A 45,886-nucleotide genomic window follows, 5' to 3' on the forward strand; every position below is an offset into this window, starting at 1 on the left:
CTTTTGTATTTTGTTGCTGATCAGGATTGTCTGCAATTCCCGCCCCGAAATGTCGTGCAGTGTTGCAGTGGTTTTGAGCAATGCATTACTTGCGCGGAATGTCACTTCGGCATTTGCAGGATTTGGATAAATAGCTTTCACCTCTGCTTCGCCATCGACGGAAATAATCTTGCTATAACTGTAAGCCCCGTCCAAACCGTTCGCGGCGCGATCACTCATTTTCAATCTGTAATAGCTCGTAAGATCGTCGCTGGATTGATCAATGTAGCTGTATTGGTGATTTCCACTTCCGTTTGCATTCACAGTCGCGATCGTGACAAAGTTTTTTGCATTGCTGCTGCGCTGGATCTCGAAATTGTCCGTATTAACCTCGCTCGCCGTATTCCATTGCAACAAGTTGCTTCCGCTTTCTTTGGTCGCCGTAAAGCTTAGCAGGTTGAGCGGCAGCGCAGTATCCTTTGTTTTGACAAAGAACCCACTGAAACCGGTTACGTCGAATGTTACTTCCCAATACTGGCCAACCGGATTCCATTCTACGCTTCCGTTAGCATCCGAAGGCCTGAATGTTGAAATGCTGCCGTTGTAAGAGCTGGGTAGCCCTGAGTCGTCTGTGCTGATTCCTGATCTTTTTTCAATGCGTAAATTTGCCTTATAATTTTCTGCATCCGCTGCATTCACCGGCAGTTTTACCTCATTAATATCATTATAGTCCGTAAACTCCTGCTGTGAAAAATACAGCTTTACCCGTGCAGTGGCATTCGATGCATTATTTCCGGGCGTGATCTGATAATGTCTTTTCACGAAGTCTGCCGGCTGATTTTCAGCTATCCAAACTTTGGCATTGACTTGTCCGGATACGGGTGCTGCCCCATTTGGCAATATGTACGCGACTAAACGGCAAGCATCATTGGTGGCAGTCAGCACAGTTTCACGGGTAATGTCTGCCGAAACTTTGGTAAGGTTGCTGGCGAGCCCGCGAAATTCCTCGCTGAACTCGTAAGCGCCCATATCGACAATATGCTCTTGCAGTCTTGTTTCACCAGCAAGGTCAGTAGTAATGCCGGTAATGTCGGGAGTCTGACCAGTTTGGAAATAATTGAAGCCCACATTAATGGCAGGACTGCACGATTGCAGCCGGTAATCGCCCGCGGCTGCATCTCTGAAAAGCGGGTTAAGGGACGGAGGAGGTGTTTCCCCGGGCTGGGCCGGGTTTACCTGAACAATGCTGTACTCAACAGTTGCAGCGGAAGTGTTATCATTGAAGATTCCAAAATCATTGCCATAAATGATGCAGTTGCGGACTTTGGGAAAAGAACGGCTATCATTGGAAATTCCGGCTCTGCTACTAAACAAACCTGTTCCGGTGGTCGTATTGTCGGCAATCGTGCAGTTAATCAGCACCGGGGAAGATGAACTATTTCTTAAACCCGCGGCAAAGTCCTGATTGCCTGTGTTTTTTACGATCAAGCAGTTTACCATAGTTGGTGAAGACTCCAGATTCAATACACCGCCGCCGGGGTTACCTGTTATCACCAGATTGACCAGCAATGGCGAGGATTGCATATTGTAAATGCCTCCCACAGAGCCAGATACGGTGAATCCGTCAAGTACTGCTGCTGACGTAAGGCTCATAGTATTTACTACAATCTGAAACGTGCTGGTAAGCAGGCTTTTGTTGGCAGCAATTGACAGGTTACGTTGAGTCAGGCTGGCTTCTGTTCCGGCGAAGCCACCATATATTTTGACACCTTCTTTCAAATTAAAATAGCTGTTCGGTGGTGCGAGATAGGTGCCGGCAGCCACCCACACCTGCTCGCCACTCACAGCAGTATTGATCATTTTTTGAAGGTCCCCTGACGCACACTCCCAGGTTGCTCCGGTGCCGGTTGCACCTGCGCGCACAAACCGTACCCCGGGTACAACAGTGCCGGTCTCACCCTGATATTCGTAAGCGCCCTTGTCAACGGTTCCGTTGTTGAAGAAACGGGACTGGCCAATTACATCCAATGTAATCGCTGAAATATCGGGCGTTTGGCCTGCTGCGTAATAGGTGTTACTGCCAGTATTGACAGCCGGGCTGCAGGCCTGAAGCCTGTAATCTCCGTTTGCGGGATCGACAAATAAAGGATCAATCTTAGCCTGGCCTGGCTCTGTTACAAAGGGCGATGATTCAACAATAATCGTATTTTGAATGTCACTCCTGTCGGTCCGGCCATTGACGACGCCCTGTGTTCCCGTAATGATACAATTATAGATTTTTGCAGAAGATCGCAAATAATTAACGATCCCGCCCCCCTGGTTGGGACCTGATATTGTGCAATTGATCAGAACTGTTGACGATGCCGAATTAGCCATACCGCCCAGCTGCGGAGTTGCATTATTAATAATTGCACAATTGATAAATTGCGTTGTAGACTCTGAATTGGAAACAGCAACATTTCCATTATTTGAAATGACCGTCACGTTTATAAATATCGCAGAACTGAGTGCGTTTTGCACGCCCCCGCCCCCCTGGGCAGTTCCGTTTCCAAGGACGACCAGATTGGAAAACGTTGCCGAAGAACGACCATTATAGATGCCGGCAACCGTCCCTCCTGCCAAAGTAAAACCATCCAGGACAGTGGCTGTTGTAAGCCCGCTGGTCTGGTCAAAATTAGAATTATCAATTGCATACGGATGCGTGCCCAGCCCGGATATAACGCTTCGGAAGCGATCCGATCTGAGATCCCGTTGCTGAAACGCTGTCTCATTTCCTGCAAAGCCGCCGTAGATTTGCACCCCTTCTTTTAATCTCAGCCCGTTAGCAGATTGAGAGATCCGGTAAAGTCCGCCAGCAACCCAAATCTGGTCGCCAGGTGAGCTGTCGTTAATAATGGCCTGCAGATCACTGCTGGCGGCTGCCCACGAGGAGCCATCGTTCTGAGTGGCCCCACCCGATGTGGTGACATACCGAATGTTCGCCTGAGCCAACACGGCTGATGATAAGCCAAGAAGGAAGAAAAAAGCAATTAAAAAAGTCGATACCCGAAATGAAGAAGAGAATAGAGAAGACTTTACTTTTGAAGAAAATAAACGTTTAATCATGTAGTACTGAAAATAGAATTTGAAAGATCTGACAAAGAACCACTTTCAATCCCACATTAACCAAACGTATATCCTTAATATCTAATACTTTAGGGCACAATTTGTAATATATCGTACTGTCTCTGCTGATGTTACAACCCTGAGAAGTAAACGCTCTGTAGATTAAGCGATACTGCCCTGCTGATCTTGCGAAAATGCTGGACTGGAAACAGGATTGATTGGAAAATATTTGCCAGTAATGTTAATAATTGCGTGTTTCTTGAATCCAAGTCTATATATAAAAAATAACCCGCCGAAATTGTTTGGACGGGCTATTATTCAATAAATGTCAGAACACTTATGCAACTAAAACTGCATCTATCGCTTCGCGAAGTGCCTTTGCCGCACTTGCCGGATCTTCTGCACCATAAATAGCTGCACCTGCAACGGCAACCTGTGCACCTGCTTCAATAACAGCAGTAATGTTGCTCAGGTTTACCCCGCCTGCAATCGAAACCGGAACACCTGCACGGGCAGCTTCATCGATTAGCACCTGAATCGAGTAACCATCAGTCCATTGCTCATCCAGACCAGCGTGCAATTCCACAAACTCAACACCTAGTTCTATCACTTCCTGAGCCCTTTTTACACGATCAGGGTAGCCGATGGTGTCAACCACCACGCCTTTACCGTGCGCCTTTGCCGCTTTTACTGCCCCGATAATTGTTGCATTTCCTGCTGCTCCCATTACCGTTACCAGGTCTGCTCCTGCCTTGAAAGCGATGTCCGCTTCCAGCTCACCCGCGTCAGCCGTTTTAAGGTCGGCAAAAACCAGTTTGTCGGGATGCGCATTTTTCATTGCTGTGATTACACTTGATCCCATGTTTTTGATCAACGGCGTGCCGAGTTCAATGATATCAACGTAAGGGGCAACTTTTGCAGCAAGTGCTAATGCCTCTTCTGTCGTCAATAAGTCTATTGCTACTTGTAATTTGGCCATTTTGAATTGATTAAATTGTACTGTATTAATTAAATTTTACTCCATGTTGGCATGCCGCTTCCAGAGCGTTTCAGCCGGACAGCCGCTCATTTTCCATAGCTCCATAAAAATGGCGTCTCCGATCAGCAGCAATGCCTGCTCGAAAAGGCTGCCTGCATATTGTTTTGATTTGCTGCCTGCATGATCTTCTTTTTCCGCCGCTGGCAGCAGGATATGTGTATCGGAAATGCCTGCCAGCGTTGATGCCGGGTTGGTTGTGATAGCGATTACATTGGCTCCTACGGATTTTGCCTTTTCAGCCGCCCGCACAATCGAGCCCGTAGTTCCCGAGCCGGAAGCTATCCACAAGAGGTCTTTGGATTGTATAGCGGGCGTGGTGGTATCTCCGACGAAATAAACCCTGAAACCCAAATGCATCAGACGCATTGCAACCGAGCGCATGGAGAATCCCGACCTCCCCGCCGCATGCATAAATACCGATTCCGCCTGCTGAATGCCTGTAATAAGTGCTCCGAAATTTTCATAAGCCAATGCTTCTGCCAGCGCGTAATGCTCGGCCAGTATTTGTTTTAGATTTCCCTGAATGTCAGTCGAATGAAGTACGCCTTGTTGATGATCCAAATGCATAATTGCCTTGTTTTGTCTGGTGACAAATGTACTTGATCCGGGTTTCGTACAGGTTAGACAATCATCCAGATAAGGTGGACAATCTGGAACATTTACCAGTGAAAGTTCATATTTTTGAGCAATAGAAAATTACATTTCCGAATAGTCCACCATAATTTCCGGATCGTCCACCGTGCGGTTTCCGACAATTTATCTTAAATATGAATGCACCGATAAAAGAATCACGGCTTGCAAGGGCAATGATTTACATCCGGAATCTTCGTGATTGTCCGCCAAGCTATCTGAATGATCCTGGCAGGAAAGACTTTTTTGAAATTGTCTGGTTAAAGAATGAAGAGCCTTTGCATGATACCAAAAACAATGATTTTGAGATCAAGGGCGATTGGATATACCTGATTCCCCCCTACCGTGTACACCAGCTCAATAAGGCAGGCAAAAATGGAGAGTTACTTTCGTTTAAAAGAGAGGTTCTGGAAGAAGATGACAAAGAATTCTTGCTGGATATCTTTAAGATATTTAACGTTCAGGGCGAGTTTTCCTGTTTAAGGCTCGACAAAGAAGCCGCAGCCGATCTGGGCAGTGTTTTTCAGCTACTAAACAATGAATATCAGAAAACAGCTGAGGATCTGGTGATTGTAAAAGCGATACTCAAAGTTTTTCTATTGAAGCTGATCAAAGTAAAAGAGCAGGAGTTTACCGGTCATGACATTCATCAAAAACGCGTTTACGAGTTCTTAATGCTGCTGGAAAGCAATTATTTGCAAGTGCGTAATACCGATTTTTACGCTGGGAAACTGGGCATCAGCTCCAAGCGACTGAATCAGATACTCAAAGACAAGCTGGATAAAACCGGTATGGAGCTGATCCATGACAGGATTATTCTTGAAGCAAAACGAATGATTATTCACAGTGAACAAACTATCAAGGAAATAGCTTACGAACTTGGGTTTTCAGACCGGCCGTATTTCAGCCGGTTCTTTAAAAAGCAAACTGGTCAGACACCTGACGAATTTCAAAAACATGCTCGCAGCCATCAGAAATTGAAACTCAATACATTGTCCGATAATAGTGCGATTTAGTTGGATCATTAAACCGGCCCGCCATCAGCCAACTCGTGCATAGGAACATCAAGATGCGGTTTATGGCGCCCGGAAGAAAGTCTACGCGGATCTCAGATCTACTTGCACCATTCAAATCAATGTTGGAAATACTATATTACGACCAAATTACAAAGTCTGGGAATTCATGATGCTGAGAAGGATATTAAGATACTGCATAGGTCTGGCACTTTTCGTCAATGTGCTGTCCTGTTCTACTGATGAGCAAAAACTGGTAGGAATCTGGCATACTGAATTTGAGGCTGTGCCACATCTTAAAAGTCCGTTTGATGTTGAGCTGCGTCATGATTTTTTTTCTGATTCGTGGAGCGGCCGATTCGAAATTCCGGAATCAATGGCGGAAGGAACATTGTCTGGTATCAAAATAACGAATTCAAAAATATTCCTGGATCTGGGGCAAGGAGCGACATTTACGGGTAATCTTTCGAACAGTAAATCAGAGATTAAAGGGCTGCTCAAAATTCCCGATCGCAAACCTGAAACGCTGACATTGACAAAAACAGATCGTTGGACGTCACAGCGACCAGCAAGAATGGATCAGGATAATGGCGCACTGCTAAAATGGAGCTATCAAGCTCCGCCTGTAACCAGTGATGGCTGGAAAGTGGGCGCATTGAATACGCAAACTATAAATTCCCAGGTATTACACGATCTTTTTGAGAACATTTTAAAGGGTAAATATCATGGCCTGGATGCAGTGCTTGTCGCCCAGAATGGAAAATTGTTACTTGACGAATACTTTTATTTGGGTGAACGGGACAGAATCCATAGTTTGCAATCCTGTACAAAAAGTGTGACGTCGCTCCTGATTGGCATCGCAAAAGATGATGGTCTTATACAAAATCTGGATGCACCACTAACAGCTTTTTTTCCTTCTTACAAGAACGCTATAAAAGCAAAATCCCCACAACCCACGCTGCGTAATGCGTTAACCATGTCTACCGGACTGGATTGGCATGAGGACATTCCTTACACTGATCCCAAAAACGATGCCGTATTAATGAACCAGAGCAAGGATATGTATCGGTATGTGCTGGATAAAAATTTGGATGAAAAGGATAAGCCGGGTAAGAAATTCGAATACAACAGCGGCCTCTCGATCCTCCTGGGTGGTATTTTATTCAATGTAACTGAGAAGCCTGCGGACAAATATGCAGAGCAATCGCTGTTTAAAGGCTTGGGAATTGAGAACTTTGCGTGGACTTCAATGAATAATCAAGTCCATACAGGAGGTGGATTATTTCTCAGGCCCCGGGATATGTTGAAAATCGGCCAGCTGGTTTTGGACAAAGGAAAGTGGAATGATAAGCAAATCGTGGCCACTTCCTGGATCACCGAATCGACCGCGTTTGTCTTACCACAAAATGAGTCAAGTTCGGATTGGGGATATGGCTATCAATGGTGGCGGGGCGTATTCCGGGTTAAAGAGAAAGTGTATCCTGTAATCTACGCTGCTGGTTACGGAGGTCAGGTGTTGTACATCGTCCCCGATTTAAATCTTACGATCCTCACATTGCATCACAACGCGTCGGATGTAAGTGGCAGCCACTCGCTGACCTGGAAAGATATCGAGAAGTCTATTCTTCCTGCTTTCATCTGATCAGAAGTATTAAGGAATGTGCTGAAAGGTTCGCAGGCATCATGGGCGATACAGCCGAGAACATGACTGTATCACCTAACGGAGAGATGAGCGAAAGTGTCAGGTTCGTAGCAGTTCCTGTCTGGTTACAGCCAGGAAAGAGTCGAAAACTTTTGATCTGGGAGGAATGGATTTGTTTCAAGTGAAGTCAGGAAAAATCCTGCACGTGTCGACATTCTCAGATGACCAGCAAGTGGATGATGAATTCTGAGGAAGGTAATAAAGTGTGATAGTGTATCCAGATACACTGAGGTGGCTTTATACCACCCACGATGGAAAGGAACCGGTTCACATAGCATTTTCAATTAATAGTGATTCTATTGATTATTGGAAAGAACGTCTGACAGGCCGCAACATCAATGTAGAGAGTGAAATATCCTTCAATCAGGGATATAGCCTTTATTTCTACGATATCAATAAACATTTAGTTGAACTTGCGACACCGGGAATTTGGAAGGGATTAGGAGCCCAACCGGACATTTTCAATTCTGATTACCCTTCCCCACCAACTCCCCTGCAAATAACTATTGCAACTTTCATTGCAAGTAAAGCAAAAAGCACCTAGCAAATTAATGCTAAGTGCTTTCGGAGCGGCGTACCGCATTTTCAAGAGCCCCCAGTCGGGATCGAACCAACGACCTACTGATTACAAGTCAGCGAAAAGTGGTAAATGGCAGTAAATGCCTACAAGTAAAAGTGCCCATACGAGCTAATTTCAATGTTTTTTATTTTTTAGTTTACTACTGTTTACCTATATTTATTGAAAATGTTTGCAAATTGTTTGCAAATTTTTGACGGTAAATTCTTGCAGTATGGTAGCATCAGCCCCGAAATTGGCACTCATCCTGGATAAAAGGTTTGCAAAAAAAGAAGGATTGTATCCGGTAAAACTTCGAATTACGTACCGCCGTGAATCCAAGTACTACCCGACAGGTCAGGACATGACTGAGGAAGATTTTGTAAGACAGCGTGATTGTGAGCTTCTGCGGGCGAAAAAATACATTGGGACAAAGCAGTACGCGCAGCTTTTAGCAGTCAGTAAGGATCTGAATAAGCACGTCAATGACGCCAATCAAATCATCGCCCAGATGAAGGTTTTTAGCTTCGATCTTTTTGAGGACCGGGCGGCTCACCGGCCTTCTACTGATTCGGACGATGTATTCGAAGCGATCGAAGAAAAGATCGCTTCATTGAAATCCGAAGACAGAATAGGAACGGCGATCACCTACGAAAATGCCCTCACTAGTTTTAAGAAGTTTCACGCAAAAAAGAAGCTTTCTTTGGGAAGCATCAATGTCCGTTTTCTGCGGGCCTACGAGAAGTGGATGGTTGACAATGGGGCCACGCTGACTACGGTGGGATTTTATTTGCGGAACCTACGTGCTGTGGTCAATATTATGATCGATAGCGACAAACAAAAAATGGAGGAGTATCCATTTGGCCCTCGCCGCTATGTAATCCCCACGAAGAAGAATTCTAAACGCGCTTTGTCTAATGAAGATCTGCGTAAAATCATCAACTATCAACCTGACCAGTTCGAACAACGATACCTGGCATACTGGCTCTTCATGTACATGGGGAACGGAATGAACCCAACCGATATGGCAAGGCTCAAATATGCCAATCTTAGGCCTGATCGTGTCGTTTTTGTGCGTGAAAAAACAAAAAGGACCAACCGCGAGAGTACGCTGATAGAAGTGCACTTGTTGCCTAGAATGAAACAGATTATAGAGGAATGGGGCAATGAACCTATTGATGAAAATTATATTTTCCCCGTGCTGGACGAAAGTATGGATTCATTAAAAGTGAAAAGGGCTGTGCAGCAGCTCGTTAAGCAAATCAACAAATACATGCGGCGCATCGGTGAGAAGCTTAAAATTGAAAAAGAGATAACGACCTACGTGGCGCGTCACAGCTTTGTAACTAAACTGATCTCTGAAGGTGGTACACTGATGGAGATCAAATCGATGACCGGCCACAAAAGTATCACCACCACAGAGGGTTACGTGGGAAGTATTGAAGACGAACGTCTAAAAACAATCACTAGCCGCCTTTTGAATTTTTAACTATGGATATTGTTCCGGAAAGATTGGCTCTACTGGAAAACAATGGGTTTTTCCGGTTTTTCAATGACGATGATCCCAGCATTACCGAGTTTGCAACAAGCGAATGTACAGTCCTTCAAAATTGGGGCATCGAGCTGGAAGCCGTTATTAAACAACTTGGCGAGCTGCTAGTCGAATGGGCCGCATTAATTTATCTCCGGTCAGAAATCGTTGGCGGTTTCATTGCTTCCAGGAAAAGCGAACTTGCTGTGTTCTCCGAGCGCATTTCCGGAATTACTTTTTTCGGAAAGGATGACCCTGATTTTAACAGGACCGAATTACGGGAAGTCCTGTACTATGTCATCTACGGCCAGCCTGCTTCGTTTAACAATGTCTCACTATTTGATTATTGGATAGAATCCTGGCAGCTGATACTGGATCAGCTTAATCCCAAGCAAGTCAGTGAACATCTTGTTAAGCTCCGCACAGCTGAAAGCAAATTCTATCCTGTTGATGGGTATAGCAAGTACCCACGAATGGGACTTAGGTTTTGGCAACGGGCCATTGATCTTGCCCAACATACAGCCCAGCTCCAAAACATCCCGGCGACAACTTCCGCCCCTGCTACTCCCGTATATCGGCCGACTAAAAGTCCTGCAGGCGACCTGTACAGTTACCTGAAAGGCCTGGACGTAGAAGGCTTCAAAGGGCAGCTCTGCCAGCGCGGCATCTTAAACAGCCCGTCTCATTTCGTCCCCAGGAAAAACACATTTCATAAACTCACCCACATCCTTGCATTACCCTACATTTTAAAGCACCTCGGTGTCATTAACGAGCGGTTCTTCGATTGCACCCAACTGGAACGGGTTGATATCTATACCGCCAGCTTTTCAATCCGGTTCGGGCGCAACGTCCTATCTGACCTGGCAGTCACAGACTTTATGACCCAGCTTGAAAACAAAGACAGAAACGACGTTGCCTGGGCTTTCTACAATGAAGTGACCGCCTCGGTAGATGCTTCCAGGTTACCCGACTAATCCATTCTTTACTTTTGTTTATCAATGTCGGGTCTCTTGTCATGTCAGATGACCCACTTTGAAGCCTCTTCGAATTTTATTTGCAATTGTTTTTCAATCACTATTAACAATTGCCAAAATGAAAACTTACCCATCAAACACTACCAAAAGCACCTACCGGGAGGAAGAGACGACATTTGACGGCCTTGTCCAGAGACTTGTCGAGAAAGCACTACTCAATGTATCCGAGCCGCTGATCGAGACAGTCGTAGAGCGCGTGATCACTAGAAAGATAGCCGACGATACCGAACACCCCATGGAAATCGAGGAAGCCGCATTGCTGGTGAAAAAATCAAAGCAGACGGTCTATGCCTACTGCTCACAAGGCAAGATCCCCTTTCACAAAAGTGGCAGCCGAAATATTTTCTTCCGCAAAGAGCTGATCGAATGGCTCCGGTCAAACCGATAAACCCTCCTTGTCATGAAAGCCAGACACGAACAAGATATTGCTACTGCAATAACAAGGACCCGGATACGTCCGGATTGGGACCAGCTATTACAAACTCGTTGACCGTCCAAACCTGGATGGGTCATTTGAAAGTAAATTGTCCCTTTGGTCAGTCGAATGCATCAAAGCCGATTATGGAAGGGACTTCGTTTCAGAGATCCCCAAGCTGCACGGTTTCTGCCTGTTCCCCGATCATTTCGGTTTCCAACAGGTTGTCGGCAAGTTCTATAACCTATACCACCCCTTTGAGCATGAGGCTAAGGCAGGAAAATGTAAAACATGTCAAGAATTCGTGAGGCATATCTTTGGGGACCAGTACGAACTTGGGCTGGACTATCTGACGTTGCTTTTGAAAAATCCCCTTCAGAAGCTGCCCATCCTTTGTCTGGTCAGTAGGGAACGGAGCACGGGAAAAACCACCTTCCTTAATTTTCTTAAATCGATTTTCGGCCGGAATATGACCGTTAACACCAATGAAGAATTCAGCTCGAACTTCAATGATGACTGGGTATCGGCATTGATCATTGCAATCGACGAGACGTTTCTGGAACGAAAGCAGGATAGTGAAAGGATCAAAAACCTGAGTACGGCGCTTAAATATAAGTCCGAGGCAAAGGGCAAGGACCGCAACGAAGTGGAGTTCTTTGGTAAGTTCGTGCTTTGTTCCAATAATGAGGACAGTTTCGTTTTCATCGAGCCAGGTGAGACCCGGTACTGGGTCAGAAAAATCGAGCCTTTTGCAAAAGAAAACATCCGCTTGCTCGCCGAGTTGCAGTCAGAGATCCCGGCATTTCTGGATTTCTTGCTCAATCGCCCGCTTTGGAGCACCAACCAGTCCAGGATGTGGTTTGATGTCAAACAGATCCAAACACCTGCGCTCAAAAAGCTGATCAAACGCAACCGCAGCAGGGTCGAACTTGAATTAATAGAGGCACTTCAATACGTGATGGATGCCCGAGATCTTTCGAAGTTATGTTTTTGCACAGCTGACGCATTGAACTGGCTTGCCACGCGCGGAATGCGCGGTATAGATTCTACACAGATCAAGCGCGTATTGCAGACCGAGTGGGGCTTAAAGCCGAGCCCTAATTCGAATGCCTATACCAGGTACACCCTGCTTTCCGACAGCAGTGTCTTTGAAAGCCAGCACCGTGGGCGCTACTATCAAATTGACCAAGACCAGCTTCATAAACTGATGATTTGATGAAAATAGAACATAAGTAACTGGTTGTGAATACACTATCATTCATCAAATGTTCATCAGAGCTTCATCAAAATGAAAATACGATGAAGGTTTGCGGTTGAAAGGACAAAAAGTTGATGAAAATGATGAAGTCCTGATGAGCCATAACCTACTTGTTTTCAATTGCTTAAATACAATTTTCATCAGATCATCAAAAAACAAGGTGCATTAACCCCGTAGAAACCGCGGTTTTTGAGATGTATTCATTCAACATCAAAACGATCACTATGACTTGTGAACAAGCCAGGGAGATTTCCATTGTCGAACTCCTGCAAAACTGCAACATCCATCCGCAACACGTCCGCGGCCAGGACTATTGGTACCTTTCGCCTTTACGCGACGAGAAGACGCCATCATTCAAGGTCAATGCAAAATTGAATCTTTACTATGACCACGGCAGCGGCCAGGGAGGCGATATCATCGACTTGGGCCGCCAGCTTTTCCAATGCGATACAAAAGCATTGCTGCAAAAACTTGGGTCTGAACATTTTTTGTTTCACCCGCAACTGTTCGCTGCAAGGGCTGCGCATATACAGAGTAGCGTTACCCCTGAAACTATCCAAACGGCGATCCAGATAACTGCTACAAAGGATTTGGGAAGTAACGTTGCTATCAGCCAATACTTGCAAAAGCGCGGCATTGACCTTTCGATTGCCGGGCCTTACTGCAAGGAGGTTTACTACCAGGTTGGAGACAAGAGCTACTATGCCGCCGGCTTCGAAAACCGCTCAGGAGGTTATGAGCTCAGAAGCCAGCACTTCAAGGGCTCATCATCCCCAAAGGACATTACCCATATCAATAGCGGGCACAAGTCAATGTGTGTATTGGAAGGCTTCATGGATTTCCTTTCTCTTTTAACACTGCGAAAACACACGCCGGTCCAAAGCGATTTTCTCGTGCTCAATTCCGTCAGTCTGGCAGACCGGAGCCTGGAAATTCTCAAAGATTACCGGACCGTTTTCATCTATCCAGACCGGGACGAAGCGGGAAAAAAGCTATTTGAAAAATATCAGGATGCAGGACTAAACTGCGTGGACGCCTCGGGCATTTATCGAAACCACAAGGATCTCAACGAGCTTTTAATGTCAAGCAAATCGCACGAAAAACAGATCAAAAAGCAGCAGACTTTCAAAAAGTCTGGCGGGCTGCATTTGTAAAAGTCATCAGAGAGCAAGTTTGTGTTTTCGCTTCGCAAAAACCCGTCCCGCTTCCGCGCGACTGGAAACTTGCCTTTTACTCCCGTTGGTCGCAAAAGGGTTAATACAGATAATGGAATGTGAGATGGAAAAGACAGAAATCAAAGACCCAAAGCCCTACAATCCCAAAGGCGGCAGGCCACCTAAAAAAGTAAAGCGCCAGAGCCAGCTTATGGTTAGGCTGACCGAGACGGAGCGTTTTCTGATTGAAGAAAAAGCCAGGGATGCAGGCATGAAACCAAGCGCCTGGTTCAGACAAGCTGCTAAGAAAGCAAAAGTAATCGCCAGGCTCAAACCCGATGACCTCAGGCATCTGCGGACACTAACCGGTATGGCTAACAACCTGAACCAGCTTACGCACCTTGCCCATAAGGAAGGTTTGACATTCATTAGGCAATGTTGCAAGGAGCTACTTTTAGAAATCGATCTGACCTTAAAACAGCTTAGTATCGATGATCGGTAAGGTAAAGATTGGAAGCAATTTCGGTGGTGTAGTCCGGTATGTGATAGAAAAGCAGGAGGCCACTCTGTTAATGGCCGAAGGTGTAAGAACAGGTGAAGTCCGAGCTATGATCCAGGATTTCAACATGCAAAGGAAAGTCAATCCGGACTTGACAAAAGCTGTCGGGCATATCTCGCTGAGCTGGAGCAAGGAAGATGCCGCTAGACTATCGCCTGACATTATCAAGCAGCGTGCTTTGGAGTACATGGAAAAGATGAAGATAATGAGCACGCAGTTTATTCTTGTGGAGCACCAGGACAAAAACCATCCGCATCTACATATCATCTACAACCGGGTGAATAACGAAGGGAAGACCATCTCAGACTGGTTTCAGAAAGATAGGAACCACAAGGCCTGCAAAGAGATCACGCTCAGATACGGATATCATTTGGGTAAGGAAAAACAGCAGGTCAACCGGCAGCAGCTTAAAGGTGCAGACAAAATCAGATATGAATTGTATGATGCTATCAAATCAGCAAGCGCAACCGCTGCAAGCTGGAATGAACTGCGCGCCAGGTTGGAAAGGCAAGGCATCGAGACCATTTTCAAGTATAAATCTGGCACTAGTGAGATCCAAGGTGTCAGCTTTGCCAAAGGCGATCTGCAATTCAAAGGATCAAAGATCGATCGGAGTTTAAGCTTTGGCAGGCTAGATGCGTTGATCCGGCACAACCAGGAAATGGCGATGTCGCAGCCATTTCGAATTCAGCCGGAATATCTGCCCGACCGGCTGCAAGAAACATTCCGGCTCGCAACCCTCTCACAGCAGATCCCCGACGATCGAATACTGGATGACTTGCTCCGACCTGTCCAGCAATTTGACCAGCAGGGTACAAACCCATCAAAAAAGAAGAAACGTAAAAAATACTTAGGACAAAGCTTATGAAAAAGATAGAAGAACAACTCGAATCCATTGAAGAAGTGCTTTCGCTTGTGATCAGGAAAAGTGCATCTATGGAAAACCTGATCCAAACGGCCAGTGAATCACAAAACAAGACGCTTGCAGATACGCTGATGGCACTAAAAAGGGATTTAGAGCACCATCAGTCAAGTCAGCATTTAGAGACCTACTTTTCCCAGATTAAGCAATCAGTTGTAAGCGTCCCAAAGGCATCAGAAGTCAGGCACCACCATCATTTCGACCTTCGGTCGAAAGGCTTTATAATCTCGGCAGCTGTGCTGTTGCTATCAACAGCTATAAGCATTGCAGTGGCCATCAGCAATTACCACGAAAGCAGCAGGCTGAAAGAAACTGATCTCAAATTCCGGATTGCCAGGCAGCTCAGCCCGGCACTTACGGCGAGAGTTGATAGTATTTATTACAAAGACCCTGACCGGGCAGAGCTTGAAACGCAGAAGCGTGAGGCACATGAGCTAACCGTAAAGGAAGCAGAAGAAGTTTTCAGTAGGCGACGAGAGGAGGCTGAGGAGGCGCAAAAACAACTAAAAAGACTTAGAAGTGAACATAAACTTTAACTTTCACTCTAATCCAGAGGGAAGGCTTAACTGCGCCATTATTTGCTTCAAATTCAAATTACTTTGTATTAGAATATTCAGCAGCCGTTACCGGCTGTAGCCACTTGACCCTTCCGTTAGCATGATTAGGTGTCACTGCCATTTGAACAAAGCTGGTTTCGGGAGAAGCGCCGTGCCAATGCGGCGTTTCGGGCGGGCATTTCACTGCATCACCTTTTCGAAGGACTTTGATGGGCTTGCCTTTTTCCTGATAATAGCCACACCATCGATAGCGATAATTCCCTGGCCACCTCCATGTGAATGCCAGTATGTCCTGGCACCTGGCTCAAAGGTCACAGAAGACACTGGAATATTGAAAGCACTATCAGCTTGGATCAATGGGTGAACCCATGCTTTTCCAGTGAAATTGCTAGCTGGGGCCAGCTGTCCTTTTGGAAAAATCGACGTGCTTGGCGACCCGGCATCTTTTACCTGGGCGCTTACAAAGATGGGCGTAAGCGTCAGCAGGAACGCTAACAGCAAACGGATTAGTCCTTTTGATGGCTGCATTTCGCGGGGTTTTAGATTAATTGAGATTGCTTAAAATCCTGTATTCATTTGGGGTTTGCCCGATCCGCTGTTTGAACAGGCGGCTAAAATGCTGGGGATATTTAAAGCCCAATTCAAAGGCGATTTCGTTAACGGTTTTGTCGCTACTAAATATCCTTTCCTTGGCGGCTTCAATCACCTTCATTTGTATGTATTCCTGGGCAGTCTGGCCGGTTTCTTTCTTAATTAGGTCACCAAAGTATTTTGCTGACAGGTTGAGCTCTTCGGCGCAATACGAGACAGACGGCAAGCCAATGGTCTGGGGTTTCTCTGAGCTGAAATAGCTGCTTAAAAGGGTTTCAAATTTTGCCAGGATTCCCCTGTGTATGTTATCGCGCGTAAGAAACTGCCTGTCGTAAAAGCGTGTGCAATAATCCAGAAACAATTCAAGGTTAGCGGCAATGAGTTTTCTGCTGTGCTTGTCAATGGCGTGTTCGAGCTCGTACTTGATCTTGCCAAAACAATCCATCACAATCTGCCTTTCACGCTGGGACAAATGCAGGGCTTCATTGACCTGGTAACCAAAAAACGAAAATTCCTGCATCTTCCCGTTCAGTGAAGTTCCCAAAAGCAGATCGGGATGAAATACGAGCGCGTGGCCTTTGGGTTGATAAAGCTCCCCGTCATTTTCGACAGTGAAAACCTGTCCAGGAGACATGAAGACCAGCGTGCCCTCCTGATAATCATAATATTCTTTCCCGTAACGAAGATCGCCACAGACGACATCTTTTAAGAAAATCCCGTAGCAGCCCATGTATTGGCTGGTCTTCTTTCTGGGACTGGCGGTTGACAAATCAATCACAGTTACCAGCGGGTGCAGTGTTTCCTGCTGGTTAAATGCATTGTATTGATTTACAGTTTCGAAACGAATGATGTCTTCCATAATCTGAGAATTTTATATGCCCAAAGTTACCCAATTCATTACCCGGTTGAAAACCTGGAAAGGCAAATCAGGAATATTGGTAGACAAATCGGGAATCTGTATACCATTTGCTCTCAAAGCAAAGCCGAAATTTACAATCCAATTAAACTGCGGAAATATCCAAAAAATGAGAAACATACTTACAGGTTTAACTTTCATTTTAAGTTTTGGTTTGCAGGCCCAGCCAACATCAACCAATACAGGTGCCAGCGCCAGTCCTACGGTCCAGACAAGCGCTGGAACTTTACGGGGGCTCACAGAAGCAGACGCTGATGTCTTTAAAGGAATCCCCTATGCGGCAGCACCCATTGGAGAATTCCGATGGCGAGCCCCGCAGCCATATCCTGCTTGGCAGGGCGTAAAGGATGCAACTAAATTTTGCACCGATTGTGCCCAGGCTGGCTGGCCACGCCAGGCGGGTAAGATCCGGGAAAACACATCGGAGGATTGTCTGTTTCTAAATATATGGAAGCCTAGTGCAGCCAAGCCGGGAGCCAAACTACCTGTCATGGTATGGATTTACGGAGGCGGATTTGTGGGCGGTGGGAGTTCCTATCCTGAAACTTTCGGCACTCAGTTTGTCAAACAAGGCGTCATTCTGGTGAATTTCAATTACCGCTTGGGCCGGCTCGCGCATTTTGCGTTCCCTGCATTAGGCGCTGAGCATCCCAACGAGCCAAAAGGGAGCTATGCCTATATGGATCAGATCGCGGCGCTTAAATGGGTGCAGCAGAATATTGCCGCATTTGGTGGTGATCCAAAGAATGTGACGATTTTTGGAGAATCGGCTGGTGGCGTTTCAGTGCATTCACTGCTGACGATTCCATCTGCGAAAGGCCTTTTTCAAAAGGCAATTATCGAGTCGGGCGGCGGCCGTGACGGTGTTTTATCAAGCAGGCCGATCAGTAAAGAAAATGCCGACAAATATTATCCTGTTTCAGCCGAGACAATAGGTGTAAACTTTGCTGCTAAACATGGTATCCAGGGTAAGGATGCAGCAGCCTTGGACAAACTGCGCTCACTTTCTGTGGAAGATATTATCGATAATGGACAAGAAAGCAATGGCCAGGGCGGGGCGCTGATTTACGCCGGGCCGATCCTGGACGGCAAATTGGTTGTAGAGACATTCGAGCAGACATATAAGGCAGGCAGGCAGATCCGTGTTCCAATCATCATTGGTTCGAATAGTGCAGAAGTACCGGCTGGCTTTGTGAATGCAAAGTCAAAGGACGAATTGCTGGCGCAGTTTGAACCTGTACGTAAGGAAATGACTGCTGCCTATGATCCGGATGGTAAAACAGACTTCGCTCAAATGCTTTCGATGGTCAACACCGATAAAGTTTGGGCAGAGCCAGCCCGTTTTACTGCAAGTGCGGTCACAGCCAAAGGTGACAAAGCCTACGTTTATCTTTTCTCCTATGTTGCAGCTGCTATGCAACAGCGGATGCGTTTTGGTGCATCGCATGCTTCCGAAATCGCTTATGTTTTTGACAATCTGATGGAGCGCAACGGAGCTACAATTGCACCAACAGACAAACAGGTTGCTACGATGATGAACACGTATTGGGCCAATTTTGCCAAGACATCAGACCCGAATGGTAAGGGCTTACCAAAGTGGCCGGTTTATGATCCGGGGAAAAACGAAATCATTGAGTTCCGCTCTGACGGCTCGGCTATGGGCGGGCCCGACCCTAAAAAAGCACGGCTGGATGTGATGCAGAAGGCTGCGGAGAAATAGACTAAAAGCGGTTCTCGCATAGCTTTCCTGACAGGGTCTGACCCAATCTTCTACCGGGAATATTGGTAGAGAAAACGGGAATCTATATACCAAACATGCCCCTGGAAAGGCGGAACTTTGCATCATCAAAACAAAGACCACTATGGAAACAGTAAAATTAAATAACGGCGTAGAAATGCCAATTCTGGGGTTCGGGGTTTTCCAAGTGCCGGACCTGGCAGAATGTGAGAGAAGTGTATTGGACGCGATCGATACAGGTTACCGCCTGATCGATACGGCAGCGGCCTACCAGAACGAAGAAGCCGTAGGGAATGCAATAAAGAAAAGTGGCCTGGCAGGGAAGAGCTCTTTATCACTACAAAGCTTTGGATACAATCCAACGGATACCAGGATACCAAAAAGGCATTTGAAGTATCGCTGAAAAAGTTACAGCTGGACTACTTGGACTTGTATTTGATCCACCAGCCATTCGGCGATGTGTATGGAGCGTGGCGGGCAATGCAGGAACTATATAAGGAGGGTAAAATCAGGGCAATTGGTGTAAGTAACTTCCAACCTGACAGGCTCATTGACCTGATCATCCATAACGAAATAGTGCCGGCAGTCAACCAGATTGAAACGCACCCTTTTCACCAGCAGATCCAGACACAGCTATTCCTGGAAGAAAACAACGTGCAGATCCAGTCCTGGGGGCCATTTGCAGAAGGTAAAAACGGCTTGTTTCAAAATGAGCTCTTAGCCTCGATTGGTCAAAAATATAACAAAACAATCGCGCAGGTAGTCGTCCGTTGGCTCACGCAGCGTGGTGTAATTGCAATTCCCAAATCAGTCCGCAAAGAAAGAATGGCAGAGAACCTGAACATTTTTGATTTCCAGCTGAGCGCGCAAGATATGGAGGCGATCAAATCTCTGGATACCAATGCCAGCAGCTTCTTTGATCACCGCGATCCCAATATGGTCAAATGGCTAGGTGAAAGAAAGCTCGACGACAAATAGCCTATAAGAGGCAGAGAAAGTAATATTTAACCTCTAAATCAACTTATTACTCATGCAATTGCATTCTCAATCATTTTTCAAATCTATTTTGGCAGCTACGTTTCTGGGGCTATGCTCCGTGCTGGCAGGTACTCAATCATCACTGGCACAAGGCGCAGCTGGCCAGGAGCAGCAGATCATTGATCTTTCAAAAAAGAAGTGGCAATGGATGGCTGATAAGAACGTGGACGAGCTGGCCAAACTCTTTGATGACAAAGCAAAATTTGTCCATATGAGCGGTACCTGGAAAAAAGACGAAGAGCTCGAAATCATCAAGACCGGAAGCATCTGGTATAAAAACGCAGACGTCAAAGATGTTGCTGTCGAGATTGTGGGTAACACGGCAATCATTTGGAGCCGGATTATGCTTTCAGCGATGGTAAGGGGCAATGAAGCCAATACAGAGTTTACTGTTACAGAGGTTTATACAAAACAGGCCAGTGACTGGAAACTGTTGGCGCTTACATTCAGCAGCGTGCGCGATACGCATGTCATTAAACATTAAACGTGGGATACAATGAAATCAAACGTAGATAGAACAATCGCCAGAAATTTTACCTGCCTGATGCTTGCAGCGGGCTTGATCCTAGGATCTCAGGTAGCATTCGCGCAAGCTGAAAATAGCGCCGAGCAGAAAATCATTGCACTTTCTAAAACGAAATGGCAATGGATGGCAGACAAGAATGCAGACTCGCTTGCGGCGCTGTTTGATGAAAAGGCTGTCTTTGTTCACATGGGAGGATCATGGGGCAAACAGCAGGAAGTCAATATCATCAAGTCCGGGGGTATTCATCACAAAAAGGCAGATATCCATAAAGTATCTGTTAACATCATTGGATCAACGGCTATCCTTTTAAACAGGATTACACTGTTAGCGGTCGTTGGCGGCCGGGAGGTTACCAACGAGTTTGAAGTGACGGAAGTGTATGTGCAGCAAAAAGAAGGTTGGAAACTGGGATCACTCTCATTTACCAAGGTGGGAGGATAATAAACAGATCAGAAAACATGAAACTAACCGCTCCGTTAGCACACCTGCTGCTGGCTTTTTTGTTTTTGGTTTCGGCTTGCTCTTCTACTCAAACTGAGCGGATCGATGCTGAAACGGGCCCTGATGTGGCAGCTGGCAAGATCCTGATCGTCTATTTATCCCGCACGAAGAATACCAAGGCGGTTGCGGAAATGATCCAGAAGAACGTAGGTGGGAGACTGGTAGCGATTGAGCTGGAAAAGCCCTATCCTGAGAATTACCAGGCAACTGTCGCGCAGGTAGCCAGTGAAAACCAGTCGGGATATCTGCCGCCTTTGAAAACTAAAATTGATAGTATCGCCCAGTACGATGTGGTCTTTGTTGGCTTCCCAACCTGGGGGATGCAGCTCCCACCGCCGATGCAAAGTTTTTTAAAACAATACGATTTGAGCGGTAAGACCATCATTCCCTTCAATACGAACGGTGGCTACGGCATTGGCAGCACGTTCGAAACAGTCAGGCAGCTATGCCCGAACAGTAAAATACTGGAAGGTTATTCGACCCGGGGCGGTCTTGAAAGGGACGGGCAGCTGCTGATGATCAAGGATGAGAAAGCGCGCCAGACCCAGGATGAGATCAAGCAATGGCTCGAAAAGCTTAAAATAATTTAATGCGAACAATTTGATTCAAGCGTCGCAGACTAAATGCAATAGATATGAGAAATAAAGCAATACTAAGCCTTGTATGTGTGGTATGCTCCATAGTTAGCTTGCAAGGCCAGGCACAGAAAACTAAAAGTCAGAAACCTTTAATCATCCAGGAGCAGGGCGCTTTTTCTGCTGGTGGCAGCGTAACCAAAAGTGAAGGCACGTTCGACGCGCTCAAACCCTGGAATGTAGCGCAGGGCGGACAAACCCGCCACGGGTACCATGCCGATGTGTTTTACCAGATCCCGCCAAAGGCAAAGCGACTTTCTATGGTTTTTCTGCATGGCTACGGGCAATCGCGCCGCAGCTGGCAAACCACGGCCGATGGAAGGGAAGGCTTTGCCAATATCTTTCTAAGAAAAGGCTATGGTGTGTATCTGGTAGACCAACCCGGGCGTGGCCACGCAGGGCAAACTTCAAAGCCGGGGCAGATCACGGCCACACCAGATGACCAGACCTGGTTCACCCAGTTCCGGATCGGCTTGTATCCAGATTTTAATGAGGGTGTGCAGTTTCCCAAAGACAGCGTATCGCTCAATAATTTTTTCCGGATGATGACGCCCAACACGGGCAGTGTCGATGAAGCAACGATTGTAAATGCGATGTCGGCAGTGATGGATAAATCTGGTGACGGGATCTTGTTTACCCATTCGGCCGGTGGTTCGCCCGGATGGAAGACGGCTATTAAAAACCAGCATGTTAAAGCCGTCGTGGCCTATGAGCCGGGCGGGTTTACTTTTCCCGAAGGCCAGGAACCCGAAGGCAACCGTGGCGGTAAAGGAGTCCCGCTTGACGAGTTTAAGAAGCTGACCAGGATACCCATCGTGGTTTATTTCGGTGATTTTATCCCGAAAGACGAAACGAAAGCAGCTTCATTAAATTTTTGGAGAAATGTCTTGGCCACGGCGCGCGAGTGGGCAAAAGTGGTAAACAGCCACGGGGGTGATGCTACTATTGTCCATTTGCCAGAGATAGGTATTAAAGGCAATACCCATTTTCTGATGTCGGATTTAAACAGTGAGCAAGTTGCAGGCGTGTTGGAGAAATGGTTAAAAGAAAAAGGCCTGGACAAGTAATCATCAGACTATGGATTTAAGCAAAATCAAATTGAGAACGAGCAGATTAAAACCAGCTGCCTTTATAAAGGTGTTAGCGGTGGTTTTAATGACTGTTAACAGTATAAAGGCACAGAACGTGGCCAGCTCAAAAGAAGGGTTAGACCCCAAAGCAAAGAGTATCATTATTATTTCTTCCCTGACAGCACAAGGTGAGATCCCGGAGCTAAAAAAACAGCTTGGCGTGGGCCTTGATGCAGGTTTGAGTGTCAATGAGATTAAAGAAGTCCTGGTGCACACCTATGCCTATTGTGGTTTTCCACGGAGCATCCGCGGCCTGCAAACATTCATGCAGGTCATTGAAGAAAGGAAAGTCAGGGGCATCCATGACAACATGGGAAAAGAAGCATCTGTTGTCCCAGCTGATAGCAACAAATATGAGCGCGGCAAAAAAATATTAGGAGAGCTGACGGGCACGCCGCAGCCCGAGCAGCCTTCAGGCTATGGGGCATTTGCGCCGGCCATAGACACATTCTTAAAGGAACATTTGTTTGCAGACATCTTTGAAAGAGATGTGCTGACTTACGGCCAAAGGGAACTGGTGACCATTTCGGTAATCAGCGCCATTGGCCAGGCAGAGCCGATGCTGAAAAGCCATTTGAGCATTTCACTACGTACAGGTTGGTCGCCTGCCCAATTAAAAGAGTTTGTCACTGTCATAGCCCCAACAATCGGCAAGCAGAAAACGGCAGTGGCAAATACAGTTTTAAACGAAGTATTAAGTAGTAATAAATAGAATGAAAAATATAGCAATCGCAACAATGAGCCTGTTAGCATCGATGTCAGAAGTGCAGGTAGCAAACGCTCAGGCTACAACAGCTAAAAACCCGTTTACGTTGGTTTATGATGGTGCTATTTCAGAAAACATAGCAGGCAAAGTCAACATCCACCCCGTAAAATATAAGTTGAATGGGATTGATATTGCCGCCAACGTATATACGCCAACGAATTATGACCCTGCAAAAAAATATCCAGCATTAGTAATTGCCCATCCCAATGGCGGTATTAAAGAACAGACAGCCGGGCTGTATGCGCAGCGGCTGGCAGGGGCAGGATACATCACCATTGTTGCGGATGCAGCCTACCAGGGAGCTAGTGCCGGCAAGCCCCGTCACACCGATAAAACCTGCCTTTCGGACCGAAGACATTCGTGGGATGGCCGACTTTATCACCCGCTACAAGGGAGTGGATGTGAACCGTGTTGGCGCTTTGGGGATTTGTGGCGGTGGTGGATATACGTTAAAAGCTGCCCAATCTGACAAAAGACTAAAAGCGGTTGCAACCCTGAGCATGTTTAACTCGGGCGAAGTCCGGCGCAACGGCTTTCAGAATTCAGGCCTGGCAACCATTTCACAGCGTTTAAAACAGGCTTCCGATGCCCGCGCGCAGCAGGCCGCAGATGGCAAAATTATTTACGCCGGAGTGGCAAGCATCACTGATGAAGAAATTGCCAAGGTTTCCACAGATCTATATCGCGAAGGGTACATTTACTATTATAGAACGCATGCACATCCCAACTCCACTTTTCTGTACCCTATGAGCAACTTACTGGATTTGATGACCTGGGACGCTACCGAGAACATGGATTTAATTGATCAGCCCTTACTCATGATGGCTGGAAGCAAAGCGGACACAAAATACATGACCGATGAAGCATTCCCCAAAGCTACTAATTCAAAAAGCAAGGAGCTGTTTGTTATCGATGGGGCAACACACATCCAGACCTATTGGAAGCCAGAGTATGTAGATCAGGCTGTTGACAAGCTCGCTGAGTTCTATACAAAGTTTCTGTAAGTCAAATATTTGGATTGTAGTTGTTACCAGCTGTAACTGCTTTTTTTTCTAAAAATATAAGCCTAATCTCACCATCAATTAAACCTTTTCACCATGGCCAAAATCACATTGAATATCAACAAAAAGGATTACCCTTTGGAAGCTGATCCACAAATGCCGCTCTTGTGGGCGATCCGTGATCTGGCTGGTCTAAAAGGGACTAAGTATGGTTGTGGGGTCGCGCAGTGTGGGGCTTGCGTGGTGCATTTAGATGGCGAAGCAGTACGCTCTTGTGTGACCAAAGTGAGCCGTGCGGCTGGGAAAAAGGTAGTAACGATCGAGGGGTTGTCTGAAACAAATTCTCACCCTGTCCAGAAAGCCTGGCAGGAAATTGACGTGCCGCAATGCGGTTATTGTCATTCAGGGCAGATTATGTCGGCTGCGGTGCTGCTGCGCGAAAAGCCCAATCCGACCGACCAGGATATTGATGATGCGATGGCGGGCAATATTTGCCGCTGTGGCACCTACCTGCGGATTCGCGAGGCGATCCACACGGCTGCCGAGTTGCAGAAAAAAACAGGTACGAGGGGTTAACAACATCCATTTTCAAACTCACCTTATGAAGCAAAAACCAGAAAATGGAATGAAACTATTTGTTCCAAAAAAGGCCGCTACCGTGCTGTCATTATTCATTTTTATCGTCGCCGTCGGGGCATCTGCATTCCGAAATGATGCGCCGGTAAAACAGATTACATTCAGCACCATTAACCGTGATAGCGTAGAATCCGTACAAGCTTTTGAGATTGTTTATAAAACGCTGATGAGCCCGCGCTGTATGAACTGCCATCCGGCTGGTGATGTGCCATTGCAAGGTGATGACAGCCATTTGCATGCGATGGGACCCAAACGTGGCTTGGATGGCAAGGGCGTCTATGCCATGAAATGTTCTAATTGCCATCAGGAAACCAACATAGCTGGCCTTCATATGCCGCCCGGCAACCCTGAATGGCATTTGCCGCCTGCTGCCATGAAAATGGTTTTTCAAGGAAAAAGTGCGCATGAGCTAGCTAAACAGCTGGTTGACAAAAAGCAAAACGGCAATAAGGATATTAAAAAGCTGATCGAGCACGCCGATGATGGGCTTGTGCTGGCAGGCTGGGATCCGGGAGAAGGAAGGACATTGCCACCGGTAACACATGCAGAATTCAAAAAAGCCTGGATTACCTGGCTTCAAAGCGGCGCTTACGCCCCCAAGAAGTAAGGCTTTCAATTCAGGATCATCAACGAAAAAGTAGGAACACAATGGAAAAAAGACAATTAGGAAAAAGCGGGCTTGAAGTGTCAGCACTTGGCCTGGGTTGCATGGGACTGAGCTTCGGCTACGGCCCGGCGACAGATAAAAATGAGGGCATTGCACTGATCAGGGCTGCATTCGAACGTGGGGTAACTTTCTTTGACACTGCCGAAGCTTACGGGCCATTTACCAATGAAGAGCTGCTGGGAGAAGCACTTGAACCTTTTCGGGATCAAGTAGTGATTGCGACAAAATTTGGTTTTGAAGATGGCGACTCGAAAGGCGGGCTCAACAGCAAGCCTGAAAATATACGGGCATTTGTTGAAGCGTCACTCAAACGCCTTAGAACAGACCGCATCGATCTGCTGTATCAACACCGGGTCGATCCCCAGGTGCCAATTGAAGATGTGGCCGGAGCGGTAAAAGAGCTGATCCAGGCTGGAAAAGTCAAACACTTCGGCCTTTCAGAAGCAGGTGTGCAGACCATTCGCCGGGCACATGCCGTGCAGCCCGTCGCCGCGCTTCAAAGTGAATATTCACTCTGGTTTCGGGATCCTGAGCATGAGATCCTACCGGCCTTGGAAGAGCTCGGGATCGGCTTTGTACCATTCAGCCCGCTTGGCAAAGGGTTTTTGACCGGCAAGATCGACGAGAACACAACCTTTGACAAAAGCGATTTCAGAAATATCGTACCCCGGTTTACCACAGAAGCACGTAAAGCAAACCAGGCGATGGTGGATTTGCTTAATCGTATTGCAAAGCAGAAAGGTGGAACAGGATTGCCTGCCACAGGAATGCCTGCCACCGCCGCACAAATTGCATTGGCCTGGTTGCTCGCGCAAAAGCCCTGGATTGTGCCTATTCCGGGGACAACAAAGCTGCATAGATTGGAAGAGAACTTGGGCGGGGCAGCTGTTCAACTTAGCGAGCAGGACCGGGCTGAAATTGAAAGTGCAGCTTCGGAAATTAAAATTGAAGGGGCGCGTTATCCCGAAGCGTTGCAGAACCGGGTTGGAAAATAGCCCGTGGACGCTGCTTTATTTGCTATTGCTGATGAAAGTCTGTCCTTACAGGATTAGCCCGAAAAGATAGAAATACATGCACTTGGCCAGTTAGAGATTGAAGCAAAAAAGATTCTTAGTTAACTATTTAAAGATATCCGAATATGGACAAAGATAAAACAGCCTTGAACAGACGCTCTTTCCTAAAAGCTTCAATCCTGTCTGGTGGCGGAATGATGCTTACCGTGAGCTGGTTATCCAGCTTCAAATCTGCTGATGAGACCCAGGCGCTGGGCTTGCCTGAGCAGTGGGCAACCCTGAATGGTTACATTCATATCTTACCTGATAACAAGGTGAAGCTCATTTGTCCCAACCCTGAATTTGGTCAGAATGTAATGACTTCCCTGCCGATGATGCTGGCCGAAGAACTGGATGTGGATTGGAAAAACGTGAGCGTCGAAATGGGGCCACACGATCCGGCCAAACTCGGGGCACAGTTCACAGGCGGAAGCAATTCTGTGCGCATGTACTGGAAACCCCTTCGTGAGGCCGGGGCAGCTGCCAGGCAGATGCTGCGAGAAGCTGCCGGCCAAACCTGGAATGTGCCAGCCAGCGAAGTGAGCACCAAGGCAGGTGTCTTGTCGCATTCGAGCGGGAAATCGGCCAAGTATGGAGATATGGCCAGCAAAGCAGCCAGCGTGCCTGTACCAAAAGATTTGAAGCTGAAAGCACCAAAGGATTTTACCATTGTCAGCAAGTCCAAAAAGAACGTAGAAATAACGAAGATCACTTCCGGCCAGCCGCTTTTTGGGTTGGATTATAGTGTTGACGGAATGCTGATCGCCATGATCCAGCACCCGCCTGCTTTTGGAATGAAGCTGAAATCTTTCGATGCCGCCGAAACATTGAAAATGCCGGGTATTAAAGATGTTTTCACGCTGAAATTATACGGGGACGATTTTGAACAAGGAGGTTTTGATACGCGCACATTTAATGACCTGCTGGTTATTGTCGGAAGTAGCACCTGGGAAGTGATCAGTGCGCGTAAAAAGCTGGTCGCCAACTGGGAAGCAGCTGATGATGTGAAAGACACAATGGGTGGAAGGGGCGGAAAAAGGGAAGTTACCGTTCCGGGAGCCCTTGAAAGTACAACTACGCAAATGCAGCAAATGCAGGAATATGCTGCCAAGCCGGCCCAGGAATTGAGACGAGATGGTGATCCGGAAGCTGCTTTCAAGAATGCAGCCCAGGTGATCGAGCGTACATACAACGGGCCCTTTTTAGCCCATAATTGTATGGAGCCAATGAATTTCTTTGCCCATGTGACAGATGAAAAGGCGTTGGTAGCGGGGCCCTTGCAAGCCCCAGGTTGGTCTGAGCCTACACTTGCAAAGCTACTGAACCTGCCTGCCGACAAGATTGAGATCCAAATGACGCGCATGGGCGGCGGCTTCGGACGCCGGGCTTACGGGCATTATCTCTACGAAGCTGCGCTGATTTCCAAGAAAGTCAAAGCACCGGTGAAGCTCATGTACACAAGGGAGGACGACATGACCTACGGTATTTACCGCCCGATGTACACAGCCACTTACCGCGCTGCTTTGGACGGCAATAAAAACCTGATTGCTTTTCATGTGAAAGGAGGCGGCATTCCCGAGCATCCAATACATGCAAACCGTTTTCCGGCCGGGGCTGTTGACAACTACCTGGCCGAAGGCTGGCAGATCGCCTCAAACATTACCATAGGTGCTTTCCGGGCTCCCCGGTCCAATTTCAACGCAGCTGCCGAACAATCGTTTCTAGATGAAGTAGCAGAAGCAGCTGGCAAAGATCCGATCGCATTCAGGCTGGAACTTTTGAAAAGGGCAAAGGAAAAGCCGGTAGGCAAAAACAACGAATATGATGCAGACCGTTACGCAGGTGTACTGGAACTGGTGCGTGATAAATCAAATTGGAATAAGCCGGGAAATGAAAAATACAACCGGGGTGTGGCCGCTTATTTTTGTCACAATTCTTATGCGGCGCATGTGGTGGATATGGTAACGCGCGATGGTCAGCCTTATGTCGAGCGCGTGTTCAGTGCAATGGACTGCGGGATTGTCATTAATCCTGATGCAGCCACCAACATGGTGCAAGGAGCGGTCGTGGATGGGATCGGTAACGCTTTTTATGGCCAGTTGACCCATAAAGACGGTGCCGCCCAGCAAAGCAACTTTCACAATTACCGGATGATCCGGATAAACGAAGTGCCCAAAAGCATTCAAGTCCATTTCGTGCAAAACGAACTGGATCCAACAGGATTGGGGGAACCTCCATTTCCACCGGTCTTTGGGGCCGTGGCGAATGCTTTATATAAGATGAAAGGCAAGCGTTATTATAACCAACCTTTCAAGGACGAAACGGAAAAAGTTATTTAAAGCATCAGAAGATATGAGATAATCACTTTGACTCGACCCACAAGCTTATCGCTTCGTGGGTCTTTTCTTTCGTTAATTTAAAATCAGCGCTTTCGTGGATTTCTGATCCGTTCATATTGCACACCCAAATGTTTGCAAATTGTTTGCAAATAAAAAAGCACTTACAAGTTTTACCTTGTAAGTGCCTGATTTTCAAGAGCCCCCAGTCGGGATCGAACCAACGACCTACTGATTACAAGTCATGTAAAAATAGCATTTTTTATTGTTATTTTATTTTTTGTTATTTTTATAACTACCTGTAAAACAAAAGTTTGATATTTTTTTGATCGTTTATATTTTTTGTTATTTGTGGATGTTTTTTAAATTTGTATTGCAAGTTTATTGCAACCACTACCAAATGACAAGAAATCATGGGTACTATAACAGTCAATTTATTCCTTGATAAACGTTCTTCAATAGAAGGTGCAGGTATTGTAAAATGGTTGGTTTCCTTCGAGGGGAAACAACGACTTTTTACCACTGGGATCAAAGTGCAAGATGAGGATTGGACATTCCTAAAAAAACACAAGAATGGAATCCCGGGACAAGTCAAGAATGACTATCGCCGGAAGTTATGGAATATGTTTTACGGGAATTACTTTGAAGAAGATCAGACCGGAAAGGAAGTAGAAAGTTACCTGTCCCGGGCTAAGACAATTATATCGAAGCTTCAAGGCGATTTTAGCTTTGAGTTGTTTGCACACGAGATAAGCATGTACGGCCAGCACAGGAATTTCTTAGAAAACCGTAAGGACGAGAATAACGTTATTGCTGCACTCAAATCAAAAGCCGAGTCCATGTCGCAGCAAGGCAGGATCGGTAATGCAACCAGTTATCTTTCAGCTGCTGCTTCCCTGAGCCGTTTTGTAAGCTCGCTGACTGTTGAGCAGCGGTATGAAAACCTAAACTACATAGCGCCCAAAGGAAAAGCTGTTGCAGCTGAGGATCTCGTCATAAAATTTGAACACCTGACACCGCAGATGCTCGCCCTATATGAAAGATGGATGCTCAGACACGGCAAAGCTGCAAAAAGCAAAAAAGGAAAAGCAACTGGCGCATCACTTACAACAGTAGGTATTTACGGCCGTCACATTCGATCAGTGTTTAATGATGCTATTGAAAAGGGCATCGTTAACCGGGATTTGTATCCATTCTCCAAAAATCGTTACACTATTCCGGCAGGGACCAATACCAAAAAAGCCCTGACGAAAGCCGAGGTGTTGAAGATCATGGACTACCAGTGTGCACCTGGCATGGAGCATCGAAGCCGAGATCTCTGGGTATTTTCCTATTTGTGCAATGGTATGAATATCAACGATATCTGCCGTTTGAAATGGGAGGATATTCAGTCTGACAAGTTGACCTTTGTTAGGCAGAAGACAGCCAGGAGCAGAAAGAGCAACCAAACCCGTATTAAGGTTGCGCTGTTCCCTGAAACGCTGGCAATCATAGAAAGGTGGGCAGGTAAAGACCGACAGCCCAAAAAACATATTTTCCCATTCCTTGAAAACGATATGCCGGTTTTAAGAGAGCGGATCATCATTAGTCAGGTCATTAAGATCACCAATCAATATATGAGAGGTATTGCCAAAAAACTTGAAATCGAAAGCGATGTTAATACGTACAGCGCCAGGCATTCCTTTGCCACGATCCTTCTACAGTCCGAAGCCCCCTTGGCATTTATTAGCCAGTCGCTTGGTCACACCTCGATTTCGACTACAGAAAGCTATTTAGGCAGTTTTGACGATGAAAAAACAAAGAAATATCTCAGCGCGCTGTTGTAGTTTTTGAACTCTAAGCGTCGTTTGATAGTCAGTACTAGATTTATTAAGCATGGAGCATTTCAAGGAATATTTCACCTTCTTACAAAAATTTGACCTGCGCTTATCTGAAATCAGGGACAAGCGTGAACCTGCGGAACTCGGCCCGGTTTTTAAAGCTGGCTTTGACATCACCCACCAGACCCCACATTTCTCATTGCAGTTTGCAAAGCGGTTGCAAATCTTAAAGGACCTTGCTGTCATCGACATCATTGGCGCAGATCCTGAGAGGCGAAAAGCATATTTGGATCAGGCAAAGAAGGTTTTATCCCTATTCAACAGGTTTTGGGAAAATTACTTCCGTCATCACCCTGCGAACAGGAGAAAACTTGCAGGACAATTTTTTGCTTGTAATTGAATTTGCCGAAATCTTTTACACCGATCTTTTAGAGCCTAATAAAACTGAGGCGATCGTCAGGCCAGAATTTGTGGAAGACCTTTGTGATTCAATCCGGGAAAGAGAAGAAAGCTTGGCGGGTTTTATAGCAGAAGTCACTGCACTCGAAAAAACAGGAGATCAAAATCACGGGATTGAAAAGGCAACTGTTGACCAACAAACGCCAATTCGAATCCGCCGCTATCCTGTATTTATTGAAGGCATAGCCGATCAATTTTTCATCATTTTCAGAGAGTATTTCGAAGAAAAAGACCGGCAGCCATTGTTGTCGCTTTTGACCAATAACATTGCACCCAGACAGAAACTACTTTTTAATAGCAATGGCAATCAGCTTGCTGATGCATTTAAGCAGTTGATCGAAGCCAATATGATCGTTTCTTGCAGTAAGGCGGAGCTTGAAAGCTGGATCATTACGCATTTTCAATACGTTTCAAATGCCCAGGCTAAGCCGTTCACAACTGGATATCTGAATGGTATCATTTCTTCGGATACCAAAATTTGTAAGTCACCAATTCTTGATGTCATTCATACCAGCCCCGATGGTTTTTCCTTGGCTGCTGTTGGCAGAAGCAAAAAAGGACGCGACAACTAAATAAAAATCAAAAAATATCGGTAGTCAAATGTAGGGTAACACTGCTTCCTCCTTGTAACCCACCAAACCAAGCACATAACATTGCGGTATCAAACAAAACAATGCAATGTTATGGAGCAATACTCATTTGACCAACTGCCCCGCGCAGTTTCCGAGCTTCACCAAAAGCTTGACAACCTCCAAGATCTTCTTTTAGAATCCAGGCAGCCCGTTCCGCAGGCCATCGAACTGATGACTATATCCCAAGCGGCTGAGTTTCTTAATCTTTCAGTGCAGACTCTTTATGGCAAAGTCTGCCACCGTGAGATTCCTGTCAGCAAGAAGGGCAAAAGGCTTTACTTCTATAAATCCGAGCTGGAAGAATGGATCAAATCCGGTAAGAAGCAAACAATGACCGAACTGCGGGAGCAACTCCCCTCCTTGGTGGGCACACGCAAAAGAAGACTTCGCTAAGATAATTCCTGAATGATGTCAGCCAATAATTATCCGTTGAACCTGCCAGGCAGCTATATACGGGTGCAGACCGGCTATTACAAAAAGTGTATGCAGCCGACGGTCAGCAAGGAATTTATGGAAATGTGGATCCCCTGGTCAGCTGAGATGCTCAGGCAGGATCTTGAACCAAGCCAGATCAAGAAGATCAGAAAGTTCGATGGTTTTTGCTGCGTGCCGGACCATCTGGATTACAAAGAGATTGTCGGAAATTTTTACAATCTCTACCACCGGCTGGAAGCGAGGCCCGAGCCAGGTGACACGTCTGTTACACTCGGGTTTATACGCCACATTTTCGGGGAGCAGTTTGAGCTTGGTCTGGATTATCTGAGTCTTCTTTACCAAAGACCAACGCAGAAGCTTCCGGTCCTTTGCCTGGTCTCTAAAAAACGCAAAACGGGCAAGACAACTTTTCTGAACTTTCTAAAAATGATCTTTGGAAAGAACATGACTTTTAACGGCAACAGTGATTTTCGATCGCAGTTCAATTCCGACTGGATGGATACGTTGATCATTGCCGTCGATGAAGTGCTGCTCGATCGACGGGAGGATTCAGAGAAGATCAAGAACCTGAGCACTGCGCGGAATTCGAAGGTCGAAGCCAAAGGCAAGGACCGAAAAGAAACCGAGTTCTTTGGCAAGTTTGTCCTGTGCTCGAATAACGAAGAAAACTTCATTGTCATTGACCCGGCCGAAACCCGGTATTGGGTACGCAAAGTGCCGGTGCTACCCTCAGAGAACATCCATCTTCTGGATTTAATGGCAAGCGAGCTTCCAGCATTTCTGCATTTTCTCATCTCGCGAAACCTCTCAGTTCCCCTAGCACAAACCAGGATGTGGTTTTCTGAAAGGCAGATACGTACCGAAGCATTGCTGCGCGTCATCCGCAACAACCGCAACCGGTTGGAAACGGAAATGCTCTTTATCCTTCGCGAGATCTTTGAGAATACCGGTATCAATAAGCTCGAATTCACCAATAAGGACATGCTCGAACTGTTGAAGCAGAATATGCCAAGGCTTACCCGCCAGCAGGTTTCTAGTGTCCTGCAAAACGATTGGGGATTGAAGCCGGTAGCCAACAGTTTAAACTACCAGACCTATTTGTACAACAGCTGCAATGACCTTGCCGCCGTGCATTCAACCGGCAGGTATTACTGTGTTTCAATGGACTGGATTAGCCAAAAGTTTGATGAGGAGCCATAAAATGCTACCTAACCAGCTAATTGTCAGCACGTAACATGCTCATCAAAGTATCTTGTTCTATGATGAGGTTTGATGAGCACGATGAGAAAACTCATCAAGGTGAATATGCTTGATGAGGGCATGATGAGCCTGTAACTAATATCATTATCAATTATTTATATCCATTTCTCATCATCTCATCATAAAAATGGCATCTACCAGCCTGCTTAAAACAGGTATCTGCTAACCAAAAGATAAAATCATGAATATCAAGCAATTAAATCAAGTGCCGATTACTGATTTTCTGAGTAAAATCGGTATCCAGCCTAGCTATAAAAGAGGTGAAAGTCATTGGTACGTATCGCCTATCCGTGAGCCTGAGCATTCGCCGTCATTTAAGGTGAATACAGCCATTAACAGGTGGTATGACTACGGGCTAATGCAAGGCGGAAAGTTGTTTGACCTGGCTGAGAAGGTGTATCCGAATCAGGATGCCACTAGCCTGGTAGAAAAATTGAATAATCTTTTTCTCTTTGAACAGCAAATGCCTAATCCCGCGTTGTCGGCTAAACCTATATTACAGAGCGTTACCGAAAAACCAGTTACTGCTGCTGCTATCACTATCAACGAGGTGAAGCCCCTGGGAAACAACCCGGCAATAACCAGCTATCTGGAAAGCCGGGCTATTCCGATCGACGTGGCAAAGCCCTATTGTAAGGAAGTGTATTATCAGCTGGAAGACAAACAGTACTTCGCGGCAGGATTTGCAAACAGGTCCGGCGGTTATGAGCTTAGAAATGCTTACTTCAAAGGATCAACTTCTCCCAAGGATATTACCCACATTGAAAACGGAGCAAAGTCCATTTGCGTCGTGGAAGGGTTCATGGATTTTCTTTCGTTGCTCACCCTGCAAAAAAACATCCATCCGATCCGCAGTGATTTTCTAGTGCTCAACTCGGTGGGAATGGCAGACAGAAGCCTTGATATTCTAGGGAAGTATCGCAGCATTTTTCTCTATTTGGACCATGACAATGCTGGTAGAAAGACGCAGGAAAAATACGAGTCGGCAGGGCTTAAAACAGTTGACGCCTCAATCATTTACAGGCAGTACAAGGATGTCAATGACTATTTAGTCAGTGAGAAATCAAGCCAAAAAGAGATGAAAAAGAAGCAGGCTATTAAAAAGTCTGGCGGGCTGCATTTGTAAAAGTCATCAGAGAGCAAGTTTGTGTTTTCGCTTCGCAAAAACCCACCCCGCTCCCGCGTGACTCAAACTTGCCTTTTTCTCCCGTTGGTCGCAAAAGGGTTAATACAGATAATGGAATGTGAGATGGAAAAGACAGAAATCAAAGACCCAAAGCCCTACAATCCCAAAGGTGGCAGGCCACGCAAAAAAGTAAAAAGGGAAACTCAGCTCATGGTCAGGCTGACGGAAAACGAGCGTTTTCTGATCGAAGAAAAGGCCAAGGATGCCGGGATGAAACCAAGCGCCTGGTTTAGGCGCGCTGCCAAAAAAGCAAAAGTTTTGGCCAGATTAAAACCTGATGACCTCAGACATTTCAGGACACTAACAGGCATGGCCAACAACCTTAATCAGCTGACGCACCTTGCCCATAAGGAAGGATTAACATTCATCCGGCAATCCTGCAAAGAACTGCTTTTGCAAATCGATGGAATCCTGAAAAAGCTTGGCGGCGATGATCGGTAAGGTGACGATTGGCAGCAGCTTCGGCGGTGTGATCCGCTATGCGATGGAAAAGCAGGAAGCGAGCCTGTTGCTAGCCGAAGGCGTGAGAACAGATCAAGTGCGCTCCATGATCGATGATTTTAATATGCAAAGGAAATTAAACCCTGACTTGACAAAGGCAGTCGGGCATATCTCGCTGAGTTGGAGCAAGGAAGATGCAGCCCGGCTTTCGCCTGAGATTATGAAGCAACGTGCATTAGACTATATGGAAAAGATGAAGATCACCGGTACCCAGTTTATCCTGGTCGAGCACCGGGATAAAAATCATCCACATCTGCACATTATTTATAACCGGGTTAGCAATGAAGGCAAGGCCATCTCAGACCGGTTTCAGAAAGAGCGAAACCATCAAGTCTGCAAAGAGATCACGCTCAGATACGGATATCATTTGGGTAAGGGCAAACAGCAGGTCAACCGGCAGCAGCTGAAAGGTGCCGACAAAGTAAGATATGAATTGTATGATGCTATCAAATCAGCAAGCGCAACCGCTGCAAGCTGGAATGAACTGCGCGCCAGGTTGGAAAGGCAAGGCATCGAGACCATTTTCAAGTATAAATCTGGCACTAGTGAGATCCAAGGCGTCAGCTTTGCCAAAGGCGATCTGCAATTCAAAGGATCGAAGATCGATCGGAGTTTAAGCTTTGGCAAGCTGAATGCAATGATCCGGCACAATCAGAAACTGGCGATAGCGCAGCCGTTTCGGATGCAGCCAAAATATCAACCCGTCCGCCCGCAAGAAACTTTTCGGCTCGCAACCCTCTCACAGCAGATCCCCGACGATCGAATACTGGATGACTTGCTGCGACCTGTCCAGCAATTTAACCAGCAAGGTTCGAACCCATCAAAAAAGAAAAAACGTAAAAAATACTTAGGACAAAGCTTATGACAAAGATAGAAGAACAACTCGAATCGATTGAAGAAGTGCTTTCACTTGTGATCAGGAAAAACGCTTCGATTGAAAACCTGATCCAAACGGCAACTGAGACTCAAGAGAAGACGCTTGCAGATACGCTCGTTGAGCTAAAAAAGGATTTAAAACAAGATGCTTCGGCTAAACAATTGGATACCTGGTTTTCCCAGATAAAAGAAGAAATTGTAAGAATCCAAAGGGCGTCGGAAGTCAGGCATCACCATCACTTCGACCTTCAATCGAAAGGCTTCATTATCTCGGCAGCAGTGCTATTGCTCTCAACGGCTATAAGCGTCGGAGTGGCCATTAGCAATTACAAGGAAAGCAGCAGACTGCAAGAAAGAGATCTCAAATTCCGCATTGCTAGGCAGCTTAGTCCGGCGCTTACAGCGAGAGTTGATAGTATTTACTATGAAGACCCCGAACGAGCAGAACTTGAAACGCAAAAGCGAGAGGCTCGTGATCTGTCTCTAAAAGAGGTAGAAGAGCTTTTGAAAAACAAGCAAAATGAAACGAGAGAAGCGAGTGAGTTACTTAAAAAGCATAAAAGACAATGAGCTTCTGTTGGGGGTTGGTGAATAGTAAAAACAGTCCATAATCATCCAGACTCCTAATTGCCTTAACATATTGTTAATTATACAACATGCCATATGCTACTGAAATTGGTTGTCGGAAATACGACATCAAAGATCCAATCCGCAGCTAAACTGATTGCGGGAATCCTACGTTTCCGAATCCAGTTAAGGGAAGTATCGAAAGAAGATAAGAAGAGGTCTATCCCAAAACATTACTGATGCCTTCTGATTTAGGTAACTCATCATAAAGCAGAATAACCTAGCATCCTGATTTGATCAACAAGCTTGAAAACATTGCCGACAGGTTCAAGCTCATCACCGAAATAGTGTTCTATGGAGCCATCATTGGATATGTGAATATGGCGCGTAGTGCCGCTTCCATATTTTTCCCATAAGGTTAAATATCCGAGCTCGGAGTCTTCCACGTAGCCAAACTCTGTGGGCCCGCACCCTGCTGTTACAAGTTCGAAGATGGCCTTACAGGCACTTTCATCATTTCTGAGCTGGGTCAATGGTTTGTATTGCATGGTCTGGGAACGTTAGCTTTGAGGGCTTCATACTGCTCGACTTTTATAGAGCTGTAGATTCTGCCGGTCAAATTAACTATAATATTGAGCCGAGCATACATTGCTCTCAGCAACATTACATTTGTCTTTCAGGCAAGGCCAGGTAAGCCTTAATGAGGCAATCGTAAATGGTCGCTTTATTTAAGCTGCCCGGATCCCTGAGCTTGAATTCAAAGAGCCTGTTGGGTTAAATTAAAAGTTAGAACCAAAAGTACCGCGGGTTTCGCGTAGCAAAATTAACGGGGAGTAGATCAGCTGTATTCAAATCTCAGCGCCATCTTTGAAGATTTCATCAAGATTGAAGGCTTGAAAATCTACTTTTTCTGAAAAGTCATATTCTCCAAGCATATTGATATGTTCCCAGCTGTGGGTAGATGTGGCCAGTATGTTTTTTAATAATACTTCCCGGTCTGCCGGTTTCTTACATTCTGCCAGACTTCCTGATAAGTGAAGCAGGTTCCAACAGTTAATTGAATTGGCGATCAACCTTTTGCAGCCTTCTGCCGTAAGCTGTTCGCGGTATGTGGCCCCGATCAGCTGTTGATTGTTGCCGTGGGATATCGCTTTGGCGAACTTATTACTGTTCTCAACTTTGCTCAAAACCCTTTCAACGGATTTACGGACAGCCGGCTGATCCATATACTGAAGTATATAAAGGGTTTTGTAAATCCTGCCAAGTTCTTTAAGCGCTTTATAAAGTGGGTGCTGCCTGGAATAGGAATTCAGTCTCCTAATAAGGTTTTCGTTACAAATGGACGAAATCATACGCTAAGAAACTAAGTTAATAGTTTATAGATTAATACCGCTGCCATTTAACATCTGAGCTTTCCAGTCAATCCGTTATTATCTACGAGTGTCAGCCGATTTTTGTGATCTTCAATATTTCAGGAAATCATATTTAAGCAAATACTTAAATATGATTATATTTGTCTAAAATCGTAGGCAGATATGGAAAAAGAATTAGATCAAGCCAATGGCTGTATCCGTTTGTTCGCTGATCAGGTGCAGATCCAGGTATGTAAGGAAATATTATTTGAAAATGAAGACGCTTTTACCCGATTATCTCAGGTCTATGCACTTGCTGGTAATGATGCCCGCCTAAAAATACTTTATCTTATCCAGCAGCAGAATGAGCTTTGTCCTTGCGATTTAAGCGATATTTTGCAGATGACAGTTCCGGCTGTTTCTCAGCATCTTCGTAAATTAAAGGATGCCAGCTTAGTACGTACCCGAAAATCCGGACAAACCATCTTTTATTCGATCATACCTGATCAAGCAGATGTAATCAACCAATTATTTATGCTTATTCCCAATCAAGAAAGTATAGCAGTATGAAAGCACCCAAAGTTACCGCTAATGCCGGTATTCTTACTGCATTGGCAAGTTCTGTTTGTTGTATCACACCGTTACTGGCCCTGGTGGCCGGGACAAGCGGCCTGGCAACAACTTTTGATTGGATTGTGCCTGCACGTCCTTATTTTATTGTTGGTACTGTATTGATTTTAGGTTTTGCCTGGTATCAGCAGTTAAAACCAGTTTCCGAAGCCTCATGTAATTGCGAACCTGAAAACAAACCATTTATGCAAACCAAAAAGTTTTTAAGCATGGTAACCCTTGCAGCAGTATTACTCATTACTTTCCCGAGTTATTCTGGACTAGTCTATCATCAGAAACAGGAAGTAAAACAACCCATTTCCAAGAAAGGGCAAACAGCCATTATAAAAATTAAAGGGATGACCTGTGAAGGGTGTGAACATCATGTCACACAGGAAGTCAATAAATTAAAAGGCATACAGCAGGTTCAGGTGTCGTACAAAAACGGCAATGCAACCGTTAAGTACGACAGTACAAAAACATCACTGGCAGCAATTAAAAAGGCAGTCGAGATGCTACCGGATATAAAGTCGTTGAAACAAACTAGGCAGTTATGAATGTAATATTAGAATCTGTAATTTCCTGTTTGCACTGCAATACCAAATATGCTGAAACGATGCCGGTTAATGCATGTATGTACTTTTACGAGTGCACAAATTGCAAGACATTGCTAAGGCCAGCTGCGGGTGATTGCTGTGTATTTTGCACCTATGGAACGGTGAAGTGCCCACCGATACAAATGAACAAGTCATGCTGTGCCTAACAATATAATATCAATGCCATGAAAATGATGAAAACAATTCCGGCCCTTCCTGTTCAAAATATTGAAGAGTCCGTAAAGTTTTATTCTGAAAAATTGGGTTTCACGGCACCATATTATGACGACGGCTTTGCCAAGGTAGTCCGCGATGAAATTGAGATTCATTTATGGGCATCTTCGGATGAGAGCTGGAAGAACAAGGGCTTAGCCTTGGTTGCAGATCCAATTTGCAGTGGGGCCGAGAGCTTTCTGGCAGGCACGGCCAGTTGCCGGATTGAAGTCCAAGGTATTGATGAGTTGTATGAAGAATATAAAAAGCAAGGCGTTATATATGACGCCGAAACTGTTGTGGAAGGGCAACCATGGGGAGACCGGGAATTTCCGGCACTTGACCTCCATCGTAATCTGTTGACTTTTTATGAGGAGATTTAGAAAAGCCCAGGCCAACATTGAGCTTAAAGTAACGGGATCAAACTGTATCTTTTGATTTTGATGGGTCGGGTTGAATTAAAAGATAGTACAAAAAGCGCCACGGGTTTTGTGTAGCAAAGTTGGAGGGGTATAGATGAGGTTTTTCTTACAAATGGGCTGAAATACACGTTAAGCAACTAACTGTTTAGTTTTGGCTTTCTCAATGGCCGCAAACCCTTGCCTCCAAGATCCGGGTCAGCATTAAAGGAGTATTTCCCCAGCCGGTTGATATGTGCAAAATGGGCAGGAGAATAAACTCCAAGTCATTTTCGTCAATCTGGTAGCCGAGGGAACTCCCAGTAAATGAAGTCCCCTCTAACTGTCATTGCCAGTGAAATAAGATGTTATAATTCGCTACTATCCTCTATAAGTCGCTGTTGGTGCATTTTTCTTTACAGAGTCAATCCCATTGCTCATTCCCGAAAGGCTTTCATACATTTCGCTGCTTCCAATTACTTGGCCGTTTGCAGCTTTGAGATTGAAATAATATTTACCATTCGAAGAGGTCTTCTTGTCGTAACGATTGTCCTGCGATGAGTTTGTCTTCACTGACTCTATGCCATTCAAGCAAGCCGTCTTTGCTTTTGTAACCCTCACTGGTTAAAATGGTTTGACCGTTATTTGCCTTCAAATCAAATTGAAACTCGCCGATTCTTTCGGAGAATGATAACAAATTTGCTCATAGAAAATTGGGGTAAATAATAGTTTATTTTGAGAGATATTATTTCATCAGAACAGAACTACCTAATCCTTTTTTTGACGAAAGTTTTAGCCGGTTTGCAGCCTTGACAATCATAAATATCACCCAGGCAATGATCAAAAACTGAATTAGCACCTGAATAAAATTGCCGTATTTGATGGCCACCTCAGAGTGTTTTCTCCCACGGCGTCTTTAAGAACCATTTTGAGTTGTGTGAAGTCTACACCACCAATGATTACCCCGAGGATAGGATTGATGATATCTTCTACCAGAGAAGTTGTAATTTTGCCGAATGCAGCGCCAATCACTACCCCGACAGCTAGGTCGAGAACATACCCCTTGCGCGATAAAAGTCTTAAATTCTTTGAGCATAATTTAGGTAGGTAATGGTTAAAAAGGAAACAAAAAACTATGGAGAATCTGAGCGAACTGAACTTTGTTCGATTTGGCCCTCTATAAACCTTGATAGCCGGGACATTGACATATTTTGTCGATCCTACCCGATCAACTCGACATCCAAACGGGTGCATTGATATATAAGTTCTTGCATTCGATTGCCGTAATACAGCACACGCTTGTGTCAACACAAGAAATAGGGTATCGATTTATACTCACGTCCGGCCGACCGGCGAGCTGATATTTCATGTGACGGCTTCCCTGGCTCAATTTGAAAGCTCGCTGATCAGCCAAAGGGTCAAAGTCAGGCATGGCCAGGGCAAGAGCACAAGGGAAACGTATTTCACGGCCTCCATTGCCTATCCAGCAGCAACAGGAAATTTTTGAACTACAAAAACAAGGGCTTTCGATGAACAAGATTTCCAAGCGGCTCGGAATTGCTTGCGGAACCGTGTATAATTATGTCGGTAAACTAAAAACGTAGCGGCCGCGCTGCGGTTCCTTGGCGTATGTTTCCGCCCATTTGTAAGAAAAACCTCAAAAGACAGAAGCAAAATTTTATCTGATCAATATCAGCCCTTCCGGAAAGGAGCTCGAGGGCACCATCAGGCAATGATCCGGAGAAGCTTAAAGCCTTTGCGCGTGAGGTGATGAAGGAATATGCAGAAAATTTTAACAAAGGGCTGTCTGATAAGGATATCAAATATTATGGCAAGATCGAATAAAACCGGTATTACACTCACGAAGATCCAGAGGTAAAACAAGGTATCCGCAGACGCGGGGGAAGCAAAAGAGGGCGATCAGATGCATGCGCAGCTGATTGTAAGTCGTAAGACGGCAGACAATGGCCGTTTGATCAGCCCAATGACTAACCATCGAGGTAGTAACTCTGTGCATAGTCAAAAGTTCGGACAGTTTGACCGTATGGATTTTACAGAACGTTGTGAGCAAGCTTTTGACCGGACATTTTCTTATGGCCGTGAGCTTTGCGAAACCTTTCAATATCGCAAAGCGATGCTAAACGGATCAGCGATACAGCGTGCTGATATGATTGTCGCCGAGCGAAGCCACCAGGCTAAACAGGCTAAGGAGCAGAGTCAGGCGTTGGTGCAGAACAAAAGGGAAAAAAAAGAATTGGCGCAGTCAGAAATCAAAACTAAGCAGGAGCAGAAGAAAAGGAGAGGTTTGGGCTTCAGAAAAAGCGTAATAAACAATAAATAAGGCACCTTAAACTGTGCTGCTGACTTCCTCTTCAAATTTCAACCGCACAACGGGTAGTTGTATGTGAAAATATTGATATTGCATTTGGGAGAGGATACATTACTAATCACAACTTTTTCTCCGGCAAGATCCAATAATCCTGATTTCTCAAATGATGAACACGCTTAAAGAATCTTTTTTAGAATGAACCGAAGAACAAGTTTCAACGATCAGGATGATAAACTAGCGTCAGGCTATGTACACGTACGGGGTGCCCGTGAACACAATCTAAAAAATATTGACGTTTCCATACCAAGGGGCCAGTTGGTCGTTTTCAGCGGTGTCTCCGGATCGGGCAAGTCCTCGCTTGCTTTCGGTACGCTATTTGCCGAAGCCCAACGACGTTATCTTGAATCGGTTTCCCCTTATGCAAGACGCTTGATCGATCAGGTGGGAGTACCGGATGTAGATAGGATTGACGGTCTGCCACCCGCTGTAGCAGCTTCAGCAGCAACGCGGCACACCCAATGCACGTTCGACAGTAGGCAGCCTGACTACGATTTCAAGTCTTGTACGTATACTCTATTCGCGCGTTGGTAGTTATCCTGCACGCCAGACAATGCTCTATGCCGAGGATTTTTCCTTCAACACGCCGCAGGGGGCCTGTCCCCGCTGCCAGGGCATGGGACGTGTGCATACTATGACCGAGCAATCGATGGTCCCAGACCCATCGCTGACCATTCGCGAGCGGGCTATCGCCGCCTGGCCTACTGCTTGGGGCGGTCAGAACCTGCGTGATATCTTGGTATCGCTGGGCTATGACGTCGATATTCCCTGGAATGACCTGCCTGAAAAGGACCGGCAATGGATACTGTTTACCGACGAGCAGCCGACAGTGGCCGTCTATGCTGGACTTACCCGGCCGAAACACGCAAGGCCCAGCGGCTAGAGATGGAACCCAGCTATCAAGGTACGTTTAGTAGCGCCAAACGGAACCTGGAATATACCCTTGCCAATACCGAAAGCGCATCCATGCGCAAACGTGTCCTGCAGTTTATGATCAGCAGCCCGTGCCCGGTATGTAGAGGCAAACGTTTAAAACCCGAGGCGCTTTCGGTTACCTTCGCGGGCTATGACATAGCGGATTTTTCGCACCTCTCTCTTGAGCAGCTTGCAGAAGTTGTTAGGCCGGCTGCAGATGGAGAGCTTTCAGCAGATACGAACCCGTCCGAATCGCTCGTGAGCCGCGAAGTCGCAAAAGCCGCGCTGGATAAACGTGTGACAGAAGGCGGCTCGGCGCACAAGGCAGCCTCGGATGTGCGCCGCACGGATGATCTTTCGCTTGAAAAGCGCATCGCAGCAGAGCGCTTGTGCGGTGATCTTTTGGATCGCCTTACAACGCTCATCGATCTTGGCCTTGGTTACCTGTCGCTTGACCGCGGTACCCCTACGTGCTCCCCGGGTGAACTGCCAGCGTCTGCGTCTTGCGACCCAGCTCTCCTCGCAGCTCTTCGGCGTTATCTATGTGTTGGATGAGCCTACGGCAGGGTTGCACCCGGCCGACGGCCACGCGCTCTTCGATGCGCTGGACAGGCTCAAGGCGTCGGGCAACTCTGTTTTTGTGGTCGAACACGATACCGAGATGATGCGGCGTGCTGACTGGCTTATTGATGTTGGTCCTGAGGCTGGCAGCGCGGGGGGGCGTATCCTGTACAGCGGGCCGCCTGAAGGCCTTTCGGAAGTCAGCGAGTCCCGCACCCCGGCCCTGCCTTTTGACCAGGCTGCACAACCCGCTGCGGCAAACCGTTCCCCGAAAGGCTTTTTGCGCCTGGAAGGGGTCCCGCCGGAACAATCTCAATGGCGTTGATGTATCAGTTTCCCCTGGGTTGCTTTACCGCCGTAACAGGAGTTTCCGGATCTGGAAAATCCAGCCTTGTGAGCCAGTCTCTGATTGATCTGGTCGCAGAGCGCCTGGGCATCAGACGGGGGGATGCATACGAAGACGATCCAGAGGATGTGCAGGGTCGAAAAAACCATAGGCCGGTTGCGGGGCGATGTCGATGCGGTACACCGTCTTATCGAGGTGGATCAAAAGCCAATCGGACGAACGCCCAGGCCGGTCCAACCTGGCAACCTATACAGGCCTCTTTGATCATGTCAGAAAACTTTTCGCCGCAACGCCGAGAGGCACGCAGGAGGCATTACGATGCCGGGCGCTTTTCGTTCAACGTCGTCAAAGGGCGGTGCCCGACCTGTGAGGGAGAGGGACAAGTCGGCGTAGAGCTGCTTTTCATGCCGAGCGTGTATGCACCCTGTCAGACCTGCCATGGCACGCGTTACAACGACAAGACACTGGAAATTGACTGGAACGGCAAATCTATCGCGGATGTACTCGATATGACCGTTGACGAGGCCTGCGTATTTTTTGCCGGGGAAGCGCCAGTCTTGCGGTCCCTGGAAACACTCAGGGATATAGGTCTAGGTTATCTCAAACTTGGACAAAGCGCGACCGAGCTTTCCGGCGGTGAGGCCCAGCGTATCAAGCTCTCGACCGAGCTGCAACGTACGCAGCGCGGTTTAAGCCTATATACGTGTTAGACGAGCCGACCACAGGCCTGCATCCGCGTGATGTAGACCGTCTTCTTGTTCAGCTTAACCGCCTTGTAGATGCAGGCAATACCGTTATTGTCGTCGAGCATGATATGCGCACGGTCGCCCAATGCGATGCAACTGGGTCATCGACGTTGGGCCGGGGGCTGGAAGAAACCTTGGCGGCACTATTGTTGCGGCGGGCAAACCCTCCGTGATTGCAGCTTGTAAGGCAAGCCGTACGGCATCTTTCCTGGCGAACATACTGGAACCGGCGCAACGCAGAATGTAAGAAAATTAACTCTCAGACCATTTTCGGTTATGCCAGCCGGCGGCTATGAATTGAACTTCTCAAAAGGATAGGTAAACTGCATCAGTATCGCAGGCCAGCCACAAGGGAGTGAGCAGCACAAATAGTGATTTCTTTGCATGGTTTAAATGGGTTGGAGTTTAAAGAATGACAATACGTCTATTTCGCCCTGCCACGTCTTAGCGAAAAAAAATTAAAGGATTAGAATAATAAATACCAGTAGTATAATCCCAAAGATTAATGCATTAACTTTAATGCCACCCCATGATCCGGATTTTATCATTAACTTTATTTCATTTAAACTAATCAAACAGTTATGGTAAAATTGGCAATTCTGGCCAGACTCGAAGCTAAGCCAGGTAAAGAGCAAGACGTCGCAGATTTTCTCAAAGGTGCTTTGCCCTTGGCAATGGAGGAAATAGGTACTATCAACTGGTTTGCACTACAAATAGGCCCTTCCACATTCGGGATCTTTGATACATTCGAAAATCAGGAAGGCAGGGCGGCACATTTGGGAGGCGCTATTGCCAAAGCATTGATGGCAAATGCGCCGGACCTGCTTGCAGTTGATCCGGTCCTTGAAATGGTCGACTTACTGGCAGTCAAGTAAAACATTGAGTACTACCCTTCATAATAATTGTCACCCGTTGTGCGGTTGAAATTTGAAGAGAAAAAAGATTATGCATTTTACTGAAATTCAGTAAGTTAATATGGGTTCCAAACCGTATTAACCATGCACAATCTTAGAGCAATTTGGTTGCAACTATCTATTCGGG

At 46.2% G+C, this 45,886-nt stretch carries 47 protein-coding genes and 5 pseudogenes (1 of these 52 only partly in view); 42 read left to right on the plus strand and 10 right to left on the minus strand.

Features of this window, described 5'->3' with window-relative positions; genetic code table 11:
- The 3 genes from AC0IYG_RS21880 to hxlB form a co-directional block, all read right to left on the minus strand.
- Nucleotides 1-2,973, minus strand: partial view of a choice-of-anchor Q domain-containing protein gene (locus AC0IYG_RS21880; RefSeq protein ID WP_471713205.1) — the 5' portion only. 81 nt of this gene lie to the left of the window's left edge; only the first 2,973 of its 3,054 coding nucleotides appear in the window; its start codon is at nt 2,971-2,973; its stop codon lies off the left edge, out of view.
- A 448-nt stretch (nt 2,974-3,421) separates the two neighbouring features.
- Entirely contained in the window at nt 3,422-4,063 is a 642-nt protein-coding gene (gene hxlA / locus AC0IYG_RS21885) for a 3-hexulose-6-phosphate synthase (protein ID WP_471713206.1), read from the minus strand.
- Nucleotides 4,064-4,099: 36 nt separating this feature from the next.
- Nucleotides 4,100-4,690 carry a 6-phospho-3-hexuloisomerase gene (hxlB, locus tag AC0IYG_RS21890; protein ID WP_471713207.1) on the minus strand — a complete coding sequence of 197 codons (591 nt, stop codon included), beginning with the start codon at nt 4,688-4,690 and terminating at the stop codon, nt 4,100-4,102.
- 200 nt (nt 4,691-4,890) lie between these two features.
- Here hxlB and AC0IYG_RS21895 point away from each other — a divergent pair, with 200 nt between their 5' ends.
- The 11 genes from AC0IYG_RS21895 (at nt 4,891) to AC0IYG_RS21945 (ending at nt 15,433) form a co-directional block, all read left to right on the plus strand.
- Nucleotides 4,891-5,769, plus strand: a complete 879-nt coding sequence (locus AC0IYG_RS21895; RefSeq protein WP_471713208.1) for a helix-turn-helix domain-containing protein — start codon at nt 4,891-4,893, stop codon at nt 5,767-5,769.
- A 166-nt stretch (nt 5,770-5,935) separates the two neighbouring features.
- Nucleotides 5,936-7,408, plus strand: coding sequence for a serine hydrolase domain-containing protein (locus tag AC0IYG_RS21900; RefSeq protein ID WP_471713209.1), 1,473 nt, complete (start codon nt 5,936-5,938; stop codon nt 7,406-7,408).
- A 271-nt stretch (nt 7,409-7,679) separates the two neighbouring features.
- Nucleotides 7,680-8,012, plus strand: a complete 333-nt coding sequence (locus AC0IYG_RS21905) for a VOC family protein (RefSeq protein ID WP_471713211.1) — start codon at nt 7,680-7,682, stop codon at nt 8,010-8,012.
- Between the two features lie 247 nt (nt 8,013-8,259).
- Nucleotides 8,260-9,513 carry a tyrosine-type recombinase/integrase gene (locus AC0IYG_RS21910; protein WP_471713212.1) on the plus strand — a complete coding sequence of 418 codons (1,254 nt, stop codon included), beginning with the start codon at nt 8,260-8,262 and terminating at the stop codon, nt 9,511-9,513.
- Between the two features lie 2 nt (nt 9,514-9,515).
- Entirely contained in the window at nt 9,516-10,529 is a 1,014-nt protein-coding gene (locus AC0IYG_RS21915) for a hypothetical protein (RefSeq protein WP_471713213.1), read from the plus strand.
- Between the two features lie 118 nt (nt 10,530-10,647).
- Nucleotides 10,648-10,977: a helix-turn-helix domain-containing protein gene (locus AC0IYG_RS21920; RefSeq protein ID WP_439585197.1), complete on the plus strand. Its 330-nt coding sequence runs from the start codon at nt 10,648-10,650 to the stop codon at nt 10,975-10,977.
- 136 nt (nt 10,978-11,113) lie between these two features.
- Complete coding sequence (locus AC0IYG_RS21925; RefSeq protein ID WP_471713214.1) at nt 11,114-12,220, plus strand: primase-helicase family protein; 1,107 nt, start codon at nt 11,114-11,116, stop codon at nt 12,218-12,220.
- A 266-nt stretch (nt 12,221-12,486) separates the two neighbouring features.
- Complete coding sequence (locus AC0IYG_RS21930; protein WP_471713216.1) at nt 12,487-13,416, plus strand: toprim domain-containing protein; 930 nt, start codon at nt 12,487-12,489, stop codon at nt 13,414-13,416.
- 124 nt (nt 13,417-13,540) lie between these two features.
- The gene (locus AC0IYG_RS21935) at nt 13,541-13,918 is read left to right on the plus strand and encodes a MobC family plasmid mobilization relaxosome protein (protein ID WP_166444661.1); all 378 of its coding nucleotides are present in this window, start codon (nt 13,541-13,543) and stop codon (nt 13,916-13,918) included.
- Nucleotides 13,908-14,843: a relaxase/mobilization nuclease domain-containing protein gene (locus tag AC0IYG_RS21940; RefSeq protein WP_471713217.1), complete on the plus strand. Its 936-nt coding sequence runs from the start codon at nt 13,908-13,910 to the stop codon at nt 14,841-14,843. Before AC0IYG_RS21935 ends, AC0IYG_RS21940 begins: the two co-directional genes overlap by 11 nt.
- Entirely contained in the window at nt 14,840-15,433 is a 594-nt protein-coding gene (locus tag AC0IYG_RS21945) for a hypothetical protein (protein ID WP_471713218.1), read from the plus strand. Before AC0IYG_RS21940 ends, AC0IYG_RS21945 begins: the two co-directional genes overlap by 4 nt.
- Nucleotides 15,434-15,634: 201 nt before the next feature.
- Here the strand turns inward: AC0IYG_RS21945 and AC0IYG_RS21950 are convergent, their stop codons facing one another.
- Entirely contained in the window at nt 15,635-15,982 is a 348-nt protein-coding gene (locus AC0IYG_RS21950) for a cupin domain-containing protein (RefSeq protein ID WP_471713219.1), read from the minus strand.
- Nucleotides 15,983-15,998: 16 nt separating this feature from the next.
- Nucleotides 15,999-16,904, minus strand: a complete 906-nt coding sequence (locus AC0IYG_RS21955) for a helix-turn-helix domain-containing protein (protein WP_471713220.1) — start codon at nt 16,902-16,904, stop codon at nt 15,999-16,001.
- 166 nt (nt 16,905-17,070) lie between these two features.
- On the opposite strand from AC0IYG_RS21955, the gene AC0IYG_RS21960 reads away from it, so the two are divergent.
- The 21 genes and pseudogenes from AC0IYG_RS21960 (at nt 17,071) to AC0IYG_RS22060 (ending at nt 36,726) form a co-directional block, all read left to right on the plus strand.
- Entirely contained in the window at nt 17,071-18,681 is a 1,611-nt protein-coding gene (locus AC0IYG_RS21960; RefSeq protein WP_471713221.1) for a carboxylesterase/lipase family protein, read from the plus strand.
- 175 nt (nt 18,682-18,856) lie between these two features.
- Nucleotides 18,857-19,677 (plus strand): annotated as a pseudogene (locus AC0IYG_RS21965) (aldo/keto reductase).
- Between the two features lie 52 nt (nt 19,678-19,729).
- Nucleotides 19,730-20,221, plus strand: coding sequence for a nuclear transport factor 2 family protein (locus tag AC0IYG_RS21970; RefSeq protein WP_471713222.1), 492 nt, complete (start codon nt 19,730-19,732; stop codon nt 20,219-20,221).
- 12 nt (nt 20,222-20,233) lie between these two features.
- Nucleotides 20,234-20,704 (plus strand): nuclear transport factor 2 family protein, encoded by a 471-nt coding sequence (locus AC0IYG_RS21975; protein ID WP_471713223.1) that lies wholly within the window; start codon nt 20,234-20,236, stop codon nt 20,702-20,704.
- Between the two features lie 17 nt (nt 20,705-20,721).
- On the plus strand, nt 20,722-21,354 hold the full coding sequence (locus AC0IYG_RS21980) for a flavodoxin (protein WP_138484964.1): 633 nt from the start codon (nt 20,722-20,724) through the stop codon (nt 21,352-21,354).
- A gap of 44 nt (nt 21,355-21,398) precedes the next feature.
- Nucleotides 21,399-22,466 (plus strand): alpha/beta hydrolase, encoded by a 1,068-nt coding sequence (locus AC0IYG_RS21985; protein WP_471713224.1) that lies wholly within the window; start codon nt 21,399-21,401, stop codon nt 22,464-22,466.
- Nucleotides 22,467-22,476: 10 nt separating this feature from the next.
- Nucleotides 22,477-23,241, plus strand: a complete 765-nt coding sequence (locus AC0IYG_RS21990; protein WP_471713225.1) for a carboxymuconolactone decarboxylase family protein — start codon at nt 22,477-22,479, stop codon at nt 23,239-23,241.
- Between the two features lies 1 nt (nt 23,242).
- Nucleotides 23,243-23,764: an alpha/beta hydrolase gene (locus AC0IYG_RS21995; RefSeq protein ID WP_471713226.1), complete on the plus strand. Its 522-nt coding sequence runs from the start codon at nt 23,243-23,245 to the stop codon at nt 23,762-23,764.
- Nucleotides 23,661-24,299, plus strand: coding sequence for an alpha/beta hydrolase (locus AC0IYG_RS22000; RefSeq protein ID WP_471713227.1), 639 nt, complete (start codon nt 23,661-23,663; stop codon nt 24,297-24,299). Before AC0IYG_RS21995 ends, AC0IYG_RS22000 begins: the two co-directional genes overlap by 104 nt.
- A gap of 93 nt (nt 24,300-24,392) precedes the next feature.
- On the plus strand, nt 24,393-24,872 hold the full coding sequence (locus AC0IYG_RS22005; RefSeq protein WP_471713228.1) for a (2Fe-2S)-binding protein: 480 nt from the start codon (nt 24,393-24,395) through the stop codon (nt 24,870-24,872).
- Nucleotides 24,873-24,897: 25 nt separating this feature from the next.
- Entirely contained in the window at nt 24,898-25,539 is a 642-nt protein-coding gene (locus AC0IYG_RS22010) for a hypothetical protein (RefSeq protein WP_471713229.1), read from the plus strand.
- A gap of 41 nt (nt 25,540-25,580) precedes the next feature.
- Nucleotides 25,581-26,594, plus strand: coding sequence for an aldo/keto reductase (locus AC0IYG_RS22015; RefSeq protein WP_471713230.1), 1,014 nt, complete (start codon nt 25,581-25,583; stop codon nt 26,592-26,594).
- 143 nt (nt 26,595-26,737) lie between these two features.
- Nucleotides 26,738-28,990 carry a xanthine dehydrogenase family protein molybdopterin-binding subunit gene (locus AC0IYG_RS22020; RefSeq protein ID WP_471713231.1) on the plus strand — a complete coding sequence of 751 codons (2,253 nt, stop codon included), beginning with the start codon at nt 26,738-26,740 and terminating at the stop codon, nt 28,988-28,990.
- A 410-nt stretch (nt 28,991-29,400) separates the two neighbouring features.
- Entirely contained in the window at nt 29,401-30,813 is a 1,413-nt protein-coding gene (locus AC0IYG_RS22025) for a tyrosine-type recombinase/integrase (RefSeq protein WP_471713232.1), read from the plus strand.
- Between the two features lie 230 nt (nt 30,814-31,043).
- On the plus strand, nt 31,044-31,838 hold the full coding sequence (locus tag AC0IYG_RS22030) for a hypothetical protein (protein WP_471713234.1): 795 nt from the start codon (nt 31,044-31,046) through the stop codon (nt 31,836-31,838).
- A 111-nt stretch (nt 31,839-31,949) separates the two neighbouring features.
- Nucleotides 31,950-32,291, plus strand: coding sequence for a helix-turn-helix domain-containing protein (locus tag AC0IYG_RS22035; RefSeq protein ID WP_471713235.1), 342 nt, complete (start codon nt 31,950-31,952; stop codon nt 32,289-32,291).
- A 12-nt stretch (nt 32,292-32,303) separates the two neighbouring features.
- Complete coding sequence (locus AC0IYG_RS22040) at nt 32,304-33,533, plus strand: primase-helicase family protein (RefSeq protein ID WP_471713236.1); 1,230 nt, start codon at nt 32,304-32,306, stop codon at nt 33,531-33,533.
- Nucleotides 33,534-33,774: 241 nt separating this feature from the next.
- Nucleotides 33,775-34,719 (plus strand): toprim domain-containing protein, encoded by a 945-nt coding sequence (locus AC0IYG_RS22045; RefSeq protein ID WP_471713238.1) that lies wholly within the window; start codon nt 33,775-33,777, stop codon nt 34,717-34,719.
- 123 nt (nt 34,720-34,842) lie between these two features.
- A complete protein-coding gene (locus AC0IYG_RS22050) occupies nt 34,843-35,220 on the plus strand; it encodes a plasmid mobilization protein (protein WP_471713240.1) in 378 nt (125 codons plus the stop codon).
- The gene (locus AC0IYG_RS22055) at nt 35,210-36,145 is read left to right on the plus strand and encodes a relaxase/mobilization nuclease domain-containing protein (RefSeq protein ID WP_471713241.1); all 936 of its coding nucleotides are present in this window, start codon (nt 35,210-35,212) and stop codon (nt 36,143-36,145) included. The genes AC0IYG_RS22050 and AC0IYG_RS22055 overlap by 11 nt, the downstream gene beginning before the upstream one ends.
- A complete protein-coding gene (locus AC0IYG_RS22060) occupies nt 36,142-36,726 on the plus strand; it encodes a hypothetical protein (RefSeq protein WP_471713242.1) in 585 nt (194 codons plus the stop codon). The genes AC0IYG_RS22055 and AC0IYG_RS22060 overlap by 4 nt, the downstream gene beginning before the upstream one ends.
- A gap of 260 nt (nt 36,727-36,986) precedes the next feature.
- On the opposite strand, the gene AC0IYG_RS22065 is transcribed toward AC0IYG_RS22060, so the two are convergent.
- Both AC0IYG_RS22065 and AC0IYG_RS22070 read right to left on the minus strand, forming a co-directional pair.
- Nucleotides 36,987-37,271 carry a hypothetical protein gene (locus AC0IYG_RS22065; RefSeq protein ID WP_471713243.1) on the minus strand — a complete coding sequence of 95 codons (285 nt, stop codon included), beginning with the start codon at nt 37,269-37,271 and terminating at the stop codon, nt 36,987-36,989.
- A gap of 300 nt (nt 37,272-37,571) precedes the next feature.
- Nucleotides 37,572-38,075, minus strand: coding sequence for a Tn3 family transposase (locus AC0IYG_RS22070; protein ID WP_471713244.1), 504 nt, complete (start codon nt 38,073-38,075; stop codon nt 37,572-37,574).
- 183 nt (nt 38,076-38,258) lie between these two features.
- Here AC0IYG_RS22070 and AC0IYG_RS22075 point away from each other — a divergent pair, with 183 nt between their 5' ends.
- Genes AC0IYG_RS22075 through AC0IYG_RS22090 form a run of 4 tightly spaced genes read left to right on the plus strand, consistent with a single transcriptional unit; the run spans nt 38,259 to nt 39,876 of the window.
- Nucleotides 38,259-38,645 (plus strand): ArsR/SmtB family transcription factor, encoded by a 387-nt coding sequence (locus AC0IYG_RS22075; protein WP_471713245.1) that lies wholly within the window; start codon nt 38,259-38,261, stop codon nt 38,643-38,645.
- On the plus strand, nt 38,642-39,241 hold the full coding sequence (merTP, locus tag AC0IYG_RS22080) for a mercuric transport protein MerTP (RefSeq protein WP_471713246.1): 600 nt from the start codon (nt 38,642-38,644) through the stop codon (nt 39,239-39,241). Before AC0IYG_RS22075 ends, merTP begins: the two co-directional genes overlap by 4 nt.
- Nucleotides 39,238-39,447 carry a GDCCVxC domain-containing (seleno)protein gene (locus AC0IYG_RS22085; protein ID WP_471713248.1) on the plus strand — a complete coding sequence of 70 codons (210 nt, stop codon included), beginning with the start codon at nt 39,238-39,240 and terminating at the stop codon, nt 39,445-39,447. The genes merTP and AC0IYG_RS22085 overlap by 4 nt, the downstream gene beginning before the upstream one ends.
- An 18-nt stretch (nt 39,448-39,465) precedes the next feature.
- Nucleotides 39,466-39,876, plus strand: coding sequence for a bleomycin resistance protein (locus tag AC0IYG_RS22090; protein WP_471713249.1), 411 nt, complete (start codon nt 39,466-39,468; stop codon nt 39,874-39,876).
- A 396-nt stretch (nt 39,877-40,272) separates the two neighbouring features.
- On the opposite strand, the gene AC0IYG_RS22095 is transcribed toward AC0IYG_RS22090, so the two are convergent.
- The 3 genes and pseudogenes from AC0IYG_RS22095 to mscL all read right to left on the minus strand — a co-directional run bounded on the left by AC0IYG_RS22095 (nt 40,273) and on the right by mscL (nt 40,987).
- Nucleotides 40,273-40,464, minus strand: a complete 192-nt coding sequence (locus AC0IYG_RS22095) for a YegP family protein (RefSeq protein ID WP_471713250.1) — start codon at nt 40,462-40,464, stop codon at nt 40,273-40,275.
- Nucleotides 40,406-40,588, minus strand: coding sequence for a YegP family protein (locus AC0IYG_RS22100; RefSeq protein ID WP_471713251.1), 183 nt, complete (start codon nt 40,586-40,588; stop codon nt 40,406-40,408). The genes AC0IYG_RS22095 and AC0IYG_RS22100 overlap by 59 nt, the downstream gene beginning before the upstream one ends.
- Nucleotides 40,589-40,636: 48 nt before the next feature.
- Nucleotides 40,637-40,987: pseudogene (gene mscL, locus AC0IYG_RS22105) on the minus strand (large conductance mechanosensitive channel protein MscL).
- Between the two features lie 273 nt (nt 40,988-41,260).
- Between mscL and AC0IYG_RS22110 the strand changes: the two are divergent.
- The 6 genes and pseudogenes from AC0IYG_RS22110 to AC0IYG_RS22135 all read left to right on the plus strand — a co-directional run bounded on the left by AC0IYG_RS22110 (nt 41,261) and on the right by AC0IYG_RS22135 (nt 45,720).
- Entirely contained in the window at nt 41,261-41,398 is a 138-nt protein-coding gene (locus AC0IYG_RS22110) for a hypothetical protein (RefSeq protein ID WP_471713252.1), read from the plus strand.
- Between the two features lie 154 nt (nt 41,399-41,552).
- Nucleotides 41,553-41,606, plus strand: a pseudogene (locus AC0IYG_RS22115) (hypothetical protein); the annotation flags it as partial.
- The gene (locus AC0IYG_RS22120; RefSeq protein ID WP_471713263.1) at nt 41,581-41,736 is read left to right on the plus strand and encodes a DUF5712 family protein; all 156 of its coding nucleotides are present in this window, start codon (nt 41,581-41,583) and stop codon (nt 41,734-41,736) included. The pseudogene AC0IYG_RS22115 and the gene AC0IYG_RS22120, both read left to right, overlap by 26 nt.
- A gap of 58 nt (nt 41,737-41,794) precedes the next feature.
- Nucleotides 41,795-42,232: pseudogene (locus tag AC0IYG_RS22125) on the plus strand (DUF5712 family protein); the annotation flags it as partial.
- 183 nt (nt 42,233-42,415) lie between these two features.
- Nucleotides 42,416-45,092: pseudogene (locus AC0IYG_RS22130) on the plus strand (excinuclease ABC subunit UvrA).
- A gap of 334 nt (nt 45,093-45,426) precedes the next feature.
- On the plus strand, nt 45,427-45,720 hold the full coding sequence (locus AC0IYG_RS22135) for a putative quinol monooxygenase (RefSeq protein ID WP_471713254.1): 294 nt from the start codon (nt 45,427-45,429) through the stop codon (nt 45,718-45,720).
- Nucleotides 45,721-45,886 lie beyond the last annotated feature (166 nt).

Source organism: Dyadobacter sp. AC419 (assembly GCF_979253085.1).

What these genes read in the sequence shown, in the direction of transcription:
- AC0IYG_RS21990 (WP_471713225.1), top strand. Translation starts at nt 22,477, where the DNA reads ATGGATTTAAGCAAAATCAAATTGAGAACGAGCAGATTAAAACCAGCT.
- AC0IYG_RS22015 (WP_471713230.1), top strand. Translation starts at nt 25,581, where the DNA reads ATGGAAAAAAGACAATTAGGAAAAAGCGGGCTTGAAGTGTCAGCACTT.
- AC0IYG_RS21985 (WP_471713224.1), top strand. Translation starts at nt 21,399, where the DNA reads ATGAGAAATAAAGCAATACTAAGCCTTGTATGTGTGGTATGCTCCATA.
- AC0IYG_RS21970 (WP_471713222.1), top strand. Translation starts at nt 19,730, where the DNA reads ATGCAATTGCATTCTCAATCATTTTTCAAATCTATTTTGGCAGCTACG.
- AC0IYG_RS21960 (WP_471713221.1), top strand. Translation starts at nt 17,071, where the DNA reads ATGAGAAACATACTTACAGGTTTAACTTTCATTTTAAGTTTTGGTTTG.
- AC0IYG_RS21955 (WP_471713220.1), bottom strand. Translation starts at nt 16,904, where the DNA reads ATGGAAGACATCATTCGTTTCGAAACTGTAAATCAATACAATGCATTT.
- hxlB (WP_471713207.1), bottom strand. Translation starts at nt 4,690, where the DNA reads ATGCATTTGGATCATCAACAAGGCGTACTTCATTCGACTGACATTCAG.
- AC0IYG_RS22045 (WP_471713238.1), top strand. Translation starts at nt 33,775, where the DNA reads ATGAATATCAAGCAATTAAATCAAGTGCCGATTACTGATTTTCTGAGT.
- hxlA (WP_471713206.1), bottom strand. Translation starts at nt 4,063, where the DNA reads ATGGCCAAATTACAAGTAGCAATAGACTTATTGACGACAGAAGAGGCA.
- merTP (WP_471713246.1), top strand. Translation starts at nt 38,642, where the DNA reads ATGAAAGCACCCAAAGTTACCGCTAATGCCGGTATTCTTACTGCATTG.
- AC0IYG_RS22010 (WP_471713229.1), top strand. Translation starts at nt 24,898, where the DNA reads ATGAAGCAAAAACCAGAAAATGGAATGAAACTATTTGTTCCAAAAAAG.
- AC0IYG_RS21910 (WP_471713212.1), top strand. Translation starts at nt 8,260, where the DNA reads ATGGTAGCATCAGCCCCGAAATTGGCACTCATCCTGGATAAAAGGTTT.
- AC0IYG_RS22000 (WP_471713227.1), top strand. Translation starts at nt 23,661, where the DNA reads ATGGCCGACTTTATCACCCGCTACAAGGGAGTGGATGTGAACCGTGTT.
- AC0IYG_RS22035 (WP_471713235.1), top strand. Translation starts at nt 31,950, where the DNA reads ATGGAGCAATACTCATTTGACCAACTGCCCCGCGCAGTTTCCGAGCTT.
- AC0IYG_RS22040 (WP_471713236.1), top strand. Translation starts at nt 32,304, where the DNA reads ATGATGTCAGCCAATAATTATCCGTTGAACCTGCCAGGCAGCTATATA.
- AC0IYG_RS22075 (WP_471713245.1), top strand. Translation starts at nt 38,259, where the DNA reads ATGGAAAAAGAATTAGATCAAGCCAATGGCTGTATCCGTTTGTTCGCT.
- AC0IYG_RS22090 (WP_471713249.1), top strand. Translation starts at nt 39,466, where the DNA reads ATGAAAATGATGAAAACAATTCCGGCCCTTCCTGTTCAAAATATTGAA.
- AC0IYG_RS22135 (WP_471713254.1), top strand. Translation starts at nt 45,427, where the DNA reads ATGGTAAAATTGGCAATTCTGGCCAGACTCGAAGCTAAGCCAGGTAAA.
- AC0IYG_RS21945 (WP_471713218.1), top strand. Translation starts at nt 14,840, where the DNA reads ATGAAAAAGATAGAAGAACAACTCGAATCCATTGAAGAAGTGCTTTCG.
- AC0IYG_RS21935 (WP_166444661.1), top strand. Translation starts at nt 13,541, where the DNA reads ATGGAAAAGACAGAAATCAAAGACCCAAAGCCCTACAATCCCAAAGGC.
- AC0IYG_RS22025 (WP_471713232.1), top strand. Translation starts at nt 29,401, where the DNA reads ATGGGTACTATAACAGTCAATTTATTCCTTGATAAACGTTCTTCAATA.
- AC0IYG_RS22055 (WP_471713241.1), top strand. Translation starts at nt 35,210, where the DNA reads ATGATCGGTAAGGTGACGATTGGCAGCAGCTTCGGCGGTGTGATCCGC.
- AC0IYG_RS22005 (WP_471713228.1), top strand. Translation starts at nt 24,393, where the DNA reads ATGGCCAAAATCACATTGAATATCAACAAAAAGGATTACCCTTTGGAA.
- AC0IYG_RS21980 (WP_138484964.1), top strand. Translation starts at nt 20,722, where the DNA reads ATGAAACTAACCGCTCCGTTAGCACACCTGCTGCTGGCTTTTTTGTTT.
- AC0IYG_RS21975 (WP_471713223.1), top strand. Translation starts at nt 20,234, where the DNA reads ATGAAATCAAACGTAGATAGAACAATCGCCAGAAATTTTACCTGCCTG.
- AC0IYG_RS22085 (WP_471713248.1), top strand. Translation starts at nt 39,238, where the DNA reads ATGAATGTAATATTAGAATCTGTAATTTCCTGTTTGCACTGCAATACC.
- AC0IYG_RS21915 (WP_471713213.1), top strand. Translation starts at nt 9,516, where the DNA reads ATGGATATTGTTCCGGAAAGATTGGCTCTACTGGAAAACAATGGGTTT.
- AC0IYG_RS21995 (WP_471713226.1), top strand. Translation starts at nt 23,243, where the DNA reads ATGAAAAATATAGCAATCGCAACAATGAGCCTGTTAGCATCGATGTCA.
- AC0IYG_RS22060 (WP_471713242.1), top strand. Translation starts at nt 36,142, where the DNA reads ATGACAAAGATAGAAGAACAACTCGAATCGATTGAAGAAGTGCTTTCA.
- AC0IYG_RS22070 (WP_471713244.1), bottom strand. Translation starts at nt 38,075, where the DNA reads ATGATTTCGTCCATTTGTAACGAAAACCTTATTAGGAGACTGAATTCC.
- AC0IYG_RS21940 (WP_471713217.1), top strand. Translation starts at nt 13,908, where the DNA reads ATGATCGGTAAGGTAAAGATTGGAAGCAATTTCGGTGGTGTAGTCCGG.
- AC0IYG_RS21895 (WP_471713208.1), top strand. Translation starts at nt 4,891, where the DNA reads ATGAATGCACCGATAAAAGAATCACGGCTTGCAAGGGCAATGATTTAC.
- AC0IYG_RS22020 (WP_471713231.1), top strand. Translation starts at nt 26,738, where the DNA reads ATGGACAAAGATAAAACAGCCTTGAACAGACGCTCTTTCCTAAAAGCT.
- AC0IYG_RS21920 (WP_439585197.1), top strand. Translation starts at nt 10,648, where the DNA reads ATGAAAACTTACCCATCAAACACTACCAAAAGCACCTACCGGGAGGAA.
- AC0IYG_RS22050 (WP_471713240.1), top strand. Translation starts at nt 34,843, where the DNA reads ATGGAAAAGACAGAAATCAAAGACCCAAAGCCCTACAATCCCAAAGGT.
- AC0IYG_RS21950 (WP_471713219.1), bottom strand. Translation starts at nt 15,982, where the DNA reads ATGCAGCCATCAAAAGGACTAATCCGTTTGCTGTTAGCGTTCCTGCTG.
- AC0IYG_RS22065 (WP_471713243.1), bottom strand. Translation starts at nt 37,271, where the DNA reads ATGCAATACAAACCATTGACCCAGCTCAGAAATGATGAAAGTGCCTGT.
- AC0IYG_RS21900 (WP_471713209.1), top strand. Translation starts at nt 5,936, where the DNA reads ATGATGCTGAGAAGGATATTAAGATACTGCATAGGTCTGGCACTTTTC.
- AC0IYG_RS21930 (WP_471713216.1), top strand. Translation starts at nt 12,487, where the DNA reads ATGACTTGTGAACAAGCCAGGGAGATTTCCATTGTCGAACTCCTGCAA.